This window comes from uncultured Aliivibrio sp., assembly GCF_946479765.1.
Classification (GTDB): Bacteria; Pseudomonadota; Gammaproteobacteria; order Enterobacterales; family Vibrionaceae; genus Aliivibrio.
This window is the reverse complement of sequence record NZ_CAMLHO010000028.1, coordinates 1-52404: the sequence shown is the minus strand read 5'-3', so window position 1 is coordinate 52404 and position 52404 is coordinate 1. Positions and strand designations below refer to the sequence as shown.

The following is a 52404-nucleotide window of genomic DNA, read 5'->3' as shown; positions in this document are numbered from 1 at the left end:
TAAAATGAGTCATAACTTCATTGTCATGTGACATTAAGGCAAACCCTAATGTCACCTACTTTTTAAATTACAAAAAAAGAGCGAACACCGTTCGCCCTTTAATCTTACATATCCACAAAATGTGCATTACATTATGACGGAATGTACTAATGAGAAATAAGTTCTAATTCACGAGAGCTAAATCCAGTCGCTTTCATGATTGCATCTTTATCAACGCCTGAGAGAAGTAAGTTACGAGCCATTTCTTTCAATGTATCTTGACGGCCTTTTTGTTCGCCTTCTTGACGGCCTTGTTGAAGTCCCTGTTGAAGACCTTTTTGCTCGCCTTGCAAAATTAGTTGCTCTGCTATTGTCATTAGTGTGCCCTCGTGTTTTGGTACTTGCTGCGCCAACTCTTCCAATAACGTATTCACGTTCTGAGTTTCCCCTACCGTTACTAAGTATTCAATCAGGGTTCGGACTTGGCTGTCTGTGTGGTAGTCATTTAATAATAAGATGGCTAACGATTCAAGAATATCATTGATGTCTTTTTGGTAAATGTGTTTCTGGACTAGCTCTAATAGTGCAATGCGCTTGTGCTGCATTATCTCACTGTCATCCATAACAGTGACATCCACTAATGGAAAATCATTGTTATAGAGAGCTTTCGCCATTTCTGGTTTAGTAAAACAATCTAACCAATTCATGCTGTATGGATATGGTGATGTTTTACCGTGGTAAAACAGCAGAGGAACAACTAATGGCAGATCTTTGTTTCCAGCGTCAAGATGCTTTTGCATGGCTGCAATAGCATATCTGAACATCCGAAAGGCCATGTGCTCGTCAGGGCTACTTTGGTGCTCAATAAGAGCATAAATATAGCCGTCACCACATTCTGTCTTCATTGAGTAGAGCACGTCTGAATAATACGGACGTAAGTCGTCTTCTAAAAACGAACCTGATTCTAGTTTCAATGTTGATAAGTCGCATAACGTTTTAAGATGCGTTGGTAAGTGTATTTCCAACATATCTTTAGCGGTATCAGGCGTTGTTAAAAAGGCTTTAAACAACCCATCATGGGGTGTTGTTGTGTTTTTCTTACTCATGAAAAGTGATCCACTCTACTGATTAAGTTAAGTATACCACTAATCGAATGGAAAATAATTTAGTGTCTGAGAGTGGTTAAAATGGAGGCTATGACGTAATTTTTGTTTGGAATTGCTTACAATATTATTACCCTGTAAATCGCTCTGAAAGTGTCATAAACTTTCAACTATGATTTGGGGTATATCAATGTGGTTTACATCTAAAAAGTGGCATTGTGAGCATTTTAGGCTGGGAAAGCATGGTTTTTATAGGCTAACTTGGCTATTTTACATAAGGGGCATATCGCGTACAACTTTTGTAGCCCTCTTTTCGCATAATCTTGTGATAACATAGATAAATTTACAACCCGAACAATATTTTATTTTGTTCGGGTTTTACAATGTGGATTGTATTTATGAAACTTTTTAAGTTGTACTCTTTTTTATTGGCTTCTTTACTTTTTATGTTTTCTTCTTTGGCCTCAGCAGGATTTTCTAATGCTTTTCAAATAATTGAAGTTTCAGCAAAAAACGGGAATGCTGCCGCACAATACTCTTTAGGTATGTTTTATTATTTTGGAGAAAAATTAACCCCTGAAGTAAAGCAAGATTATTTTAAAGCTGCTGATTGGTTTGAAAAATCTGTTAAACAAGGGAATCCAAATGCTCAATATCAATTAGCAGTTCTTTACAGTACAGGTAAAGGTGTTAAAAAAAATGAAGTTAGAGCTGAGGAGTTGTATTTAGATGCTGCTATACAGGGACTTCCTTCCGCTGTGTATATGATAGGTTTATCTTATGAATTTGGAGGTAAGTCTATAAAACAAGATACCCCAAAAGCCTTGATGTCATATGGTGAAGCTTGTGATATGAAATACCAACCTGGTTGCGATGCATATGCAAGATTAAAGAAATAGAAGGCATCGATTATGAAAAAGAGAAAAGCAACAATCACAAATGATGATATAACTGAATTTAAAGAACATTGCCCTCTTAAGCTAAATACAAGATATAAGGTTTATGGTTATTACCTAACTGTAGGCATTAAAACAAATAATATATTATTTGTTTCTGCATACCCAACAAGCGTGTATAGAGATGATGCGCTGGTTAAAGGGGAGCGTATTATCAAGGTAAATGTAGAAGTTTATCGTAAGGCTCTCGTTGAGGTTGGCTTATTACAAGCTATGGAAAATAAATATCGTAAAGCTCAAAATTTATTACCTCTGCCTAGAAGTGGTGAGTCCTATAAATTAGCTAAAGAACTTTTACTTGAAGTGACTAAACAAGAAGCCAATAACTATTTACCATAACACCTGTAGTAAGAACCGCAAAGGTCGCCTAAATTGGCGGCCTTTTTCGTGTCTGGACGTTACACGATCACGCGCGTTCTGAACTGATTTAACGTGGGATATTTTTTTTGCTTTCCCGTAATCAATTATATAGAAAGACTTTGCTTTGTACGCTACTGTATCAGTATGGCTACTCAAGTGATTGAATTGCAAGGAATTTTCTGGATTTAATCCCGTTTGAATGGTAAGTTATCAAATTGAACTACCCAATAGGTATAGATGGCTGGAGAATAAAATTATGATCGCAAAATTACTTTCTGTGAACACTGAAAAGTTAGCTTGGATTGCTGTAATCGGTCTTATTGGCCTACTTTACATCAAGTGAATTGTGGTTTCACACTGTGAAACCTTCCTCGCATCATCGATGCGTTACTAGTGCGTGTTAGTTCGAACCTGATTTAACGCAACGCGCATATCACGCATCGAATTGGGGCTAACAACAGCAGAAGCTGTTTACCCGAAAAAAATTTATGTTGCAGTGTTTTTTTATCTCTCAAAGTACCCTTGGATATCTAGTTAGTGTTATTCCTAAAATGCTCTGGCACTTGACGTAGAAAAATTGATGGTAAAATAAATGAGTAAATAAATATGACATTAATTGAATTATTTTCTGTGGGTATTGGTGGAGTAACATTGCTTGTTATTGCTTTCAATTGTGGTTTTTGGTTTGGTAGCTTTACTGAGAGGTCTAAATAAGTTAATTCAACATAAAACCCGAAGTAAGAACTGCAAAGGCCGCTAAAATTTAGCGGATTTTTTTGTTGCTTACGATCACGTTTTAATTCAAATTTCGCTAAAATGAGTCATAACTTCATTGTCATGTGACATTAAGGCGTACCCTAATGTCATTACATAGACTGATCAGTCTATGAATGTCACTATCAAGAAAACAATATAAGCGTCTGGTTGATACTAAAACGATAATCTCGTTGATTGATCAAGAGTAAAATTATGGACACAATGAGTTTTCATTTATAATCTGGCTTATAAAAATTATACGGTTTGTGGGTTGTATGAATAAAAGAGAATTGCGTCAGTTATCTGAAGTTATAATAAATGAAATTGAAAACGGGAAAATTAAGTACATTCTTAATATTTGTGAATTGCTTAGTGCCGTTGCAGAATATGTAGCGAAGGCTCGTTACACTATATTTCTTAATGATAACAACTCTAGCCATCAGGAACGTAATCAAATGATTTCATACGTAACTGCTTGCATTAGGAGTGAGCAGTCAGAGGTTGAATATCGGAAAGTTATAGTTACTTCACATCTTGTAGATGAGATTTTTCAATCTTTTCAAGATAAAATTGAAAATGAAAATACTCTAATGAATCTAATGGATGAATTAAGAGAATCATTAGAAATTTTCATTGTTAAATATGAGTCATACAAGAATGGTTATACCCATTATGCTATGTATGAATTATCTTTCGCAGCGTTATCATTAAGTAATAAAATTAAAGAATTTGAAAGAACTATATTTTTGATGTCATCTATGCCTATATCAAAAATAAATGATAATTTATGTCATTTAGAGGTTTATTTATCGAATGTTGATAATTTAAAATCTTTTGGTTTAAAGTTAGAAGCTGTGGACTTTATATATAAAGAATTGTGTTTTTTATTAGGTGAATCTACAAGCGATAATCCTATTATTATTGAGTACATCGAGAGTGGAAGCTTGTGGTTAAAAATAGCAGGGCATACTTTAACAGCAACAATATTAACTAGTGTTCTAAACTCAGCATCTGCATATTATGTAGATAATTTTACAACAACAGGTAAATTACAACAATTGCCCGCGTCAGTAACTATGGTTAATGAGTTATTGAAAATATCGGAACAATTGAACGAACAAGGGATAGATACTTCAGAGATTACTGATAATTTAAATTCTGCGACTAAGAAGATCGCTAATAAATTGGATATATTATTAGGGGATCAACCAGTTATAGAAATTAATGATAAGGTTCATGATGTCGGTGAATTATTTAAAGATAAATTAATAGAACAAAGCAAAATAAACTTACTTGAAAATAAAAGTGCTGATATAAAAGGCTAATGTACATATTTTTTAGTGTGAAAACATGGGTGCTTGTGGCCTATACCTTACAATCTGAAATCGGGTAGCTGCTTTACTCAGCTACCCGTCCAGCTTCTACCTTGATTCGTAGGCAAGTGTTGCCGTTATTATCGTACTACCTGATTGATACGAAATATCACACAGTGAATCCCGCACCAACCAAAGACTAATTACAATAGTCACACAAATGACTACTAAACTCGTTACAGCCGATTTTTTTAGCATTTTACTTGCCCCTTATCAAAATAGAGGCTAAGATCCGTATTGTCTAGGTACATCACTTAAACCTCGTTAGTTAATGAAAATTAAACTTTCGGGGTTTTTGTTTATCTACCGTCTACAAAACTTGCGTTATGCTTTCGGTTGATAGCCAAAAGCACCCACCGACATTCTACATTAAACACTTTCTCTTATCCTAGCTTTTCATTTACTTATCTTTCAATATCGTCATTTCTAGCTCAGTTTATGCCTTAGTATTACCGTGTTTTTCGTGAAAATATATGTAGCATTTTCCTACAGTGTTGCGATTTGTTATAGATATTTCGGGGCTATAATTGGTTTTTATTGCCGTATTAAATCCCAATATTAGATCTTCTATTTATTATTCAGGGCGTTTTTTTCTATCGAAAAAGGGTCATTTCCTCGCTGCGCTCGTCCTCCGATAACCCCAATCCGTAAAGAAACAGAGTTTCTAACGGCTAGTGGGTTCCTGTCGTCATTCTCCCCAACGCAAAAGCAACATCAAAGGCCAGTGCCAGAGCTAAAATCAAGAGCTTTCTCTTCTCTTTCTAAGTGCTTGTAATCGCTGATAGTGGTTTCATTGCGTCATTGTTTTCCCTATGTGTGCTTTTTCATTTCGTCCTCGCTACTTCCTGTTAACCGTCTCCTATCAGAACCTCCCTTGCAATAGTTCGCTTCGCCGCGTTGCGCTTTTGCAAGGCAGAACCATGCTAGGAGGCCGGACAGTCAGGCGAAGACGAAGATGAAAACTCACTTAAACATAGGAAAAACAGCCATGACTTATTCAAACACTATCAACTCAACAATCACTAAAGAAATAGAAGCGACTAAAGCAAGAGCAGGCTCTCCCAAAAATGAAATGGGTAAAAAGCGTAAAACAACAAAAAAACGCGCAGTCGTAAAAGTATCTAAAGACATTTATCAAATGGTGACGGATCGCATTATGGCAGCACTAGAAAGTGGGGTTAAACCGTGGGCGTGTCCGTGGGATAGAACCAATGAATGTTCAATGTTACCAATGAACTTTAAAACAAAAGCGAATTATTCAGGGGTGAATATTCTACTGCTTTGGAGTGAAACAGTTATGAAAGGTTTCACAAGCTCTTACTGGTTGACCTATAACCAAGCCGTTGAGTTAGGCGGTAATGTTATCAAAGGCCAAAAAGGGACTTCAATTATTTTTTATAAAAATTGGGAAAAAGAAAACGACGACGGAAAAATGGAACGTATCCCAATGCTAAAAAGTTTTACAGTGTTCAACATTGATCAAGTGGAAGGTATCGAAAAGCCAGCGGTTACAGTGGCAGAAGTAAGAGAGAAAAACGAATTTGTAACGCTAGATCACGTTGTTAAGGCCATCAATGCAACAGAAATTAAAATCAATCATTGTGGGGTTAGTGCTTTTTATTCGCCGGCACACGATGAGATCACATTGCCTATGGTTGATCGTTTTAATTCGTCTTGTGATTATTATGCGACTACATGGCATGAATTGGTTCACGCAACAGCTCACAAAACCCGTTTAGATCGTAATTTAAAAAATAGTTTTGGCTCTAAAGATTATGCGTTTGAAGAATTGATCGCGGAATTGGGTTCAGCGTTCTGCTGTGCTGATTTGGGGATTGTGGGCGAGGTGCAACATGAAAGTTATATTGCAAGCTGGCTAGAGCGTTTAAATGGCGATAAGAAATTTATTTTTAAAGCCGCAAGCCAAGCAAGTAAGGCGCATCAATGGCTAATTAAGCGATAAAAAAGAAAAGGCTTAAAGCACCTAATGACAAGTAGCTTTAAGCCTATCTATTTTTAACTAACGTAAGGAATATAAAATCATGACTGATATTTGTCAATGTGAAATTTTACCTATCTCATTTGAGCTAGGAAAGGTTGTTTTAACACAAGGTATTAACCATTTAATTCAGGGAGAGCATGACACACTTAAACCATTTTTAGATCGTCATTATTCATGCGATTGGGGGACAACGTGCGAGGAAGACAGCTTAGTTAATAATGAGGCGACGCATAACGGTGATCGCATTATGTCGCAATATGACTATGATGACATTCAAATTTGGATCATTACCGAATGGGATCGCAGTGTAACAACGGTTTTATTACCGAGTGAATATTGATTAATTATTATTGATAGGGAGGGGGCTTCGCCCCCTTAAACGTTGAGTTCGTGGTTTAAAAAAAGCGGTTAAAAGCCTGTAGTAAATAACTACACAGTAGTTATCTGCTTTATAAATTAATGAGCATTATTCAGGGCGTTTTTTTCTATCGAAAAAGGGTCATTTCCTCGCGGTGCTCGCCCTCCGATAACCCCAATCCGTAAAGAAACAGAGTTTCTAACGGCTAGTGGGTTCCTGTCGTCATTCTCCCCAACGCAAAAGCCACATCAAAAGCCAGTGCTAGAGCGAAAAATTAAGAGCTTTCACGTCTCTTTCTAAGTGCTTGTAATCGTTAATAGCTGGCTCCTGAGTCATTGGTTTACCTATGCATGAGTATTCATATCGTTTCGCTACTTCCTGTAAATCGTTTCTCACCACAACCTATTGGACAAGGGTATATGAACGCTTCACGCCCTTGTCCAATAGAACGATGGCAAGAAATCGAACAGTCAGGCGACCACGAAGATGAATACTCACTTAATCATAGGAAAACCAGACAATGACTCACTCACTTGCTATCAACTCAACAATCACTAAAGAAACAGCCGCGATTAAAGCAAGAGCAGGCTCTTCCAAATCTGAATTAATTCAGAGCAAGAGCGTATTGCTTGGAATGTTTGCTAATGAGTCAGTAAATAGTGTGACTATTCGTAAAAATGCGGTGAAAAAAATTGCGCTTCTTTTGTCTCTAGCGACTCAAATAGTAAAAGTTAAGGAAACGTATTCAAGTGATTCTTGTACTTATAATGAGATTGAAACGGTTTCAACACTGGCAGACGTTCAAGAGTATATGACGAATGAATACCATAATTTAAAAATCGAATTAATCCGAAATCGTCACAATGATGAAATTAAATTGGTAATGAATAAAGGCGTTTGGTGTTTTGTTTCGATGGTGATTACATTTGGAGAAGTAGAGCCTGCGATAATTGAAACGCTAACGGTAGAAGACGAACAAGAGCCAGTGAAACCACGCATGACCTACCAAGCGGTAGCGGCTTATTTACACTCTGGTTTTATCTCACCGCTTAATCATGGTTTAGTTGCTACCGATAAAACGCAAGAAGATGAAGAGAAAAAAATCGTTAAAGTCGTCGTTCTATGGTCAGAATCATACGCATTTAATAAAGAGCTTCGAGAGCAAGACAATAACGGTAATATTAATCAAGAGATTTCTATGGAAGAATATAACCGCCTTGCATGGTTGACCCTTGCAGATCAAAAACAATACCTAGCAGAGCATGAAGATTGTAAAGGGTATGGATACGATAAAACTAAGGTTGAAATAACGTTAGCGACAGGTGAGGTATGTCAGTTTAGGCATGATATTTGTTTTAGAGAGCCAACGTTAGAAGGCGAGTGGGCGCAATGGGTAGATTATTGCAGAGCAGAAGACGAGAGAAAAACCGCGAAATTGCATTAATACGTGATCCCATCCCCTTACTTTTGAGTAAGGGGATTTTTTGAAAAAAATCTTTTCCACATACCCACAATCGGCTCACGAGAGGGGTTGAATGTCTCTTACCGCCTCATGTGGATATGTGGAAAAGAGTCCGCACTTTTACAGTGAGCTTATCTATTGATTTAAGCTATAGTGTTGCTTTTAACTACAGTTAATTTAAGTGATGTAATATACTACTATGTGGTAAATTACTATATATTATTTTTGTAAGGATAAATCGAAAATGTTGTCACAAAAAGAACAACTAGACCTTATTGTACTTAGGTTTATTGATGCGCACGTAGATTTGTACGGTGAATTTAACGTCCCGTTTATCGCTGATACATTTCGTATTCACCGAGCGACTGCGAGTGCTATTGTCACAAAATATAAGAAGAAAAAACCAAGTAATTTAGTCTACGATTTGAGTAAAAAGAAGTACGTGAAGGGCTATACTTTTGAGAGGGTATTTTTAATGAATGAACGTTCATTACTGTATCTGAACGCGATTGATGTAATTTATTCCAGTTAAAAAAAAGCCAAGCACTGAGAGGCTTGGCAAAAGTAGTATTAATCTGAAAATAAAGCGCGTGTACCTAGTTGGTGACACAATAAGAGTAGTAATTTTCATTACTGCAAACAATAGGAATCGACTATTTAGGCTAGGAAATAGTCGATATGTTGATTGTATTTCAACTTATGATGCTTGGGTATCATTATTTTCAGCTTATGATTTTCGGTTATGCTCAGCGATTTTGTCATTAATCGCTTGGCTTCCTTTGGTTTGCTGTGGCGAGGCTTGCGCATTGCCTTTTGTTACTTGATTCGCTTGCTGGTCAGTCCATGAATCCCGTTGTGGCTTACTTTCTCCTTTTGGTGCGCCATTCAGGAATTTAGCAGCGGCAGCGGCAACAGGGGCCGCCATAGCTTCTTTAAATGTTAAAGAGCCAGATGCAAACCCACCAGCCAGTGAGCCTGATAGGTTTGGTATCTGTTTCACTACCCACGTTAGAATACCAGCCACAACCACGATTTGTATCATTACGGCGGTCGGATTAATGTCTTGCACCGCTGGATTATTTTTGCCAATAAAGTTGCTGATGATTTTTATTGCCATCGTAATGATGATAACCCCAAATATCTGAACCAATACATTTTCTACAATTTTTGTTACCCATGAATCAAAGAACTTGCGAGTGATTGGGAATATTGCAAAAGCGATAAATAATGGTCCAATAACAAATAATATTGTTAATAAAAATTTGGTTCCAATTATGATGATAGCTGAAATAATCGTTAATATGGCAATGACGGTAAGAATTACCATACCAACAAAGAACCACAAATAACCCTCTGTCCAGCCTACTTTTGATAAACAGTAAACAGTAATATCAACAGCTTGCATTAGTAAACTGTCTAATGTTTGATAGATATTGTGATTGTTACCATTTTTACTGATTGCATTAGAGATACCACTTGACCATGCATTTACCCCATCAATTATATAGAAAGTGTAATTATCCACGTTCAATACCAATGTCGTGATTGTGATTACCTGAATGCCTAAAATCACCGTATCACGGGCTAAGTCGTCAGTTTTACCAAAAATTTGTAAGTATCCTTTCACCATAAGGAAAAGAGTAACGCCCATCATGATTAAGGGACTTATTGCTCTGATTAATCCACTGATACCAGAAACAATAAAGTCTGAAGTGAAATTATCAATTGTTCCGCCAATATAACTGAATACGCTAATGTCCATGCTAAAACTCCAGAGGTGCAACATAGACACCATATTTTGTACTTCCCCATGTTCTTGCGCTGATTTCTCGTTGTTGCTGTTGCAACAAACGATCCTCGGCCTGAGTTGTTGCTTGGTACATGGCTAATTTGTTTTGGTCATTCTGAATGAGTGCTTGTTCGGCTTGAATACGGGCACTTAATTCAGCGATAGCCTTTGGATCACGAGTTTGATCTATTTTTTTCATTAATGATTCGATTTGCTCTTGTCTGTCATAAGATGTTTTATAAGCGTTACTTGCGTATTCTTGGTCTTGTGCTGGTTTTACTGCAAGAGCTTCACAGTTTCGACGCTCAGCCCTATCTTCAATGTATTCGCACGCATCAATAATTCTGCTTGCATCCCGTAAAGCTTGGGCTGCACCCGATAAGCCGTCATATCCGTTATAACGGATATTGCTTAACACGGTTTGCCAGTTATCAGGTAAATGTTTTGAAAACGCAGGGTTATTTAAGATATTGCCTAGCCCCCGTGTACCTGTCATTGAATTGTATTCGCGCTCCATTTGTTGTAACTGGCGTTGCATTTCATTGAGCTGGTCTAACATCGTCGCGTACTCTTTGAGCATTTGCCCCATATTCTGAAACTGGTGCAAGGTGGCTGGAATATCAATCAACACAGACGTTGGAAAGCCAGCGTGTGCGGAGGGTAGGGAAAGTGATAGCCCTAACACTATCGCTTTCATGGTTGTTTTTAATTGCATGGTAAATCCTTAAAAAATCCCCTAAAAACACACAGTTCAATTCCTATTTATCCAGCATGAGGCGGCAAGAGATATTCACACCCACTCGTGAGCCGATTGTGGGTAAATAGGAACCCAGAAAAACTCACAACGTGGCTGTTGCTCTTTTTCTTTTCGATGTAATTTATTTAGGGGAGGAGTAAAAAGCCCCATCATGACGATGAGATTATTTTTCTGTTTATCCAACATGAGGCGGTAAGAGATATTCACCCCCACTCGTGAGCCGATTGTGGGTAAACAGAAACAAGGAAAGACTTATTGAAAATTAATGGCAGCTTGTTCCAGTTCTTCCTTGGTCGCAGGGCTAAGGGTTGAGAACGATTGCTGTAGCAATCGTCCTTTTTCAATCAATTGAATTTCATTTACGCTCAAGCGGTTGGTATTTTGCGCATGATACGCAATATAACCGCCACTCAAGCCGACAATGCCGCCTACTAGAGCTGCGACCACTGTCATCATTAGAACCGCCTGTAAAGCGATTCTAGGCGGATTAGCGAGCAATAATTTATGGTGAGCATCGAGTAATGATTTTGTGATACTGGTTTTGACTTCATTATCGGCAATGTCTTTGAGTTCTTGCTTTGTGACAGAGAAATGCGCGTTGGCCGCTTGAGTGTAATTATCAAGGGCTTTGGCTGCATGGTTTAAGTGCGTATTGATGATGTCTTGAGTAATACCGATACGCATTTGAGATTCACCGCCTATCTCAGTGAGTTTTTTTTGTAGCAAAAAAATCTCGCTGAGAATTTCACGGGTATAAGCTTCTTGCATAGTAGTGATGGTAGTCATCGGTTTACTGACAATTGCGAGTTCTTCGGGAGTCATGCTTATGCTCCTTTTCCAAATAACACCGTAAAGGTGTTATCTAACTGCTTTGATACACCCATTGCTAATCGTTTGGTTCCGAGCTTATGAGACAATTGACGACGTTCAATGCGGTCATCTGTGGCTTGAATTAACGCTTTGTAATCGGTATCGTCGTTAATTAATTCAGAAATGCTTTTTTCTTCATCTTTTAAACGAGTGAACAACTCGTTTTCGTAAATAATGGCGTTGGTATTAAAATTAGCTATATCGTCGGAATGGTTAATTAAACTAGAGAATAGGCGTTGAATATTGTCGTCAATATCCACCATGTTAAACACGATTATAATATTTTTTGGTTCAATATCTAAATCGTGAAGTTCGTTAATTGTGGATAGGGTATCGGTTAATTGCTTTGGTTTATTTATTGTCGGGACAATAAAATAATCAAAGTCATATTGACTGTCTGTGAAGAATTTCATTTTTTTCATGAACTCTTCGACGTTCGATGCGCCAATATCTACAATTACATCATCTAATTCACTGACGCTTTCCATAATATCGGCAAACTCTTTGCCTTTAATTGTTTCATTATCTGTGCCGTCTGAATTAATTGATTCAACCGCGATAATTTTTGCGTTATTCATGCGAGGTTGTAATAAGTGTTGAGAAATAATTGATTTTCCCACGTTGCCTGAAAAGTTAATTACTGCAATTTTCATAGTTAATATCTCTTTTAAATTTTGATAAATGGTTTGTATTGATTGTGAAAGGCCATGTGTAACTCAATGCACATTTCACGTTGTTTTCGACGGGTGTGACCGTCTAGCTTTTTAGGATCGCCACCTAAGATGGCGTATTTCTCTTCAAATGATTCAGTGGCTTTGAAGCGGCCATTGATGTCATCGTATCGAGCTTGATAGTCGATTTCGGTTTTAGGCGTCGAAAGCGATTTATCGCTTTCGACGGTTTGAGTTTGGTTTTGATGCTGAGCATTTAGATCTTGTGTTGATCTTTTTTGAGGTGAAATGCCTCTTTCTTTTCGGATGCGATAAATCATATTTCGTAACGTTGGTAACGTGATTTCTAACCCTTGCTCGTGAAGATAGTTATTAATTAACTCTAGCTTTACACCGTCGTTCATGGCTTCGGTTAAGGGATGAAATAATTCACGGATTATCATCATTTTTGATGTTCTTCCGTGAATTTCAACGAGCTGTTTTATCCCGTCTTTTAGTTTTTCAATGGCAAAATGCATAATTTGCTCACTTTTTGGTGATTATTTGCTTCATCTATGCTCTATAAACGCTTTAATTATGGTGATCGTTGCTTTAATCATGCTTCTTTTCTGCTTCAACGATGATGATCCTTTGCTTCATTAATGCTTCAACGATGGTGACAAAACTAGAGATAGGCACGACAGGCACGTTTTCACCCTCTACTACGTATTTGGTAAAAACATGCCCTGTGCCAAAGGGTAAACCCTTTGAAACCCTTCACTGCGGACGCAGCATTTTCAACTTCTTATCGATCGAAACTGTGGCTCTGTTTCTTATCAATGGTAGGGGCTTTTTGTGACTCATTTTCTGGTTTGTAATCGCGCTCTGCTTTTTGAATGATGTTCTCACCATCCTTAAATTGTTGCGCTTTTTCTTTCATCATTTCGTTCAGTTTTGGATCAGAGAATTGAATGCTTAGGTTGTTCTTAACTGCCACTTCAACCAGTTTTGCCTTGTACTCTTCTGTCCCTCGAATATCGAGCGTATTACCGAATTTCTCCATTGAAAGACGCAAGCCTATTTCGATGGCCTTATCCGAGTTCTGAGCAATATGAACATTTTCACCGCGATCAACGACGATAACTTCTTTATCCATGAAGTAGGTGACGTGACCTTTTTCGTTGGTTTGGTGCGTGATGTTTTCGTAGTCTTGAGGCGGAAGCGGAGCTTGCTTATTGCGTGTGTTTTCAGGCTCAGAATGTGGGGCTTTTTCTGGCTCGTTATGTTGCTCTTGTTTTGATTTGTTCGGCTCATTTATATTATCAATATCTCTTTCTTTGTTATTTTCACGCTCTGGTTGACCTGAACTAATGGTTAGCTCCATTGGTTTTTCTTTTGCTGTATCTATTTTATTTGAAGGGTCGTTTATATAACGGTTCGCATAATCAATGACACGTTGCTTATCTCTTTCTTGCCCTGAGTAAATAGGGGTTAATTCATCCACAATTTGTTTTGGTTTTAATTGATGCGTTTCTTTCATTAATTCAGTCACCGTTAGTGACTTGTCATTAAATTGAATGCGATCCCCTTTTTCTGTTTTAGAAATATGCTCAGCGTTAATACCCAACTCTTTTAATTTTGGATACATGATTAATAATCGACTGGCTTCCAGTTTTTTATCCAGAACGGCTTTAGTTATGGTTTCAGGTTTATTTACTGGTGCTGGTTGAGGTGTTTCTTTTTGGGGTTGAACCATTAATTCACTCTTAACTTTAATAAACATTTGATGAAGGCGAGGATCTTCATGAGAATTAAATGGGTTTTCTTTTTCTGTTTTTGCAATGCTATACATGAGCATAGATGCTTCATATTCTTTATCAGCGGCTTGATCTTCAAGCCCCTTGTTTTCTAATTCAATGGCTTCATTGTTTAATGATATGGCTTGATTAATATCGCTTTGGATTATTGGGGTTTTAACAATGTCCCACTGATTACGGTGCGTATCAATAGTCTTTGTGCCTATCACTTTGCCATTGTCATCTTTAATGTCCGTTGGGACTGTGATCTCTTTTTTACCTGCGTTCGTTAATGAAATGGAGTCACCTACACGGACTTTGCTTTCTTCAATCGTGGATTGTAAACCAACTCCCCACACCGTTTTAACCTGATTGTTAGGCAGTTTTAACTTGATGTAGTAGCTCTGCTTGTTCTCCTTATTAAACTCATAAGGGGCAGTGCCGTGTTCTTCGATGGTTCCGTTAATGCTGTTATTCATAAGTAGACTCTCTATTGGGGTATGACGTTGCTCAAACTGTTGGTATTGAGCAGTGATTAAATTCGGATAGTTCTGCTTGAGTTGGTTTCTGTCCCATTCTCGTTGCTCGATAAATTCCATATCTACAATGACTTTGTTCATTCTTGAAATGGATAGGGCAATCTTGCGTTCGGATTTTGAAAGTGAATCGTCGGCATAGATGGCGTTTTTTTCAGTGCTGAACGTTTTTCTTATGGTGAAGCGATAGGCTTTTTCATTGGCGTATTGAGCTTTCCATGCTTGTTTACGCTCTTTTTTATGGCTAGGTTGCCAGCGTTGAGAAAAGTCTTCTCTGTCGTGCTCAGTACTTTTTTGAGCGTTAGGATCACGTTGTCTTGCGAAAGAATGCTCTAGCTGTTGCTTGGCTTCTTTCCATGACAAGCCCATTTCTTTTGTTAGAAAATCTGCAACGTTGAGTTGCCTTGTGCCACACACAATGCGATCACTTCCGTCTTTACCTTGGGTAATGACGTATTTTTGAGTGATAAGGCCGTGAGATTGCGATAAATCACGAAGTAATTCCGTGGCGTTGAGTTGCTTTTTGATGTGGGCAATGTCGGGTAGGAGTTGTTTTTCTAACTCGCCTTCCATGATGTCCGATTGAATTTGTTGGGTTACTCTGCTGTGTCCTGTGAGTCGTTCATGGACGGGTTTAGTTGGTTCTTGATGTCCTGTAATTCTCTGTACAGCGGATCTAAGAGCGCGGAGATCTCGTCGATGAGCGATATTTCTTGCTCCTGGTTCAATGTTCCCACAATCTCGTTGAGCATGAGACAAATGTCGTTTTGCTGCGTCGAGATTTCGGTTAATGTCTGCAACACAATCTCGTTGTGTTCTTGTTGGGATAATGTCGTCATTTAAAAATGCCTTTTTCTTTTGTTGAATGAATGCGTTTTTTTCTTGGGTACTCATGGCCTTGTAAGCGGCTCGATTTCTAAATTTAACGTGCCTGACTTCGTGCGATCGATGCTCATTCCAATGCGCTAAATCTGCATGATGTTTTTCGGTGGCTTGATAGTTTCCCTGCTCAGGCGCAATGTAATCATTGGATGAAGAACCGCTTAGGTTTTGTTGTTTTTGCTCTATGGGGAGTGATAAAAAACGCTCAGTAAACACGGTATCATTCAGGTTTATTCCTTTTGATTTGCCTTGCTCTTTAATGTTGAGGTAGTTATTTTCTTTGCCTTTGTTTCGCTCCTTTACTTCATAACCTTGCTCAACTAAATGCGCTGATAAGTCGTTTAGGCTCGATGAGGGCATGGTTAAAACGTGCTTTAATACCTCTTCCTTAATCGCTTTATTTGCCCCTTTGAAGGTGTCGCCTTTACTGCGCTCTATCACTGTACTTTCGCTAGTAAAATTACTGCGGATGTTCATTTTAGGACTGGCAAGGCCGTATTTTTCATTCACGACTTCTTGAAAAGCGTCAATGTAGGTTTGGTTATGTTCAACGATCTCAAAAGGGTCGAGTCGTTTATTCGTTTGAAGATTCGTTTTAGGTATAACGATATGAATATGGGGCTTGCGTTCGATAAGATCTTTTGTTTTTTTATCGACTAGGCTTTTCATTTTAGGAACGTGCGCTTCTGCGTAAAAGTCGTATTCATCTTCGCTATAGGCTTTCATAGCAAAGGTTTTGAACTCAGTAACAATGCTATTCATTACGTCGTTATCTACGTGATCTTCTTTGAAAGAGAGGGTGATATGCAAATATCGTTCAGCGTCGGTGTCCACACCATTAATAATGAGTTCAGTTGCGTTTAAATTGCCTTCTAAAATGATCCTGTGGTCGAGTTCATCGCGTGTATGCTCACGACCGTTTTTGATGCCATTACGCAAGTAATCACCAATACCAGCATTACCACCGCCCACTCTAACTAACATCGTTTATCCCTTTCTCAAGTAATTCCGTGATGGATTCAATGTGTTTAATGGCTGACTTCATTTCACTTTTAGTAATGATCCCTGCCTTGTTGCTGATGTGGATCTGTTTAGCGATTTGGTTAAGGTTATTGGAGCTTTTCTTGTAAAGAAAAATCAGTTGTTGTTTATCGATAGAGCGTTTTTCTTTTCTAACGACAAAACTTTTGTTTTTTAATACCCCTTCACGCAAGAACTCGATAAGGGTCATGTTGGCTTTTTCGGCTTTCTTTTTGAATTTGTCATACTCTTCATTGAGTAATCGAAAGCCGATATAAGTAGTGGTTAAGGACTTTTTACTCATAGGCTTCATTATCATTTGATGTGGTCATTATCGTGCCTCTATCAAGTTGATGATTAGGAGCTACAGCAGTAAGCCGTAGCCCCTAACGTTTAGCGGTAATAAAAAATATCTCCCAATAACTGACCATCCATGTAGGTTTCAATCCATTTAATCGTGCCGATACAGTCTTTCGGGCTTTCTCGCCTGTCTTTGTCCCATTGACATCTTCTGTTTTTAATTAAGTGTTCAGGAATGGTTTTCCATGAGGAGCAAGATTGGCTGTTATTACTGTTGTGTACATTTTCCCATTGTGTACACACTTTGGTTTCACGAATAATGGCAGATACCCCATCGATGTACGTCATTTCGCTAATATGCGTCCCTTCTGGAATTTGATCTTTATGAACCATGCAACGCGCAAAATCAGGAAGAGGGGGTTTATGTTTCTTGAGCCGTTTTTTTAAGGCGGATTTTGCACCTTTGCATTCCGAGTCAATAAACCCTGTTGGGGCGCACATCCAGATATTGCATTCATCTTCACTGAGGGCGAACGTAGGGGCTGAAGCGAACACCATCACCCCCATCATCACGCCTTTAACAAGCCGTGACGTCATGGCTAATCCTCTTCGTGTGGGTAAATTTCAATCTCAACACGACGATTGTTTTTACGGCCAATGCGTGACCAATTATTGTCTGCATAATCCGTTGCAGAGGCGTAATTGACGTAAATAAGCGTTGGGTCAATGCCGTTGTGAACAAAGTAATCACGTAAGAACATGGCACGAGCCATAGCAACTTTCTTATCGCTGTCTGTTGGTCTTACCCCATCGGTTCGACCGAGTAGATTAATGCGAGTCGCTTGTTTTGCGTCTTTTAAAATGCTGTATCTCAGCTCAGGCGTTACCGTGAGTTTCGATACGTTATAAGGGTAATAGACCTGATAGAGTCGAGGCGTCACACTTATCATTGGTGACGGAAAGTTATTCTCAACCAATTGCTGAACTTTGTAATTTAACGAGGCAATTTGTTTGGATTGCGCGTTAATGGTTTCTTGCTGCAAGTCGTTAATTTGGTTTGCTTGACCGTGAATATCAGGTGGTGTGTTAGAGCAAGCCGATACTAAGACGGCCAGCGTCCCAACAAAAAGAAGTTTGCTGTGTTTCATGAGTAAATCCTTGTTATTTAAAAAGAGGAGGAAATAAAAAGCCGGTTACTTTTTCACGTCGAGTTTTTTGATCTTAATAATGGCTTTACCGACCTTACCCTTATCATCTTTGAATTTAACGCCACACACATGACATTGGTGTGCGTTGCCTTTTTTGCCCTCAAGTGGTAAGGCAAACCCTGTACAGTTTGGTTGTGGACAGGCTGGCGCAGTTGATTTTGATAACGTGAACGGCTCTTTTCCTGATTTCAAATCATCAATTAAACCTTGTACGGTTTTCTCAATGGCGGCCATGAAGGTGTCAACGCTGCATTCGCCACTCTGAACCACATCGAGCTGTTGCTCCCAAATCGCGGTAATGGCTGGATCACGAACTCGATTCGGCAGTGCCATAATGAGCATTTTTGCCAGAGGCGTACTGACAATGTTTTTGCCTTTGGTGGTGAGGTATTCACGCTCTTTGGCTTTTTCGATAATGCCAGCGCGTGTTGCTTCGGTTCCTAGCCCTGCGGTTTCTTTCAATTTCGCTTTAAGGGCTGGATCGGTTACGTCTTTACCAATGTTACACATTGCCGAAAGTAACGTACCTTCGGTGTAAGGTTTCGGGGCAGAGGTCTTTTTACTGAGAACATCGGCCGTGGTGCAATCAATGGCTTGGTCTTTGGTTAATTCAGGTAATGATTGCTCTTCACCATCCTCTTTCTCTTTACCAAGAACGACACGCCACCCTTTTGTTATTTCAATCTTGCCCGTGGTTTTGAACTCATGCTCACCCGATTGAATTTTAATCGTGGTGTTGTCGTCTTCGGCCGTTGGGTAGAACTGAGCAAGGTAGCGGCTGGCAATGGCGGTATAGACATTATGCTCAGCTTCACTGAGTTCTTCTAAGTCAGGGGCGCGAGTGGTTGGGATGATGGCCGTGTGTGCTGCGCCTTCAAGTTTCTTATCATTCCAACACGGACTACGTAGGCTTATATCAGCATCACTAGCCCATTGTGCTAAAGGCGTATCGTTAAGCCCTTCAAGGTTATCAATGATTAATTGGATCTCATCTTCTTTGTTCGTGGATAAGTAGTTCTTATCTGTTCGTGGGTAAGAGGTGATCTTATATTTCTCATACAAGGCTTGCGCAATATCTAGGGTATCTTTTGCGCCATAACCATACTTAGAGGACATTGCCTCTTGCAAGGTTCGTAATGAGAAGGGCAACGGTGGCTGAGATTTCGCTCGTTTGGTTTCGCATAACGTCACGACAGCGGATTGACCTGCAAGATTGGTGCTCATGCTTTCGGCAATCTCTTTTTTCTCAATACGCGCCTCATTTTGTAATTTTGCTTTGAACTGCATATCTGCATGAGTAAATAGCGCTTCGACTTCAAAGAAGTCTACAGGCTTGAAGTTAGCGATTTCAATATCACGCTTAACCACTAATTGAATCGTTGGGGTTTGAACTCGTCCAACGTGAAGCACATTGTCATGGCCTTTACGTCGTGCCAGAACGGAACAGGCGCGTGTCAGGTTCATACCAAGTAACCAGTCAGCCCTTGAACGACATAAGGCCGCATTCGAGCGTGGTAGGTGTTTGCTGTTTGGTTCTAAGTTGTTGATGGCGGTTTCAATGGCTTTAGGGTTTAAGTCATTAATCAGAACACGCAGTGCATTATCTTTGATCTCATTGGATACGTTCGCGTACTCAATGACTTCATTGACCAGTAAATCACCCTCTCTGTCGGGGTCGCCTGCATTGACAAGAACGGTGGCTTTTTTGATCTGTGCGATAACCACATCAAGTTGTTTTTTTGATGAATCCGTTGGAATTAAGATCCAGTCTTTCGGGAAGATAGGCAAGGTATCGAATGACCATGATTTGTATTTTTCGTCATAGGCTTCTGGCTCAGCGAGTTCGAGCATATGACCGTAACACCATGTGACAACGTCACCGTTGTCACAGGTAATGTAGCCTGTTTCTTCTTTTACTACGCCAAGAGAGGCAGCAATAGCACGACCTAAAGACGGTTTTTCTGCGATAAATAAGCGCATAATGAATTCCTTACTATGTATAAACGAGGTTTAAAGATGAAGATTCGTAAGAAGATACGAACTATTAATATCAACCCTAAAGTTAACCTAACTGGTTTGAACGCAATTTATAATCAAGCGTTGAAAGATGATGAGAAAACAATCGTCTTTGAGTTAAATCAAGGGGAAGGGTGTTTTGTGTTTATGATGTTTTTTGATGAAGATGATTCGTCAAAAGATAAGTTGTATATTTATTTAAAAAGAACTAATCACATGCTTCATTTTAAAATGTATGCAAACCACAAAGCAGGCGATTTTTTTATTTATATTACTCCGAATGATATTCAATCGATTAAGAATGAGTTAAATATACAAGGTGGTATTGGTCAGTTTGACATATTAAGATTTTTTGCTTCTTTAAATAGTAATATTCCTCAGTTTTTGCCGTTTTCACAAAAGTTGAATAATTTCAAAGCAATATGGAAACGAGTATCTCCTCATTTATCTGGAATTTTGAATGAAGCTGATAAGATCTATTTCATCGGATTAAGAGATTTAAGTAAAACTAAAAAGAACCCAACTGAAAAAACGTTGAGAAAATTGTATTTATACATCGATGCTGATTCTGATGTTATCAAGCAATTTATAGTTTCTTTGAAAAAAAGTAAGAAAACTTGCTGCTGGACATCCGATGAACATAAGAAAAAACCATTTAGCCTAATGAGTTGACGATTTTTGAAAGAGTCGGATCAGCATTCAGGTGTTTTTTCACTCTTTCAATTTCATTGTGGTCTTCATATCCGCATGAGCTACAAATAAAACATCCTTTTTCTTTTGAATATGAACTGCTTGGATGGTCACATTCTAGGTTTGTGGATAAACAGAAGCCACATTGCTTGACAGATATTCCTGTACTATCGTTTGGCAACGTAACGTTTTTACAATCTAAACATCGTTGTGGCATTGTGTGCCTCCTTTGGTATTAACTAAATGACAAAAGTAAGTGTGCTTTACATCATTGGGTTCAGTGCCATGCCTTAACGTGTATAAATACGATAAATAATTATCTAATGTGGTTGCGTGACAGCATGAGAACTCGCCTTGTGGTGAGGAGAAATACCCTGTTGCGAGTTCAATGTTTCCTAGCAACTCTCGATATTCATCAAGTTGCTTTTCGATCCCCCCTCGATGTAAATCTAGCGACTCAGTAAGAATAACATTGTCAGGTAATAGCTTGAGCTTTTGCAAGAGAGTGAAAAGTTTCAGTTTGAAATTGTTCATTTTATACCACCAATAAAAAACCCTCTGTCAAAAAAAAGAGGGTTTGAAGTATTGCCTAGAGCAAGTGCTTGTACTTACTAAAATCTTGCTCAGGCATTTTTAATGGTGGTTCTTCTTTGGGTTCTTTTTTCTTTTGCTGTTTGTCGTTTGACATGAACTTCTCTATTGATGATAAGCCACGGTTGCAGAGTAAAAGAAACCAGAAAAACCACAACGATATTATTGTGTTCTTTATTTTAAGATCACACTTTATTTCAGAATTTGAATGACCCCTTGAAACCCTTCGACAACCACTTCGGTTGTGTAATGGTCTTTACCGTTTTCATCTTGCCATTTGGTTGTTTTGTTCTTGCCCTCTAGATAAATCTGAGTGCCTTTTTTCGCTTTATCTTTAATGATTTCAGCGAGCTTCCCAAACACCACAACTTTGTGCCATTCAGTGCTTTCGCGTTGCTCCCCTGTTGCTTTATCGCGCCAGTATTCCCCTGTGGCCGTGGTAAAGGTCGCAATGGGTTTGCCTGAGTTGTTATAGCGAATTTCTGGATCTTGTCCAATGTGACCCAATAATGTGACTTTATTAACGCCTTTTGCAGCCATGGTGTGTGTTCCTTATTGTTTAAAAATCAGGTAAATCGCTATTGTCATAATTCGTCTCTAGCTGAGACGCATCGTAATGTACTTCCACTTCTTCTACTGGCAATGGTTGATCTAATGGTGACTCAAACAACGGTTGTTGCGGTTTGGGTTGCTCTAGCTCTAACCGTGGTATGTCTATTTGCAGCTCCCCATCTGCAATCACATCATCGAGTTGAGCTTTTGTGGGAATGCCTTTGATTTTGCCTAACGTGGGCGACATAGCCTTTAAGTGGTCAATAAAAGGCGATTCTTGGAAGTAATGGATCTTGTCGCAATAAATCGGTTTCTTACCACGCATCATTATGATCATTTTCTTAAACGGCATTTCTTGCAATTCTTGAGGGAGCATAAGGGCGCGTTTGCCCTCACTGGTCGTAATACTTCGCTTTCCGTGGCTTACTTGAACGCTTTTTACCTTGACCGTTTTGTTACCCAAAAACTTTGAAATATCGTCGGCATCGCCTTTCTCTGGAGTATAAAAAAGTTGGGCTTCATGGTTTCCGATATAGGTTTTTGCGGTATCTTTTCCGTACCCTTCTGGCTCTTTCGCTTCAATTTGCGCTGGATTCTGAACGATGGTCAGCAGTTGTAAGCCATAGCCTGCAAAGTAGTTGTTTGATTTAGCTATTATTCCAGAGCGACCCATTGCGGTGAACTCATCCATAAGTAGCAATACTTTGTATTTCAATTCTTTATTTTGCTCAGGCAATTCTTTTGTGTTGATGTTGATTAATTGACTAAAGAACAGATTCAAAATACGGCCAGCCACAGGAATGTAGTCAGGGGTAATACCTACATAGATGGTCATGCGTTTTCTACGAAGATCATGAAAACTAAAATCACTGTCACTGGTGGCCGCATCAAACACGGGGTTATTCCAGTCAATGAGAGCCGCTTTCATGGTATTCATTACGCCTGATTGCCCTTTGTCTTCATCAAGAGCCAGAAAGTCTAGAAGGTTTTCACAACAATCGTTACTTAAATCAGAGCGAGAAGACAAAATCCCCTCAAGGTGATCTTTCAGTGATTTACCCTTCCCTTTGGATTGCCTGAATATTTCTCCTATCGTAAAAGGCAGTACTGGTGTTTGTTTTACGTATAGCGCGAGTCCTATAAATAGGGTTTGCGCACTAGAGGCAAAATATTTTGAGGTTGAATCGCCATCGGTAGGAAAAAGCATCTCAGCAATTGTTAATAAGTCAGGAATGGTTAAGTGACCGTCACGAACCACACTCAGCGGATTGTATCGATGCGTTTCGCCTTGTTCATCAAAGGGATTAAATAAGTACACTTCTTGTTTTAGTACCAGTTTTCTAAACTTTGAGGTGATAGAGAAGTTTTCTTTTTTAAAGTCGGTGACGACGCAGCTACCGAACCATCGTAAGAGATTGGGAATGATAACCCCAATGCCTTTACCCGTTCGGCTGGCTGCGGCTAGGAACACGAACGCAGACCCCATGTAATATAAGAAACGTTTTCCAGAACGTCCGATTAATATCCCTTTTCCATCATCGACATTCTTTTTTTTGGTGAGCGCGTAGTCGTTGGTGATTTCAGAGCGCTTAGCCCATCGAGCCGATCCATGAAGTTCTTCTTTGTCATGCTTTGCAAAGAGAAGCGCGATAAATGGTGCGACCACAGCAATTCCAAACCCAACAAGCAGAGAAAACGTGAGTGATTTTTGATAGCGATTATCGTCATGATAGTCACGCCATTGTTCAATGATGGTGTAGGGCGTCACGGCATCGATGTTTGCCCCAAAGAGTATGAAATAGGTAATTCCTGCGATATAAAACCCAAGTCCGATAAAAAAAGGGCTTCCACAGGCAAAAAAGAGCATTTTTTTGTTCATTTTCACGCCTTTTGGTGATAATTGATAAGCTCATTTACATTTATATGAGTTTAAATTTTATGTTAGTAGAGTGTGTTGAATGTGGTAAGGAATTGTCGAAGAGTGCTGATACGTGCTCTAATTGCCATTCCTCAGATCCTTTTGAGATTAAGAAGCGTAAAGAAAGATATAGCCGAATATTTGGAGCTATCATATTTACGATTGGTTTAGCGGGCTTTATTTACTACGTGAATGAATTTGGATTGCTTAACTATATCCGTTAGTAGTTCTAATTCATGATCGATTCGTTGTCGATGCCAGCCTAAATACCACCAACCTTTATGTAAGTAATTTTGGCGGTATAATGGGGAAAATAGACTAAACGTAAGTTCGTTTTCCCCATTAAATACACCTTCAACTTCCCACTGTGTGTAATGCCGCTTATCTTTCCGTGACTCCCTGCATTGCTCTGATAACCACGCTGCAAATTCTATCGGTGCTGAAAAGTACACATACGGATGATGATCACGTCCACTGCAATGACCTTGGCATGAGGCGATAGTCGTGACGCCCTCAATGGCATTAAACGCTTCCACTAAGTCTGCTATTCTTGGGTCAATGATGCTGTAAGGTTGATTTTTTTGTTGCTTTGGCATGACGAACCATTCATGCAACAGGGATTTAAAATTACTTATCATTCGGGGTTACTCCTTTAGTCTTGGTTTAAACCACACTTCCGTTATATGGCGACCAATTGGATTATCTGAATGGACGTCATTCTCAATGTGAATGACAATATCAATCACCTGATGAAGCAGTTTCATTATGATCTCATAAGGCAATGAGACGGCTTCGGGGTTTTTCATTGCCATTGCGACCAATCGCTCAAAGGTCAGTGCTGCACTGCCAGCGTGACAACTGGTGATACTTCCCCCGTGACCAGAGGCCGCGATATTCACAAAATCAAAGGTTTCTGCACCACGTAATTCAGCGAGTAAAATACGGTCAGGCTTCATGCGTAAACAGCTTTTTAGCAGTTTGCCAGAGGTGATAGGATCACTTTGAGTCGCTTCACTTGGGTAAAACAAATGCACCTTATTAGGGGTGTTTAGTAGAAATAATTCATGAACATCTTCAATGGTGATGATGCGTTGATGTTGTGGAATTAAATCAACAAGCATTTTCATTAAGGTGGTTTTACCTGAGCCTGTTCCCCCTGCTATCACAATGTTTTTTTGAGCTAGGATTGCCAGTTTTAAAAACTCAGGTAAATCCGAGTCTTTCAGTGCCAGCAGTGTTTCATCGATAGGAGATAGTTCTTGGTTTGGTGGTATCACATGATTGAAAAAACCATCCTGAACATAATCGGTTAATGTTCGTTGGGTCATGTTGGGTTTTCGGATAGTGATACTTAACGTGTCAGGGCTACAGGCTGGTGGCATGACACATTGAATACGCTCCCCTTTGGGTAGCGTGGCCGATAATATCGGCTGGTTAATCGCAATCTGTGTATCACAATACGATGCGACTGCGATCGCCATTGAATTGAGATAAGCAAATGAAAGCGCGTCACAAGAATGGCTCGTCCATTCGTTGTGTTTTTCAATCCAGACCTCGAAAGGCTTGTTGATGGCAATTTCGGTGATGTCTTCGTCCTCAAGCCAGTGCTTGAGGGGCGTAAACAAATGATTGATTGAGGTGTCTTTTCCGATGGTGTTCATTATCGTGCCTTTAATTGATAGACCTTGGAGAAATCAATATCACGAGCAATGAAAATGCCGATACGCTCACCTTGGTTCTTGTGAAACGTCGGTGGAATATTGATGGTGTTTTTAAGGGCTTCGGCTGCCATGTTTTGTGCAGCGTCCGAGGAGCTTTCAAAGTTATTGACGCTCTTACCGCCACTGGTTGCCACATACCCTGCTAAATCATCGACCAGAGACAACATCATGGCTCCCCCGAATCGCGCCCAGAAATGGGTATCAACGTAGCCATCTACGCCGCCAGAGCCTAAGCTATCTGTTGCTGGTGACGCCAAATCAACAATGACACCGTGAGGAGTTTTCACTCTGTCCCACAGCACAAACAGTCTCGCTTGTCCTTGTGCCACGTTAGCGCGATATTCCCCAGTGACTTCCGAGCCACGCTCAAGCAACAACGTGTTGCCGTTATCGCTGTAAATGTGACGGGTTAAGGTGCATTTTGTCATCCCTGCTAAGGTTGAGTTCATGCTTGTGTTTAGCACACAATCAATGAACGCTCCCTTTGCCAGTAAGTAATCTCGATTAAACAACACCGCAGCCACAGAGTTCTGTGTTTTGTTGGTATTGAGCATCGACGCTATCCCTTGGTTGTTGCCTTCATCTTCTTGAGTATCAAAGAATGAGTTTGATGATGAATTACCATTAGGAGCCGTTGGGTAGGTCGGATACGTAGGCGTGAGCTGTAACCCTCCTCCACTTCCATTGTTTTGTTTAGCAGAGAGTGACGACTTGCTTTTGTCTATCTGAGAGACAATTCGTTTTGTCGTATAGCCATTATTCCCATTGTAGGGATTGTCTGGTGGTGCGACCTTAGCGGCTGGTGCATCGACCTTATCGCTTGTTTCCTCTTCGTCTTTCTTCGTCTCTTTTGGCGTTGGCTCGTTGTCCTTTTCAGTTGGTATATCATCCGTTAGCCATGAAAACGTTTTTTTCAACTGAGAAGTTGAGTCAGACGGTTTGTGGGTTGAGGTGTTGAGATTGGTTTGTGATGAACTGGTTTCTTTTATGGGTTCATCGTTGGGGCTGAATACCACCCATAACATAACGATAAACAGTACGACACAAAATACCGAAAATCCTGCGATTTTCTTAATGCCGTGTTTTTTTTGTGGAATGTTTGGGAGGGCGTCTTCCCCCTCTAGGTGATCTTCTTTGCTCATAACCCATTAGGTCCTTTTACTTCACGAACCACGTTGTTGATGGTAGTTCCTGTGGCGTTATCTACGCTTAACGTATTAAATCCTTGATTGGTGATACCAACGACGGAATCATCAAGACGTAGCACAAATTGTTTAGCGATACGTTGGATAATGACCGTATCAGGATGGTTAATATCAATGTTGATATTAACCAGTGTTTCTTGTCCTGTTTCCGATACCATAAAAATAGCCGGTATCTCGCTGTTCTTTTTGAACGACAAGTAGGTGAAACGGCCATTGTCCCATGCTCGATACGGGGCTATGTTTCTGGAATCTTTACCAACCTGCTGAACGTATTTCCAGTTTTTTGCTTCAATAGCAGAGACCGCCGCGACTTTCGCTTTCACCAGCTTTTCTTTTTCAATGGCTTTTGTGGCTGCCACTTTATCTTGGACCACTTTTTCTGTTGGGTACTGGAATGACAAACGATAGGTGTTTTGTCTGCGGCCTTTTTCCCCAGAAGCTAAGCTAAGAAGAAAGCTGTAATTGCGTTTACTGGTCACGACAATAAGATTGGTTTTCCAGTCCTTGATATTGGGCGGTATAGATATTTCTTGCGTGACTTCTTGACCGCTTCGGTCAATCACAATTTCCGTCCCTGCGATTGACCTTGCCTTTAAAAATAAATGATTTGCGGATTGTTCAAACTCCCACCCTTCTGAAAAGCCAGAGCGAACCAATTCCACTTTTTCACCTTTATCAAACACGATGTGTGTCGCCATTCCGATGTAGGCGGTAATTTCGACTACGTTATTGGCTTGATAATCTGAGTATTGAATATTTGAATCTAGAGGGGATTGAACGGGTATATCAAGAGCAAAACATGGCGTTAACACAAAACTGCTTAACCACCAGAATGAGATTTTCATAACTGCTATTCCATTAATTCAGGATCAAGTCGATAACTGACCACCTCAAACCCTAACGGGTTTTTGAGGCGTTGCTCGTCGCTTTGTGCATCGGCTTTGTACTTAAAGCCAAGGGTTGCAATCCATGTAGTTGATTGCCCTTTGCGTGACTCTTCAACTGAGCTAAGCGTTTTCTCAAATCGTACCGTTGCAATATTGTTTTTGATGATAGGTTTGCTGAGTAAGCGAACCTGAGCTTTGAATCGTTTCCCCCACACACTATCAAGGGCGTCGTCGCCCTCAAAGATATTCGCGTAATCACGACCGACATCGGGGCTGGACATCAACAAAGTAGAATCGTAACTGTCTTGAATCGTATACCAGTCATAGACTTCACGATTACGAACGTAATTACCGACCCAAAACGCATCCAGTGCATCTTGTTTGCTGATGGTCTCTTCACTGAGCGTGGTCAGTAATTGGGTATACCCTGTCACTTCATTCACCATAGCGACATAAGGCACTTCGGTTTTTAGTGGCATAAGCAGCACCAGAGCAACCCAAGAAAGGACGGTTAATGCACACGCCCCTTTAGTTATGCTCCATGCTCGATGCTCAGAGTTGGCAATCATTAATGATTTAGAGGCTTCAAAGTCCAGCGCGTCCGTGTCTTTAAATAACGTATCTTGCTCTTTTTTAATCAGTTCCATTAATCACCTCAATGGTTGCGCGTTCATAAGAGGGTTGAGCGTTTGGCGTTGAAGAGCTGCAACCACTGAGCAACAGCGCACCAAGGCACATAAAAATGAATTTAGTCATGAATTACTCCTTGTCTACGTTCTTTATCGGCCTGTACTTTTTGAAGAAAGACAGGTATCCAATCGCTAGGCGTGTCCCCTACTTCGTCAATCGCTTCATCGAAAAAAGGTAACTCTTCTGAGCTGGCGGAGAGAAGCGTTAGTTCGTCTTTCATGCCTGGCATAGAGAGTGAGCAGATAGCCGATTGATTGCCTTGTTTAATAAGGCATAAACGACTCTTTTCTCCAAACGATTTGAGTATTGAAAACTCTTTTTCACTTAATCCAAGTCCCATGATGTATTCGTCGGGTTTAGCGTTTGGGTTTGGTAAATATATTTCGGTTGAGCATGATCCAATCAAAGCAGAGCCTTGAGGCGAGTTAAGCAGTGAGGAAGGCAGTTGAGTTGCAAATACCCCAAAGCCATTTTGTTTACGGATGGTCAACTGTTTGTTCCCTACAAACTCTGAAAAGGCGTCATCGTTAACCCATTTCCACGCTTCATCCATGACATAAAAGAATCGACGGCCATCGATGACTTCATCCATTCGATGCAAGAGATAAAGGCAAATTGGGGTGCGAATATCAAGATTATCCAAAAACTCAGTGCCATCAATGCCGATGTTGGTTGCACTGTTGAAATCCAATAAATCGATAGGGTTATCAAATACCCATTCAAATTCACCGCCTTGACACCATTTGCTCAATCGTATCTTGATACTGTCTTTTAACTCTTCATTCGAGGTTCCAATCGCAATGTTTTGATTTATTACACTCAATCGACGTAACGGTTTATCCATTGCCATGACCGTATCAATGGCTTGGCTGATACTGCGCTCATCAAAGGGAGTCAGTGGTTGCTGTGTGGTTTCTATCAAGGACCTAACCCAACGCTTAATAAACGAGATGTTTTGCGCGGTAGGCTCCATTTGAAGCGGATTGAGTCCTGTTGGTGTTCCGTTTTGAATGCGAAGGTAGTTACCACCAAGTGCGCGTATCATGACTTCTGCCCCACGGTCTTTATCAAAAAAGACCGTACTGAACGGGCTATTTTGGGCGTACTTTTGTGCTTGGCAATACAACAAGCCAAGCGCGACGGTTTTCCCTGTGCCTGTTTTGCCTATCATTCTTGTGTTACCAACGGCCTTTTCATTGAAGTTATCATCACCAAGCACTGTGTAATGAAAGTTAAAATAGAACGGATGACCTGAGAGTGTTTTTAAGCGAGTTACCGCAGCTCCCCACGGATTGCCTTCTTTTTTTCCGATTAAGAAATTATGAAACGGAGAGAAACTGGCAAAGTTGCGACTGGTTAGGCCAACAACACGAGGGCGATATTTCCAGTTCGTTGGAAGTTGAGCAAAGAACGCCGCATCCGTGGCTATTTTAATCGGAACACAAAGTAATTCTGCATGGCTTAAACTTTTTTGAGCGTCACTGCGATATTGGCGAACGGACTTAATCGACTCTCCAAACACCAATAACGAGAAGTGATATTCTCCCATAGCAAAGTGACCGTCATGGACGTCATTTGAGGCTTGGTCTAGGTCTTGAATTTGACTGATAGCCCCATCCCCTGAGCTTTTGCCCCGTTGCTTTTGGGTTTTGATGAATTTGGCGGCCACTTTACGAGTAAAGAAGCTAAAAGATTGGGTGAGAACAAATTCAAACTCACTGTAAAGCAACTCATTAAGCATTCCGTTGTAAGACGACGAGCCGTATTCTTTAATGTCTAGCCCTTGCGCATAACAAGTGCCAGAAATCGACTCTAACTCAATCGTATCAGAGCCAACTTTTACCCATGCGTTACCAATGGCGTGTTTTATTTCTCCATTGGGTTTACGAACATTGACCCATTCATGGGTCAATAAATAATTGAGCAGCGTTAATGGTTCAGATAACACAATGCCGTTGGCATTGGTGTAGCAACTGAGTAAGGTTGCCCCGTAGCTGTTTAGATTGTTTTTAATCAGATCACACACCTGATTAAACCCATCCATGCGCTCAGCCAGTCGTGCTTTAATTACGTCCAAATCACGAGCCAGTTTATTGAGTTTATCGGCACGTTGGATCACTGTGACGTATAACTCATTGACCATGACGTCGTCATCAAATTGGGCGTTATAGAGTGAATCAATGTGCGCACTAAAATATTGGGTAAATTCGCCATTAATGGAGTGAGTCACTTTTTTACGAATAACGTGAGTCCATAAACTCACCCCTGACTCTGATAAGCCTTTGTACAAGGTGTTTAAACGTTGGTGTAGTAACTCTAGTTCATCTTCATTCTTTGTCTCAAAGGCAATGCCTTCGAGACGATAGGTTTGAAGCAGTGCCCCATCGGTGGTAATGAGTATTGAGTCGGTTAAGTGACTAGAGTACGGAATAAAAGAAGCAAGGGAGACTTCTTGATTGATGGTGCTGGCGTATTTTGAAGATTTCATTACCTTATGATCTCTTTTTAAAGGACAAGGGGCTGTAGACTGCTTTCCCATAGAAAGCGTGGTTACGGTGTGTTCGACGGCATCTGAATTTCAGCCAGTAAAGGCTGAGATTTGCATCATCCAGTTTGGTGATAAGCCGTAGCGCAAGATAGTTTGGGATAACTAACGCCATGAGCCACAATCCAAAGCCAAAAAACACTGCATACATACTAATCAGAAAGATAAGTGTGTTGGACAGCATAAATGGAACTAATGGCACTGAAAACAGCATGGCAGGGCGTGTGCAGGCTTTGAAGATAGGCTCAGACATAGTTACTCCTACGACACAAAGTAACGGGCAATCTCAGCAGCACCGCCAATTAATAACGCGCCCGTTAGAATTTTCCCGATCTCTCGAATATCCCAATCTGTAAATAGAAATTTGTAACCTACCCACATGACCGCAACGGTCACAGTAACAATGGAGGCTCCACGTAAAATATCTTCGAGGTTATCCATAAAATCATTGATTTTATTTAGGCCAGCGGCGTGAGCGAGTTCAGGAAATAGAGCCAAACCAAGAGCGAATAAACAGAAAACCCAAAAGACAGGGCTAACTAATGGGCGTGCCGGTGCGTATGAAACAGGATTGTTCATATAAGGGTTTTCCTTTATTTAAAGATTAAGAGAGGAAGAGAACTAACGTCGCTTCGCTTTGTTGCACGCCAATTCCCAATTATCATTCTGATAATCGTGATTTGGCGTGTTAGGTAAAAGCAGTGTGTATCGATGCCAGCGTGTTAATGGCAGTGATTGGATGCTAGGTACGTGCAGTATGTATTTTTGAATCGCCAATAATAAGCATGACCAAGGTTTTGTGTAGAACGGAGTAGATTTACTTTCTAAAACGATGCCTTTTTTCTTTAGCATGTAATCAAAATACAAGGTACTTCGTAATTGTTCTCTTTTAGAGAATAACGGTGATTCCAGTAGGACGGTATGAACACCAACCAAACACAATTCATCAAGGACTAAGAATAAATCGTTGTAGACCTCACGGGTTAATGGTTGTGACAGGGTCGCTAAATGAAGCTGGACACGATGTTTATCTAAAACGGAGGGCACAATTACTAATGAATCCGTAAACCGTGATCTCATTGAAAAGCCGTAGCAGTAATGAAACACCAAGAACGCGCATACAACAATAAAAAACATCGTATTAAATTCGGGTAATTCAAACATCATCATGCCAAGCAATAAAGCCCCTATTCCTCCTGTTTTTTGGAGGCGATGGTGAATATCTATAATGGTTGATGGTGCGGTTTGGATAAGGTAGCTCAGGTAGAAAATACCGAGGAACATGATGGTGCTACCAACCAGTTCAACGAGTAAGGTAAAAGGGGTCATACAAGCCTCATGTAAATGACAGAAATAAAAAAAGCAAACCTGCTGGTCTGCTTTTTTTGTGGATAGGTTGACGGTGATGGTGGCGGTTATTTTGTTTTGTATTTTTTGTTTTCGTCCATCATTATTGATCCTTCTTTGCACTTAAAGTTTGGGTCGTTGTTTTTATTAATCACTTTATTCCATGAGCCTAATTTTTCTAATGAAACAAATCCGTGTTTTTCATGAGTAGCAAATATGGACAGAAAACTGGTTTTTGAGAGTTTACATTTAAAATTCAAAGTATTACTTTTTTCTGATGAACCCAAGGCCAAGTAATCCGATGATTGATAGGAACCCAAGGCTACCGCCGCTTTCACCGCCACCTGATGTTACGGGAGGGGTAACTGTTGGAGCTGGTTTGTTTATTTGGATTTCTTGGCCATTCGCTAGGACAATTGTACCTTCACCGCCATTACTACTTACTTCAAGAGTACAAACTTCAAACGGTGATATAGTGCGGTCTGTTACACACGTACCACGAGCTTCATCTACGTCAACATCACCAAAAAAGTAAAGGTCACTTAATAAATCCACATCACCTTGATGAAGTGATTGGATCTCAATTGTCGCCACACCATTAGAGGTGTTAGCAAGCGTTGGGTAGTGCCAGCCATTTACTTTTTCTAGGATAAAATCCTTACTGTAATGTAAGTTGGTTGAGTAGGTTTCTCTTGTTCTGTTTTCATTCACGTCAACAGTCCAAACACCACCTTTGTGAGTCGCTACGATTTCATTATTACTATTTACCCATGCGCCACCAGAGTCACCACCTGTAGTGTTACCTCCATTAGCGATCATAGCAGCATAAACACTGTCTTCTTCTGGTTTTCTGTTTGTGATCGTAAAAGTTGCATAATTCAGATCTTCATATGTACCACCAAAACCAAACACATTAACGCTATCATCGGTTTGAATAGGATTTGTCATTGAGCTAGAAAAAAAATGAATTTGTTGAGTATCAATATGGTTATTGAGTTCAGATACCGCGACATCATGCCAGTTACCTGTACCGCCATTGTAATTGTCGTAATAAGCAGAGTGCGTATTTGGTGTGATAATATTCGCTTTTTGGCCTGATGCTGACGTAATTTTCACAATAGGATTGCTGTCTAATAAACAGTGAGCTGCCGTTAATACGTATTTACCAGCGATAATCGTACCAGAGCAAGAATTATACTCATCGGCAGAATAGAGCTTTACAAAGTCATTTTGTTCGTTCCAATTAACGGGTGTACCGTTTTCAATAGCCAGTGCATTAAAAGATAAGCCAGCCATAAATAGTGCAATATTTGTTAATTTCATTTTTATAATTCCTATTGATTTTATAGGGCTAATTATACTATTGAATCTAGGGTAAGTATCTGTTTTTCTACTAAATTAAATATGATCTTTTAGTATAAAGGGACGGTACTTATGATCAAAAGTTATATACCGTAAAAGGAGGTTTTTACACCTCCTTAATAACGATTAATTATTACTTATCGACATTCCGCAGTATAACCGTGGCTGTAGTTATAGGTTGTTTGAGTGACATCATTCCAATAGCTGCAACTATTATTGTCACAACTACCGCTACCATTCTTTGTTGTAGGAATGATCCCTTTCGATCCTTTAATGCATGGTGCTCCAATTGAGCGAGAGGTTAATACTTTGGAGTATGAACCCGCATTATCAAAGGGTATCAATGATAATCGAACCCATTTCCCCATCTGATTCGCTGTGGCCGTTGAATTAGATTCAGCAGGGCTTAAACCTGTGGTTGCATTTTCATAATTAGGTAATGCTTCCTGATAGGCTTTAGAGTCGGCAACGGCTTTCTCATACGTCACTTTTTCAGCTAAGACTGAACCACTAAATACGCATCCGAGTAATACGGAAGCAATAATGTTTTTTTTCATCATATTCTCTTTATGTTGAAATAATTAACGGCATTCTGCTTTGTAGCCGTTGTCATGATAAGAGTGGGTTACTTTCGTTTCCCAATGTTGGCATACTTGAGCGTTAGATTCGTCGCTTCCAGTACCTTGCCACCAAGTACACACTCTTTCTGTTTTTGTTGTTTTCTTTGGAACAAACCCTTTTTCACCTTTAATGCAACTGGTGTTTAAGGCGTTGGGGGTTAGCATTGTGGTGTAAGCACCAGCACTTGCTAGAGATACCCCTCCTAAATTCACCCATTTTCCCATTTGGTTTGGTGTGCCTGTTGAGCTGGATTCCGCAGGACTTAAACCAGAGGTTGCATTTTCATAGTTGGGTAATGATTCTTGATAAGCGTTGGAATCCGCGACCGCCTTATCGTAAGTCACTTTTTCAGCTAAGGCTGAACCATTAAATAAACAGCCGAGTAATACGGTGGTTAATATCTTTTTTTTCATTTTCATTAGTTTCCTTTTTATTTACATTGAACAAAAGCAGTAAGATGGCCTGTGTGACGCTTCTCTACGCCACCAGTTGAATTGAGTACAGCTCTAATCTCAAGCCCAGCTTGCCATTGCGTATCCGATTCAGAGAGAACGTAAGGCTTGATGCTTCCTGTTAATGTGTAGTCCTTCGTTATCGTTACTGTATTGATACTGAAAGTTAAATCAGGTTCTTGGTCTACAGGACATTTGGGTTTATCAATAAAATCACCATGTTGTACTTGGGTTATCCGAACTAACCCTGTGCTCACTAATTGCTGACTCCCGTCGCTATTTCTGATTGTGTAATCTTTTGCGTTTGTGATCGCATGATTACCGCCCACATCCCAATCACCAAGCAACGTTGAATCATCCCCACTGCGCTTGATGAGTGATTCATACGCGAACGCTTTATCTGGACGCTCAATACGCATAATTAACGTGCTGTTAGGTTCGTCATAAAAGAGGTTTGGCATTTTAGCAAGCATACTAAGCGTGGCTTGTCTGTCGTATTTCAATGCTTCATTGTCTTTATCTGGCAGTTTTAGCGTCAATTCAGCGCGATAATGCGAGGGCGCACCGGGATTGCCTACGGGTAAAACTTGGTAATCGTCTTTTGCTATTTCGCCCCACGGGGTTTGATTGTATTTAAAGCAATACCCTTCTTTATTGTCTGCATCTGAACAAATCGGAAGGTAGTCACCTTCCAATTGTTGCAGTTCAAACGGGAAAATATGCGGAGTATTAATCCCTTGCCCTGCAAGGTATCTGTCATTCGCAAACGCATGAAACTGCGTGTTTAAAAACAGAAGTCGGTTGTAAAACGACTGACTGTTGGCCTTGATGTTGTTTTTTGTGAGTGTGGATGTAAATTCCATCACAAACAGTAATGCTGCCCCCATTGCGATAATGAGGGCAACCACCGAAGCCATACCCGCTTGTTTGCCTTTGGGCTTAATGTGTTTTCTCAATGGATGTTCCTATTTGATGCACCCCGTCGCCACGTTTAATTCTTGCCAATCGTGCAAGTGATTATTGAGTGGGTAGTGAAAAATCAGCGAGGTACTGGTGAGTTTGGTAGGCGATAAAAATTGCGTCATTTTGTCGATGATTTTTGCATCGATAGGTGTGACGCTAATTTCTATTCCGGTTGGTGCGCTGTTGGGTTGCGCTCGTTGAAGATACCGAACCTCATAGGTCGCTATCCCGTCATTGCTTGGTGTGTCAATCAGTGCCATCGTCAATTCAGTTTGTGGCAAGCATCGGCTGAGCAAGACTTGCTCAGCGTAATGCAGTGCGCTGTTGTGCTGAATTTCTTGAACGGTGTGGTTTATCGTTGTTGATAAACGATAATCGGCCAAGGCATTGAGTAAGGTACTGGTGACAAACACCAAAGCAATGAGGGAGAACGAAAGATAAAGCAGATAATCAACGCTGATGGAGCCACGTTGAAGGTGTCGCATGATTAATAGGTCATTGTAATCGACGTTGCACTTGTTTTAATTGTTGAACAACTGTCCGCACTTTCACAACCGGCGCGAGTAGAGGGAGCCATTAAGTCGGCCACGTCCAGCACGCGATTGGCATCGTTTGGCATTGTTGCGGTTAAATCGATTAATGAGACTGAGCTTGCGTTGCCTTTCAGTACCCAATCTCCCCCGAACGGGTTCGTCCCAAGTCCATTGTTGGCCGCACCACAGATTTTTTTACTAAGGGCGTCACGCTCACACAGTTTCGGAATGGTTAATAAGGCTACGTTTGGGCGGCCTTGTGTTGCTTGAGCAATATCAGCCGCTTGAGACATGAACATCATGGTGTTCATTTTGTACATGATGGCAGGGCCTTTTGACATAATGAAGAGCAAAGCGACGACAACGGCACTGACTATCATCATGGCCTCTAAACTCATTGCCCCTTTTTGTTTTGATTTTGCGTGTTTGTTTCGCAGTTGTGCGTTGGTTTTGATTGTACGTGTCATTTAAAATGCCCCTTGATTCATGGCAATGTTGAAAATAAGGCTAACAAGACCCCCAAACGCGATGAAAGCGGTAAACGCTGCACCAATTTTGAGTCCTGAGTTGCCCCAATGTTTAAGACGATTAACGTCAGTAAGTAATTTTGTACGATGTATCAGTGCGCTTTTGCGTAGTGTTTCAGGTGTTTCTCCTGTTCCCCCAAGTAAAACTAACGTGCTGTGCTCCTCATCAAGCAGCAGTCCTGAGTTAAAAATATCCCCGACGTTACTTTTTCCTCCGCCTATCGTATCTAGCATGATTTGAATGTGTGATGCTAAATACGCTGAGCTGGAGTCTTTGTAGTGTTGCAATGACTCTTTTAAGCTATTACCGACCAAGGTTTGATGCGCAATTGAGGCGAGTAAGTTTGCGCTTTGTATCAGTCGATATTGACGATAAAAAGGCAAGTTATCGAGTTTCGCTCGAAACGTACCACTCATGGGGAGCGTGACGATAACAAACGCAATGAGCGCAAGTGCAAGTACAAGAACGCCTAATCCATAATTTGCCCAAAACAGGCCAAAGTGATAAGAAAACTGCGATAAACCGCCCCATCGATGGATAGGTAATTGCTTTATCAATGCTGGGTAAGCATAGCTTGATAGCAAGGCACTAATCGCAAACACGGTACTTAACCCTAACGTGGGTGAAATTAACACACGCAATAACGCCCCTGTACTGGCTTCATCTACATTTAGTGTTCCAATGGCTTCACTAATGCCTTCCACAAATTGCCCGACGTTTTCGCCACTTGAGACACTTTGGTAGGCACTGGTGCTTAACCATTGTTTTAATCCATGAGAGAACGATAACCCTTTCCCTATTGAGTCCAAACACGATTGCCCCACGGCTTTTTCAAGTCCGTGACCATACAGACTCAGTTGAGAGGCAATATCACGTTGTTTGATACCAGAGCTAGAGAGTTGAGCGATTTTTTCAAGTAAGGCAATTTGTTTGTCTTTCTTGATGTTATTTTTAATCACTACGACGCTTCCTCCCAAAGTTGTTGATAGGCATTGATTGAGGTTTCATTTAACAAGCCATTCACGCGCTCGTTCGCTGAAAATACATCAATGTGGCCACGTTTGATTTTTAGCGTAGCGTGACTACTAATAGGCTTAAACCCTTTTGCCAATAACGCTTTACTCCAACCGAGATAATCTTTGTTTGAGATAAAGAGACGATCTTCATCATCAAGCACAATCATTTCAACCAGCGTGGTACGGCCTTTCTCTCCTTCATTGCAATGGTTACAGCCGCTAGGGTGTTTAAATCGCATCGTCTTCTTGATGGTTAAATCACCTTGCTCAGAGAGCCAGTGATTGAGTTTTTTACGTTGCTCATCGTCCAAGTGCGCTTGTGCTTCATTAAATGAAATGCAGCAATGAGGGCACAAGGTGCGAACAAGCGTTTGATAAATCCACAACTTCATGAGATTGGGTGCTGCGATTAACGCACTTGGTACGTGCATTTGCTCATTGAGCGTATGCGCAATACCCAAAGCCGATGAAGTATGTAAGGTTGAAAACATAATTTGCCCTGTTTCCCCTTTTCGACATACGTTCATTGCTCCTTTTGTGTCTCGAATTTCACCGTGAGACTCAATATCTACATCATGACGAAGTAAGGCTTTACCGTAGGTAAACATTAAATCTTCATCGTCTTTTTGAGTAACCACCGACGATTGAATGATACCTAAATCAAATTCAACGGGGTCTTCTAAGGTGTTAATAGAGCGACCTTTTCCTTTCAACTCTAAAAGAGAACTGGCAATAGTGGTTGTTTTCCCCGATCCCACTTGACCTGCAATAAGACAAACCCCAGAGGCACTTTGGGTAAAGTTTCGCATGATATGAACGTGTCCAATTTCCCAACCGATGTTATCGAGTGAGGGAACAAATTCGTCTTTGTTGAGCCAGCGAAGAGTTAATTGCCCCCCGTTATCCTTTGCTGGCAGATACGCAATACGCCAGAGCGTTTCACGACGGCCATTCTTTGTATTGAGTTCAATCTCAATACGGGCGTTATTGATTTGGTTTTGATAAAAGTCAGAGGTTTTATCAACAGAGAGTTCATTAAACAGATAACCGAACAAGAGTTTTCCGTATTCATGCTCAGGAATGGTCGGTTGTAAGGATTGCATTTTCCCATCCACACGCCCTTCTATTCGGGTTTCATGTGCGTAGAGTTCGATATGAATATCGGACACTTCACGCAATGCCGCATCTTGCAGCATATTAACGGCTCGTTGAGCAACCGCATTGAGCGTATCGGTATCAATTAAGGTGTCATGATTGGTACGGGTGATTTGGTCAATAATGAGTTTAACCACGGTACGTTCAATTTTCTTAACTGACAATGCGCCATGATGACTAGGTAGGAGTTCAGGGTGTTTTTCAATTAACTCAAACATTTTATCTATGGATGGACTGTCAAAATCACAGGTATAAATCACGCCATCGTTGGTCAATACCGTGTCTTGATAGAGAAAGTAGATGGATTTTAAATCCTCTAACTGAACAACATTATTGCTGTCTAGCATTCCCTGACTCCTTTTCTATCACAACCTTAATCGGTGCGGCCTTGATGTATTTGGTAATGAGTTTATTACCGAGCTTAAACACCACGGCATTACGAGTAATGTCATGCACTTTTGCCCCTTCTACCGACTCGCCTTTTTTTACAGGAATAAGTTGTCCTGAAATGCCAATAAACGCGATCATGTTATTTGGATTTGAGATAATGCTTTTAATCTGCAAACGGTCAACCACGCTAGGTGTAACTTGTTTTTGTTGAACAACCACGACTGGCTCAATGGTTGCCTTTCCATACAACGCATGTTCTTTGAGTTCATCGAGCTTTTGTTGCCCTTCTATTTCTAAGATTTCTGCGCTAATGGCGTAGGTCTTGATGGTGCTTAGATACGAGGTATCTAATGCACTAATCACATCAATGGCATTATCGGACAGTTCAAGAACAATTGGTTGCAACGTCGTAGGCGTTGCTTTTTCGGTGATAACAGGGGCGGTTGTGACCAAGTGCGTTGAGGTGGCGGCTACCGTTCTAGATGTTGGATTGTCAATCATATCCATTACGATTGAGGAGGCCATACCAACAATCAGTAGGCCACCAATGCCAAGTGCTATTTTTTTCTTAGTTTCCATGAGTCATTCCATGTATAGAGAGGGTAAGTGATAACGCAAACTCATTCATTGAGGTTCGAGTTAAGGTTAAGCTATCGGTTGTAATGGCTGGATTATCAATTAACTCACGCAGTACAAGGATTTTGCCGAGTTCATCACTCAGCGTCAGTGTCATGGTGCGAGACGTAATATCACCTATTTGCATAGTGCTATTTATCGTAAAGGCGATATTTAATCGTTTGAGAGCATCCAATAACGAGGGTAAATAATGGCTGACATCAAATGGTTGCCATTGAACTTGATGAGTTAATGGAAATGAAAACGTGCCATTTCCATCAATATCACCATCACGGTATAACTCGCTCATTGAGGGGGTGTTAATCAGCCATTGTTGCCATGTGTTTTCACTGCCGCCATTTTTAGTGACCGCAACCGTTAAATTGCGGTTATTCAGCGTGACGCTGTCACCTTTTATCGGTAGCGGCAGTAGTGCGGTTTCTGCTAACAGATGAGTCGCATTCATCAACGCGTTGGCCGCTGGCACATTCGAACCGTAGGTTTGAATGAACGCAATGGCAGGGTCAATGATGATTTCTCGCTCTACTGTTTGCGTTTCCTTTGGCATAAACAAATGCGTCAACAAAAACACACTAATAACTAGAGCCGCGATGCCGCCCATCATTTTTGCAGCAAGATAATTATCAATTTTTGTAAGCTGATAGTCATCAATCTGTGCCATATCTATGGGGTCTACGGAAGTCACGCTTGCTGTGTACGCTAAAAATGCATTAGCGTCTACAGGACTTAAAATAGACTCAGATTTAATAAAATCGTATGCAAAGGTTTGCATGAGAATATCGAATGGTTCGATGTGCTCATACAGCAATTGACCGTTTTCAAAGGTCGCGCCATACCATTTGTTTTCATTCAAACGTTCAATATAAACACAGCGACCAAGGTCGCTGTTTAATTGATGCGTTATTTTTATCAACTCGCCATAAAGTACGGCTGGCTCCATTGAGTGATAACGTCGAAATGTTGCTCCTTCTTCAATGATGCGTTCATACTGACAGGGGAATTGTTTTTGATGCCGCTTTAGCTCTTTTTGAGAAGAGAAAATAGCAAGATTGGCTAATTTCATTATCAATACCTTATTGAACTTTACGAGGCGTTAATAGCACAAGAGTTTCAATCGCTTCATTGCGTGTTCCTGTCCCACCAAACAGCTCAAGCCAAAAACTTTTCGTTTGCTCAGCCGTGGTTGAAGCTTGTTTTACCGACGCGATAACGTAGGTTTGGCCGTAACGCAACTTGTTGGCAAACGTAATTTCAGATTTTTGAGTACTTAACATGCCAAGATTGATGTCACCGACCGTTTCTGTTGAACGACTAGTGATTTTTTGCAGTTGCCCTGAAATACGCAAAGAGACGTATTCATCTTGAACGATGGAGTTCACCATCATGTCCACGCCTTCCACTTCCACTTTACGAGTTACGCTGGCACTTATTACGCCTTCACTGCTTTCGCTTGAAGCTTCATAAATGTAAGGAATTTGATTCTGCTGTGTAATTTTTGCGGGTTGATTACTTAACACCATTGCCGTGATAGGGGTTTGAGTTGATACACTTCCCTGTTGTTCAAGTACTTTGATAAATGATTCTGTGCCCGTCCATTTTCCTGTGCCAGTAAACGCAAGACCGTAGCCAGCTCCTTCTGAAATCGTTGAAGTACCAGGAACAAAAAATTGCAATAACCCATTGCCAGTGTCTTTAACTATATTCCAGTCAATGCCTCGCTCAGTCCCTAGGTTTGAGCGAAATTCAATCATTTGAATGTCCAGCGTTACTTGCTTAGATAACTCATTCTGATAATGATTAATGACGTATTCAATGTCTTGCATTTGATCAATGGTTGCTTTGACCGTAATGCTAGAGAGAGCAGGAGACACGGCAATGGATTCTTTGGCTAATTCACCCCCACCGAGTACTTTCTCTAAACTTGCTGCGATTTCTTCTACAAATTTTGTTTCTTTGTATTCAATGTTTAGGTATTGACCTTCAACACGCGCACTGTCTTCACCAGAGGTCGTGCCTTGTGATCCTAATTGCCCTGACATACTTCCTGAAGGGATGTTCAGCGTAAACACTCGCGTAATGTATTTCGATATTTCCAAGCGGTCATTTTGAAACTCAATACCGTAGCCTGACTCTTTTGAGAGAGAGTTCAACACGTCTTGACGTGTGGACGAGAAGTTTAACGTCACGAGTTTGGAAGGTTGAACGTCTTTTGAAAAATGGATAGGAATATTGACGTCGCTCATGATGCTTTCAAGCACTACGGATAACGGCAAATCAACCGCATTAATGCCGCTTGGCTCTTTGAGCCAATCGGTATTTTCACTTTCAACGATAGGGCTTAATACCATAGGTGGCTTGGTAATAAAGCCCACTTTTTTATATTGAGTTGGGCTAGACAGCTCAGTGATGTTTTGATGCACTGAGTCATTAAATGCAAGACTGTCTTTAAATTCTTGAGAGGCACAGCCTGATAATACAACCAGTACCAACGACCCCCCCAATACTATAACCAGTGTGATTATTTTTTTTAATAATGGATACATTATAATTCCTCTTGAATGAACACTTGGCCTGTGGATTCAAGAATGCTTGAGTACACAGGATAACCATCAAGCACTGTTTCTAATGCAGTGGTGATGTCATCGTATTGAGTGATGATGAAGTAATCGGCACTGAACGCGTAATTGGTTTCGACAAGCCAGCTACGCGCACTGTCTTCGGTGTCGTTCCAACGTAAGCCGTAGTTTTCGATAAGACGTTTGGTCACTAAACGGAGCGAATCACCTTGTACGTGAGTCAGCCGAACATCGTCATTAAAATCATAGATACCAGCCACACGCGCTTTATCATCTAAGATGAGATTAAGCGGCATATGAAGATGCTCTGAGAGTTCAACAAGGGCTTGCTTTAAGCTGCCAGAGAACGGTAACGCTACAACAGAGGAGGAAGAGAGCAACGCTCGATTGGTATCGGTCAATGACCATGCAATGTTGCTGTAGCCTTCGGCTTTAAGCCATCGCTTGATGGCGGAGTTATAAGGTTCATCCTTATTGACTACCGCTTCGTAATATTCTGCAACAGGAACGATAGGAGCCTGAACGACGGCTTTATTGGTATCAATCACTGTGGTTGAGCGAAATACGGATAAATCACGTTCAATCACATGGCGGTTAGTGAGTTCAAAGTATTCGCCCTCGCCTTGGTATTCAGGCTCAGACGCACAACCTGATAAAATCACCAACAATGAGGTCGCTAGTAGATGTGGTTTACGCATTAGTTACCTCGTGAAAACGTAATAAGTTGATGTTCGTTATCAAGGATGATGGTGTTCTCTTCCCCGATAAGTAACTGGATGGCATCGACTAACGCCATAGTTCGGTGCAATTTTGCAGACGGTGGAATGGGTCTGTTTAAAAGCAGTTTTGCACTTTCAGGTGCAGGGTAATCGGTGAGGATGCGATACCCCATCGGTTCAATCAGCCACGTTACGGCTTGCTCAACGTGAGTGATGTGAGTTGGGAAAATAGTGCGAACGGGCACTTGTAATGCGTCTATGTTGACGGCCATAGAGTCGGCATTGGCATTTAAAGCCAGTGACATGCTCAAGGCAAATAACCATCGTTTCATGATGAAGTCCTGTTTTATAAGTAAAAAAAAGAGTCCTTATAGTAAGGACTCTGCGCGTTGCAATTGGTGTGGTTCAATGGATATGTGTATAGGCTCTTGGTCGCCATAGGCTTCAATGCCAGTGGTTTCAAACAAGAAGGTTCCAAAAGCGTCAATATCGAGTGGTTCAATGATGGTTACGAAAATACACGTACCATCTTTGTCAGGGGATTGAATGATATTGCGAGAAGAGACGACTTTAAAATGGCCGTTGTACTCACCATCAATAATGAGTACTTCATCATCAATATTAAAAAAAGTCGTCATTTTTTCACTCTTCAGGTGTTGTTTTATTTTTGCCATTGGTCACCCTTAAATGGAATAGTTCATGGGGTAAATAAGTTTGAAACTCACTCAGCGATAAATACGTGGGTACTGTATATAGTTGTTCGGGACGCTTGCTATTTTTTAGCCTACTGCCAATAGACTGCACGTTGAGGGATGTTGCTGTTTGTACGTGCTTACAAGACTGATACCCCCTAATAGATTAAAAGAGTGTGTATTGTTACGTGTTGGCTTCACGAATGGTTTGACCATTAACAGACGGGTTTTCTTTAGTGTTTGTCACACACTAAAACCAAGTATTTATCGCTGAGTGAGCTTGGATGCTATGTGCATCGTTGAGTAAACCCCAAACAAGGCGGAGGTGATAACATCAATCCGTCCTCATGTATTTGTCGTAATTGCCATTGATACCATTTGTCATCAATGCGTTGCTTTGCGTGTCTATCAATTCGCTCAGTGCGCGGTTTATGACCTTCACGCATGAGTGTAATAACGGAAACCGCTTCGCGTATTTCTGTTTGTGTCATGTTCATAACATGCCCTTTTTAGTTACGGTTTGGTAAGGTTTTACTGGTGTAAATCGCTTAACTACATTGCCCTTGGTATCACGATACCAATGCAGTGCGCGATAAGTGGGATGCTCAGCTAACTGAATAGCTTTATCCACTCTGTTTTTTTTAAATGCTCTCACATCACTTCCTTTGTGAAAAAATAAAATCCACTCACATTACAATCAATCGGATTTATTGATTACCCTGCCAAAATTAGGGGGTGATATGTCCTTTTGGACACTGACAAATTATTACGGGCATTTGTCTACGATCACCAAAAATAGAGTCTTGACGTTCACACGCGAATAGTCTGGTAGATGATCAGCCTTGGCACTAATTGTTAAAGAGCATCCTTTAAAAGGATTTATTACGGTAAAAAATTATTTTTTAACGTAAGTGGAGCTGTAACGGGCAACGTGATCACGAAGTCGAATAGCGGCTTCTTGTCGTTTAGTGCGCCCATTTTTTTCTGCTTCTTTTTCTAGTGTGTCACTCGTGATTTTGTCCATTTGAAAATGGATGCCCACGGTGTCTTTCTTTTTGCTCATTCAATAACCTTGAGGTTTTTCAGCCTGTAAAAAGGACTGTATGGATGATCATTGGTAAGGATGATAATTAAACTATAATAAAAAGTAAAGAAAAGTTACGTGTAGTTGAGGTTATTTGCTCTACTGTCTATCTGTTTATCACTTTATATATCTTTTTTCCAAGAATAAAATTCGAAAGGTTATAAAATAAAAGAATGAAAAATATAGGCTTAAGAATTAAGACAAAAAGAAAATTGAGTGGCTTAACTCAAGAGAAGTTAGCTCAAAAGGTTGGAGCAACAAAGGCTGCTGTTTCTCGTTGGGAAACAGGCAGGAACGCTGTTGCGCCTGATAAATTGTCAACATTGGCAAGTATTTTTGATGTTGATGTCGAGTGGTTGTTGACTGGTGAGTTCTTTGCTACACAAGAAGATATAGATGATGCAGTATTTTGGGCTCCTTTATATAAAAAAATAAAAGCATCAGCTGGAGATGGTTTTATTAATATAGATTCAGAGAATGAATTAATCCCAATACCAACAAGGTTTTTGAAATATCAATGTAATAAAGATCATATATTTTGTGTTAGCGTAAAAGGTGACTCAATGATTCCTGTTCTTTATGATGGTTCGATTATTGCAGTTAATGCAATGAGTACTACTATCAGAGATGGGAGAATGTATCTTGTTCTACAAGATGAATTATTGAGAGTTAAAATATTACATCAGTTACCTGACAAGATTATTCTACGTAGTTATAATCCAGACTTTAAAGATGAAGAATATAAGCAAAAAGAATCTCGGGTTCATGTTATTGGTGAAGTGTTTTGGTTTTCGTCGTTAGCCAATTGATACTTTTTTCAAAAGTAAAGCAAAGTATCGTTGTCTTTCTTTTAACTAAGCTCTATTATATGTAGTAAGAATTTGAAGCGAAAAGTGCATTACATAGCACGTTACTACATAGCTTTCTATGTAGTGTATTTTTCAAATTTAGAATGTGTTAGACCGCGAATCTAACCGTATAGCATTCGCAAAAGAAGCTGATTTCCTCAACTGGGTCAGCTTTTTTTGTATCTAAATTTTGTTGAAATAACAATCAGTTGATCTTTGAGATCTTTTCCTATAGATTAACTAGCAATGTTTGGTTTCGCACCCAAGCATCCCTTAAAACAGTTGAGAATCTAAAGATGAACCTATTTCAATGTTGCCTTTGGCAACCCATAACACAAAGACGCAATTCCTATCACCGTAATGCCTTAGCTTATGCTATCAGACGTTATGATGAGGATGTGTCTCATGAGCATTTCTGATCTTCAAATTAAAGCTGAATATGATGCAGAATATCAAGTAATTGATTCACATTGCTCTGTTGTTGACGCTTCTAAACTTCAAATCAAAAAACAATATGATGCAGAGTATCGTGCTAAACGTAAAAATCGTAAGCATGAGCTGATTGAACTTCATCGCTCTGTTGTTGCTGATGAAAACAAAAAGAAGCCTAAGACACCGTTTAAGTTCGATTTTCGCTCTCGTCGTTTGCTGCGCAGTGGCAAATGGGAAACCTTGCCGCCTGAATACGCTCGTATTTTAAAATCGTGTGAAGAATTTATAGCTAACCCAAACCGTTTCCCTGCATTAAATGCGTGGGGAGGTGATGGTATCAATAATATTCAATGCCGACGACTTGTTGCGAACGTACTTGCATGTATTATCGTTAATACCGATCTTATAGGTGGCCGCATTGGTTTACCGACAGAAGCTGGATTGAAAACGATCAGTTATGATCACTTACAAGAAGATTATGCGTTACGCTTTGGACGTTTTATTTCACCCAAATCGTTTGCTAAAGCGGTCCGTTACTTAAAACGCGCTGGTTATTTGCACAGTGAGCGCGTAAATGTTTGTGTTGATATGAAAGAAGGCACTATTCGCAGTGCTCCAGCTTATAAACAGTTCTCTGAGCGTTTCTTTAGTGATTTGAAAGTGGTTCGCTATAGTAATATTTGTGAGCTTATTATCGCGTCACGTAAGCGGCAAGAGAAAAAAGGCTTACGTTTTTCTTGGGTATCATTTAGAACGATTGCAGCTTCCGTACAAGAAGTATTTAATGCGAATAAGTTAAATGATGTTGCACGAAGTACGACGATTGTATTTGAAGCATACCTACCTCAACTTAATCCTCACTAATATTGATAATTGTATCCGCGAAAGCGGAGGCATTGTCACGCCTAAAATTCATAGATCCTAACTTTTACCTCCTATTCTGACCTGTTTAACTAATTTCCGATAATAATTTTTGTGGTTTTTGCCTTATTTTCGTGTGGCTGTGGATTAATTTTGTTATCCACAATAAAGGTAGTGCAATAAATTATCCTTAAAAAAAAGTCCAATAATGGCAATGAATACATAGCTGCGCTTATGAGTACTACGTATTAGTACTTTGTATTTATATAAATAATTAAATAAATATTTAAGAGAAACTAAGAGCAGAGCATTAAGTACCTCCCATTAATTTTCAATTTACTCTCCAGACACAAAAAAAGATTTCAGAAGAAAATTAACAGGCCCCCAGCCAGTTCAATTCCATCACACATGAATAGTTCATCACCCTACTGGCTGCGCTGAACATTTCTTTTGTCATCCGACAGGAAACTAAAGCGCACTCTGACAAACCAACACACTAAAGAGCATTCTTGCAGGAAAGGGACTGAGGTTACTTTTAATTAGGTGTTATTTCTTACCCTATGCGCTTACAAGCAATTCTGTGGTAGTGGGTGACTCTGGCCTACTAACCTATCGCATCATCGAGTCATGACCCTTGTAGGCATCTTTTTGTGCATCGCTTTGTATTTAAAAAAGGTTTTAACGAGTTAAAACACATTTTTAAATGAAATACAGCACATTAAATTATCTTTTCAAAGTTAGATCACAATGGAGCAGAAAACAACGATAAGCGTATTAACCTATTGTTATTTATGCAAATTTTAACGTGTAAAAAGAGAGTAAATAATGATTTACTTTTCCTACATACTGTATAAAAATGTACTGGTTATATATACAGTTAATTGTGAGGTTATTATGCGTATTGAAATGATTTTAAATTCCGCTTTATTACCAAAAAATGGAACCGCACTTATTCAACAAGAAATGGAGCGTCGAGTATGGCAACGTTACCCTGATGCACGTATTCGGTTGCGTAAAGGCACAAACAATCACTTAGAAATCTATGCCCCTAAAAATGACAAAGAAGCGGCCAACAAACTGATTGAAGAAATGTTTAATGATGCTGAGGAATGGCTTTATGTGTGAGCGTTGTCGTCGTGAATTTAACAATATGAATTCCAATACGCCTGTCTATTATGAGAAAAATAAAGGATGGGACGACTATGTCTATAAAGGCGTTCGCGGCCTGAAAAAAATCAGTTTGGAATACAACGTCCCTTTGTCGCTTTTGATTGCTCGAATGAAAAAAGGATGGTCGCTGCATGAATCGGTAACGTATGCGAGAGTGAATATGAGTGAGGTGATAGAAAAAATGACGACGCCCCTCCCTAAAGCACTCCCTGTAACAGAAAAGAAAGGGTTGTATGATAATGGATTTGGGACGTATACCGTAAAAATACATCAAAATGGTCAACCGCTTCCCTTTCCTGATAAAATGGATGTTTTATGGCGATTGGCATTAGGATTACCTTATCTACAATAGCCTACTCTTTTTTTAGTGAGCACCATGAGCAAACTTAAATATCACCAAGCCTTTACCAATTTGACCACTCTTGCTCTGCTTCATCTGTACAGCTACATGGAAATGTCATCGCGCTTTGTACCGATGAAGAAACGCAGCGAGCTACTGATTAAGTTTCTAAAGAAACAAATGGCGTTACAAGGTAACTCCATCATAAAGAAAGACATTAAGGTGTTAATTACTCAGGCGCGGCAAGGTAAAAACATCGAGAAAAAATTAGGGGAGCTACACAAAGTGAACTGTCAATATGGCGAGAAATTTACGGATGCAGACCATTTATTTATTCTACTGACTTATCTTTATGAACAGCATGGCTTTGAATCGACGCTCGACAATCCAGAGATTGAACGAGAGCCTGGTATTATTTATACCGACAGTGAGTTAATTGATACCTGTTTTAGTGATGAAAATATCTTATCTAGGCCGCTGCCTATTTCTATCATTATGGATGAGCCTAGCCGATTGGTGGATATTATTAATGATCATGGAGGGATGTTTATTGCGGAGCATTTATCGACATCAATTGATAATCGATGTGCAACTGTATTACTGCATAAAATCCCTACCCCTGAAAAATAAAAGCCTTATCAGACTTTTATTCTGCAACAGTCCACGTCCCCAAATAAATGACTCTTTCCTCTAAATTGATTGAAATACACTTGTGTATATACGTAAGTGTATTTACGTTAAAGTATTTCTTTCTCTGCTATTCATTTAGGTATATACTATTTTGTATTACTTATTTGTATATACGGTTGGTACAGCATGAAATATATTATTCTTTATTCAACAAAAGGTGGCGTTGGAAAGTCTACGTTAGCAAAATTAATTCACACAGTCCTTTCTAACAATAATTTAAGAAAAGTAGCAGGTGATGATACTGATCCTCAACAGCATTATGCTAATTGGATGGCCGAAAATAAAAAGAATGTAGTTGATGAGAAGGATGCTGACTTTTTTATATATGACACTCAAGGTGCCCATACACAAACAAATATTGATTTATTAGATGCAGCTAAAGATGAAGATGCTCTAGTTTTAATTCCAGTAAGACCATCTAATGATGATCTTAAAGAGGCACAAAGAATCGCTGAGCGATTATCAAAAATTAACATATCTCATAAGTGTGTCTTTGTTTTAAATGGGTGTGTAGCGAATAGTAATTATTCGCACTATATCGATACTTTAAATAGTTACGGAATAAAAGTTGCTCGTAAGTGTATTAATTCACGTAAAGCATTTTCAGACGAACCAAAGTCAAGAGAGATTAATGATATATCTGCATTGTTATTGGAGGTGCTAGTTTAATGGCATTAATAAAGAACACAGCAAGAGAAAGATCTATTAACGACGAGGGGCTGTCTGTAAATACCGATTCGTATATACAAAAATGTATATCTATAGGTAAGCTGGAATGGAAGCACGCGAAATCTAAAATTGATGATATGGATATATATGAATTGAATAAATTTATTTCTGTGGGTGGAGATCTTAATTTACCTAAAAATGGAGCTATTTCTGTACGTCTTTCTATTTCAGAGTATGCATCATTACTTGTTCAAGCTAAACAAAGTAAAACTTCTATTTCAACATGCATTATTAATAATGCAGTAAAAAAATAAATTGTAGCAATACATTTTAGTATGTGCGTTTTTGTATATTCATAGGCGTATATACAATAGCTGTAATTAAAAAACCCCAAGGTACTTTGCGGGCACTTGGGGTTTAGTGCGACTAACTAATTTCTTACCATGAGATAATCACAAATGAACTCTACTATTTTAAAGCCTATTTGCATAGTGCTATCTATCGCAACGGCTTCTCTATCTGCAATTTTAACGGCTCAATTCATGTATGGCATAGGGTTAGTTATGGGTGAGCCTATACTAATGACAGCGTTAGGCATAGTGCTAGATTTGGCTAAATGTGCCACTCCGTTGTTTATTTTGTTTTTGTTTTCACAAAAACAGTACGCTTCTGCTTTTTTTGCTTTGGCATTGAGCGTGACGTTAAGTGTCGTTTCGTTCTCAGCATCCGTGGCCGCTTTAGAGCAAGGCGTTGTTGCCAGTCAAAAAAACAGTACTGCTTATCAAGCGGCTTCTCAGCAAATTAAAGAATATACAACCCAAGTAGACGAGTTACGTCTTCTTGCAGCCAAACAACAAAACGCAAACCTCATTACTAAATCTGAAAGAACGCTAGAAAAAGTTGAACCTCTTTTAGTTCGTATCGATGATCTTTATCAACGTCAATCTACCCTACCTAGTGAATCGACTGTCTTTGATAAATTTGGTTTATTGATTAGTTATATTACCTCTGCGGCACTTGAATTAATGAGCTGGTTGTTAGTGTTGGTTTCTAACGCACTGAAACGCAGTCACGCGCACTCGAACGCAGTTGTGCGCAGTCATGAGAAATCGTCTGCGCTAGAGCTTATTCAGCCTGACGTTATTCAAACGCAGTTAGAAATTGAAACGCAGTCGTGCGCAGTGGTTACACAGTCACGCGCAGTGAATGACGAATATTTTAATGACTGCGTTTCTGAGCCAGTTGATTGTCATGAAGAGGAAGCATTCAGTGATGATCATTTAAAATGTAATGAGCAAGTCTATTTTGAAATTAAGCAAGCGGTACTGGCAAAAGAAGTAAAACCAAGCCAACGAGGTATTGGTGAGAGATTTAAAGGGGTAGGGCGTGATACGATTAATTTTGTGTTGATGGATCTGAAACACGCAGGATTTTTGCGGTCATATAGAAAAGGCTATGCCTTTGCTTAATGGTTTTAGTGTCTCAAGGGACTGAAAATGTGTTTGATGCTGATTGGGAAAAGAGCGTAAAATCCAAAGAATGATATGAGTTTGAATATCTAAACTTGGTCTTCATTGTATATCTTAACTATTCGTATCACGGTTCTTGCGGTAACACCCACCAACTTCGCTGTTGCATTGACACTTAGCTGATTATGTACACGAAGTTGGATTATTTTTTCATGCATATCTAGATCAGGTCTTCGGCCTCTGTAAAAACCTTCAATCTTGGCTCTTTCAATACCTTGAACCTGACGTCTTCGTCTATCCTGGTAATCTTTTCGTGCTATGGCCGCCAGCATGTCTAACATCATATTATTGATGGCTCTGAACATGGCTGATGTAAAATCATCATTATGATGTTTCATCAATATTGTATGACTGGTTGGTAAATCCAAACTGATCACTTTTAATTGTTTTTTATTGATTAATGCTTTGAGTGTTTCCCAATCTTCATCATTAAGACGAGAAAGGCGATCAACTTGCTCAATAAGGATAGCGTCGCCTTTTTCTGCATCTTTAAGTAATCGCATTAATTCAGGTCTTTGTAGTGATGCGCCAGAAACGTTTTCAATATACCAACCAGCAATACGAGCACCTTTATCTTCAGCAAAAGACTTTAAGCTGTCTTGTGCTCTTTTTGCGTCTTGTTCTTTGGTTGATGCTCTTAGATAGCCAAATATGTACATGAATTGAGCCTAGGTGTCATTAAAGTAATGATCTAATACTACATGACAAAAAGGTAATGACAAAGGAGTTGTGGGGTTGAAATTCACCTAATGACATTAGGGTACACCCTAATGTCATCTGCAATTGATTGTTCTATTAATAAGTATATCGTCCTATTAT

The 52404-nt window shown here is 40.0% G+C and carries 59 protein-coding genes and 1 pseudogene; 17 read left to right on the top strand and 43 right to left on the bottom strand.

All coding sequences use genetic code 11. The features are described from left to right. Nucleotides 1-146 precede the first annotated feature (146 nt). Nucleotides 147-1085: an Rpn family recombination-promoting nuclease/putative transposase gene (locus Q1K78_RS11725; RefSeq protein WP_300178690.1), complete on the bottom strand. Its 939-nt coding sequence runs from the start codon at nucleotides 1083-1085 to the stop codon at nucleotides 147-149. A gap of 395 nt (nucleotides 1086-1480) precedes the next feature. Here Q1K78_RS11725 and Q1K78_RS11720 point away from each other — a divergent pair, with 395 nt between their 5' ends. The 3 genes from Q1K78_RS11720 (at nucleotide 1481) to Q1K78_RS11710 (ending at nucleotide 4479) form a co-directional block, all read left to right on the top strand. Beyond that, complete coding sequence (locus Q1K78_RS11720) at nucleotides 1481-1981, top strand: tetratricopeptide repeat protein (RefSeq protein ID WP_300178687.1); 501 nt, start codon at nucleotides 1481-1483, stop codon at nucleotides 1979-1981. Between the two features lie 12 nt (nucleotides 1982-1993). After that, nucleotides 1994-2377, top strand: a complete 384-nt coding sequence (locus Q1K78_RS11715; RefSeq protein ID WP_300178684.1) for a hypothetical protein — start codon at nucleotides 1994-1996, stop codon at nucleotides 2375-2377. A 1052-nt stretch (nucleotides 2378-3429) separates the two neighbouring features. Then, complete coding sequence (locus Q1K78_RS11710; RefSeq protein WP_300178681.1) at nucleotides 3430-4479, top strand: hypothetical protein; 1050 nt, start codon at nucleotides 3430-3432, stop codon at nucleotides 4477-4479. A 96-nt stretch (nucleotides 4480-4575) separates the two neighbouring features. Here the strand turns inward: Q1K78_RS11710 and Q1K78_RS11705 are convergent, their stop codons facing one another. Continuing rightward, a complete protein-coding gene (locus Q1K78_RS11705; protein WP_080966771.1) occupies nucleotides 4576-4725 on the bottom strand; it encodes a Hok/Gef family protein in 150 nt (49 codons plus the stop codon). A 790-nt stretch (nucleotides 4726-5515) separates the two neighbouring features. On the opposite strand from Q1K78_RS11705, the gene Q1K78_RS11700 reads away from it, so the two are divergent. The 5 genes from Q1K78_RS11700 to Q1K78_RS11680 all read left to right on the top strand — a co-directional run bounded on the left by Q1K78_RS11700 (nucleotide 5516) and on the right by Q1K78_RS11680 (nucleotide 8881). Beyond that, nucleotides 5516-6490: a zincin-like metallopeptidase domain-containing protein gene (locus Q1K78_RS11700; protein WP_300178693.1), complete on the top strand. Its 975-nt coding sequence runs from the start codon at nucleotides 5516-5518 to the stop codon at nucleotides 6488-6490. A 79-nt stretch (nucleotides 6491-6569) separates the two neighbouring features. Further along, nucleotides 6570-6869 (top strand): type I restriction endonuclease subunit M, encoded by a 300-nt coding sequence (locus Q1K78_RS11695; protein WP_300178674.1) that lies wholly within the window; start codon nucleotides 6570-6572, stop codon nucleotides 6867-6869. 368 nt (nucleotides 6870-7237) lie between these two features. Continuing rightward, nucleotides 7238-7411 (top strand): hypothetical protein, encoded by a 174-nt coding sequence (locus Q1K78_RS11690; RefSeq protein WP_300178671.1) that lies wholly within the window; start codon nucleotides 7238-7240, stop codon nucleotides 7409-7411. Continuing rightward, complete coding sequence (locus tag Q1K78_RS11685; protein WP_300178668.1) at nucleotides 7408-8331, top strand: hypothetical protein; 924 nt, start codon at nucleotides 7408-7410, stop codon at nucleotides 8329-8331. The genes Q1K78_RS11690 and Q1K78_RS11685 overlap by 4 nt, the downstream gene beginning before the upstream one ends. Before the next feature lie 262 nt (nucleotides 8332-8593). After that, nucleotides 8594-8881, top strand: coding sequence for a hypothetical protein (locus Q1K78_RS11680; RefSeq protein WP_300178666.1), 288 nt, complete (start codon nucleotides 8594-8596; stop codon nucleotides 8879-8881). 195 nt (nucleotides 8882-9076) lie between these two features. Here Q1K78_RS11680 and Q1K78_RS11675 read toward each other — a convergent pair whose 3' ends face one another. The 10 genes from Q1K78_RS11675 to Q1K78_RS11630 form a co-directional block, all read right to left on the bottom strand. Next, on the bottom strand, nucleotides 9077-10111 hold the full coding sequence (locus Q1K78_RS11675) for a type IV secretion system protein (RefSeq protein ID WP_300178663.1): 1035 nt from the start codon (nucleotides 10109-10111) through the stop codon (nucleotides 9077-9079). Nucleotide 10112: 1 nt separating this feature from the next. Continuing rightward, entirely contained in the window at nucleotides 10113-10853 is a 741-nt protein-coding gene (gene virB5, locus Q1K78_RS11670) for a P-type DNA transfer protein VirB5 (RefSeq protein ID WP_300178660.1), read from the bottom strand. 294 nt (nucleotides 10854-11147) lie between these two features. After that, nucleotides 11148-11717 (bottom strand): hypothetical protein, encoded by a 570-nt coding sequence (locus Q1K78_RS11665; RefSeq protein ID WP_300178657.1) that lies wholly within the window; start codon nucleotides 11715-11717, stop codon nucleotides 11148-11150. Between the two features lie 2 nt (nucleotides 11718-11719). Beyond that, on the bottom strand, nucleotides 11720-12418 hold the full coding sequence (gene stbB / locus Q1K78_RS11660) for a StbB family protein (protein WP_300178654.1): 699 nt from the start codon (nucleotides 12416-12418) through the stop codon (nucleotides 11720-11722). A gap of 14 nt (nucleotides 12419-12432) precedes the next feature. Continuing rightward, a complete protein-coding gene (locus tag Q1K78_RS11655; RefSeq protein ID WP_300178651.1) occupies nucleotides 12433-12954 on the bottom strand; it encodes a hypothetical protein in 522 nt (173 codons plus the stop codon). A gap of 266 nt (nucleotides 12955-13220) precedes the next feature. Beyond that, on the bottom strand, nucleotides 13221-16613 hold the full coding sequence (locus tag Q1K78_RS11650; protein ID WP_300178646.1) for an LPD7 domain-containing protein: 3393 nt from the start codon (nucleotides 16611-16613) through the stop codon (nucleotides 13221-13223). Beyond that, complete coding sequence (gene mobC, locus Q1K78_RS11645; protein WP_300178643.1) at nucleotides 16603-16953, bottom strand: plasmid mobilization relaxosome protein MobC; 351 nt, start codon at nucleotides 16951-16953, stop codon at nucleotides 16603-16605. The genes Q1K78_RS11650 and mobC overlap by 11 nt, the downstream gene beginning before the upstream one ends. Before the next feature lie 89 nt (nucleotides 16954-17042). Then, nucleotides 17043-17546 carry a hypothetical protein gene (locus Q1K78_RS11640; RefSeq protein ID WP_300178640.1) on the bottom strand — a complete coding sequence of 168 codons (504 nt, stop codon included), beginning with the start codon at nucleotides 17544-17546 and terminating at the stop codon, nucleotides 17043-17045. A gap of 2 nt (nucleotides 17547-17548) precedes the next feature. Continuing rightward, entirely contained in the window at nucleotides 17549-18097 is a 549-nt protein-coding gene (locus Q1K78_RS11635; protein WP_300178638.1) for a hypothetical protein, read from the bottom strand. A 45-nt stretch (nucleotides 18098-18142) separates the two neighbouring features. Beyond that, on the bottom strand, nucleotides 18143-20137 hold the full coding sequence (locus tag Q1K78_RS11630) for a DNA topoisomerase III (protein ID WP_300178635.1): 1995 nt from the start codon (nucleotides 20135-20137) through the stop codon (nucleotides 18143-18145). A gap of 36 nt (nucleotides 20138-20173) precedes the next feature. Between Q1K78_RS11630 and Q1K78_RS11625 the strand changes: the two genes are divergently transcribed. Further along, nucleotides 20174-20845: a hypothetical protein gene (locus tag Q1K78_RS11625; protein ID WP_300178632.1), complete on the top strand. Its 672-nt coding sequence runs from the start codon at nucleotides 20174-20176 to the stop codon at nucleotides 20843-20845. A gap of 216 nt (nucleotides 20846-21061) precedes the next feature. Here the strand turns inward: Q1K78_RS11625 and Q1K78_RS11620 are convergent, their stop codons facing one another. The 30 genes and pseudogenes from Q1K78_RS11620 to Q1K78_RS11475 form a co-directional block, all read right to left on the bottom strand. Continuing rightward, nucleotides 21062-21397 carry a hypothetical protein gene (locus tag Q1K78_RS11620; protein ID WP_300178629.1) on the bottom strand — a complete coding sequence of 112 codons (336 nt, stop codon included), beginning with the start codon at nucleotides 21395-21397 and terminating at the stop codon, nucleotides 21062-21064. A 255-nt stretch (nucleotides 21398-21652) separates the two neighbouring features. Next, a pseudogene (gene ssb, locus Q1K78_RS11615) lies at nucleotides 21653-21994 on the bottom strand (single-stranded DNA-binding protein); the annotation flags it as partial. A 19-nt stretch (nucleotides 21995-22013) separates the two neighbouring features. After that, the gene (locus Q1K78_RS11610; protein WP_300178626.1) at nucleotides 22014-23885 is read right to left on the bottom strand and encodes a type IV secretory system conjugative DNA transfer family protein; all 1872 of its coding nucleotides are present in this window, start codon (nucleotides 23883-23885) and stop codon (nucleotides 22014-22016) included. 206 nt (nucleotides 23886-24091) lie between these two features. Continuing rightward, nucleotides 24092-24520 carry a hypothetical protein gene (locus tag Q1K78_RS11605; protein ID WP_300178623.1) on the bottom strand — a complete coding sequence of 143 codons (429 nt, stop codon included), beginning with the start codon at nucleotides 24518-24520 and terminating at the stop codon, nucleotides 24092-24094. Nucleotides 24521-24568: 48 nt separating this feature from the next. After that, the gene (gene virB11 / locus Q1K78_RS11600; RefSeq protein WP_300178620.1) at nucleotides 24569-25585 is read right to left on the bottom strand and encodes a P-type DNA transfer ATPase VirB11; all 1017 of its coding nucleotides are present in this window, start codon (nucleotides 25583-25585) and stop codon (nucleotides 24569-24571) included. Then, a complete protein-coding gene (gene virB10 / locus Q1K78_RS11595; protein ID WP_300178616.1) occupies nucleotides 25585-26787 on the bottom strand; it encodes a type IV secretion system protein VirB10 in 1203 nt (400 codons plus the stop codon). Before virB10 ends, virB11 begins: the two co-directional genes overlap by 1 nt. Then, nucleotides 26784-27695, bottom strand: a complete 912-nt coding sequence (virB9, locus tag Q1K78_RS11590; RefSeq protein ID WP_300178613.1) for a P-type conjugative transfer protein VirB9 — start codon at nucleotides 27693-27695, stop codon at nucleotides 26784-26786. Before virB9 ends, virB10 begins: the two co-directional genes overlap by 4 nt. 5 nt (nucleotides 27696-27700) lie before the next feature. Then, nucleotides 27701-28384 carry a virB8 family protein gene (locus tag Q1K78_RS11585; RefSeq protein WP_300178610.1) on the bottom strand — a complete coding sequence of 228 codons (684 nt, stop codon included), beginning with the start codon at nucleotides 28382-28384 and terminating at the stop codon, nucleotides 27701-27703. Next, nucleotides 28371-28493 (bottom strand): type IV secretion system protein VirB7, encoded by a 123-nt coding sequence (locus Q1K78_RS11580; protein ID WP_300178607.1) that lies wholly within the window; start codon nucleotides 28491-28493, stop codon nucleotides 28371-28373. Before Q1K78_RS11580 ends, Q1K78_RS11585 begins: the two co-directional genes overlap by 14 nt. Beyond that, the gene (locus Q1K78_RS11575; protein WP_300178604.1) at nucleotides 28486-30915 is read right to left on the bottom strand and encodes a VirB4 family type IV secretion/conjugal transfer ATPase; all 2430 of its coding nucleotides are present in this window, start codon (nucleotides 30913-30915) and stop codon (nucleotides 28486-28488) included. The genes Q1K78_RS11580 and Q1K78_RS11575 overlap by 8 nt, the downstream gene beginning before the upstream one ends. 4 nt (nucleotides 30916-30919) lie before the next feature. Then, on the bottom strand, nucleotides 30920-31225 hold the full coding sequence (locus Q1K78_RS11570; protein WP_300178601.1) for a VirB3 family type IV secretion system protein: 306 nt from the start codon (nucleotides 31223-31225) through the stop codon (nucleotides 30920-30922). A gap of 8 nt (nucleotides 31226-31233) precedes the next feature. Beyond that, nucleotides 31234-31551 carry a TrbC/VirB2 family protein gene (locus tag Q1K78_RS11565; protein WP_300178598.1) on the bottom strand — a complete coding sequence of 106 codons (318 nt, stop codon included), beginning with the start codon at nucleotides 31549-31551 and terminating at the stop codon, nucleotides 31234-31236. Nucleotides 31552-31593: 42 nt separating this feature from the next. Continuing rightward, nucleotides 31594-32301, bottom strand: a complete 708-nt coding sequence (locus Q1K78_RS11560; RefSeq protein WP_300178595.1) for a hypothetical protein — start codon at nucleotides 32299-32301, stop codon at nucleotides 31594-31596. 282 nt (nucleotides 32302-32583) lie between these two features. Further along, nucleotides 32584-33642, bottom strand: a complete 1059-nt coding sequence (locus Q1K78_RS11555) for a trypsin-like serine protease (protein ID WP_300178592.1) — start codon at nucleotides 33640-33642, stop codon at nucleotides 32584-32586. 176 nt (nucleotides 33643-33818) lie between these two features. Next, nucleotides 33819-34238, bottom strand: coding sequence for a hypothetical protein (locus Q1K78_RS11550; RefSeq protein WP_300178589.1), 420 nt, complete (start codon nucleotides 34236-34238; stop codon nucleotides 33819-33821). A 24-nt stretch (nucleotides 34239-34262) separates the two neighbouring features. Continuing rightward, complete coding sequence (locus tag Q1K78_RS11545) at nucleotides 34263-34721, bottom strand: hypothetical protein (RefSeq protein WP_300178586.1); 459 nt, start codon at nucleotides 34719-34721, stop codon at nucleotides 34263-34265. 11 nt (nucleotides 34722-34732) lie between these two features. Then, a complete protein-coding gene (locus Q1K78_RS11540; protein ID WP_300178583.1) occupies nucleotides 34733-35710 on the bottom strand; it encodes a type II secretion system protein in 978 nt (325 codons plus the stop codon). 9 nt (nucleotides 35711-35719) lie between these two features. Continuing rightward, nucleotides 35720-36202 (bottom strand): transporter, encoded by a 483-nt coding sequence (locus Q1K78_RS11535; protein WP_300178581.1) that lies wholly within the window; start codon nucleotides 36200-36202, stop codon nucleotides 35720-35722. A 2-nt stretch (nucleotides 36203-36204) separates the two neighbouring features. Beyond that, nucleotides 36205-36717 carry a hypothetical protein gene (locus Q1K78_RS11530; protein WP_300178578.1) on the bottom strand — a complete coding sequence of 171 codons (513 nt, stop codon included), beginning with the start codon at nucleotides 36715-36717 and terminating at the stop codon, nucleotides 36205-36207. Continuing rightward, nucleotides 36718-37737, bottom strand: a complete 1020-nt coding sequence (locus tag Q1K78_RS11525; RefSeq protein WP_300178575.1) for a hypothetical protein — start codon at nucleotides 37735-37737, stop codon at nucleotides 36718-36720. After that, complete coding sequence (locus Q1K78_RS11520; protein WP_300178572.1) at nucleotides 37737-39296, bottom strand: ATPase, T2SS/T4P/T4SS family; 1560 nt, start codon at nucleotides 39294-39296, stop codon at nucleotides 37737-37739. The genes Q1K78_RS11525 and Q1K78_RS11520 overlap by 1 nt, the downstream gene beginning before the upstream one ends. Beyond that, nucleotides 39280-39918: a hypothetical protein gene (locus Q1K78_RS11515; RefSeq protein ID WP_300178569.1), complete on the bottom strand. Its 639-nt coding sequence runs from the start codon at nucleotides 39916-39918 to the stop codon at nucleotides 39280-39282. Before Q1K78_RS11515 ends, Q1K78_RS11520 begins: the two co-directional genes overlap by 17 nt. Continuing rightward, nucleotides 39908-41038, bottom strand: a complete 1131-nt coding sequence (locus Q1K78_RS11510) for a hypothetical protein (protein ID WP_300178566.1) — start codon at nucleotides 41036-41038, stop codon at nucleotides 39908-39910. The genes Q1K78_RS11515 and Q1K78_RS11510 overlap by 11 nt, the downstream gene beginning before the upstream one ends. A 10-nt stretch (nucleotides 41039-41048) precedes the next feature. Next, complete coding sequence (locus Q1K78_RS11505) at nucleotides 41049-42518, bottom strand: hypothetical protein (protein WP_300178563.1); 1470 nt, start codon at nucleotides 42516-42518, stop codon at nucleotides 41049-41051. Next, the gene (locus tag Q1K78_RS11500; protein WP_300178560.1) at nucleotides 42518-43249 is read right to left on the bottom strand and encodes a hypothetical protein; all 732 of its coding nucleotides are present in this window, start codon (nucleotides 43247-43249) and stop codon (nucleotides 42518-42520) included. Before Q1K78_RS11500 ends, Q1K78_RS11505 begins: the two co-directional genes overlap by 1 nt. Continuing rightward, nucleotides 43249-43602, bottom strand: a complete 354-nt coding sequence (locus tag Q1K78_RS11495) for a hypothetical protein (RefSeq protein ID WP_300178558.1) — start codon at nucleotides 43600-43602, stop codon at nucleotides 43249-43251. The genes Q1K78_RS11500 and Q1K78_RS11495 overlap by 1 nt, the downstream gene beginning before the upstream one ends. Before the next feature lie 36 nt (nucleotides 43603-43638). Next, nucleotides 43639-43908 carry a hypothetical protein gene (locus tag Q1K78_RS11490; protein ID WP_300178555.1) on the bottom strand — a complete coding sequence of 90 codons (270 nt, stop codon included), beginning with the start codon at nucleotides 43906-43908 and terminating at the stop codon, nucleotides 43639-43641. Between the two features lie 341 nt (nucleotides 43909-44249). Continuing rightward, a complete protein-coding gene (locus tag Q1K78_RS11485) occupies nucleotides 44250-44459 on the bottom strand; it encodes a hypothetical protein (protein WP_300178552.1) in 210 nt (69 codons plus the stop codon). After that, nucleotides 44456-44617, bottom strand: a complete 162-nt coding sequence (locus Q1K78_RS11480) for a hypothetical protein (RefSeq protein WP_300178550.1) — start codon at nucleotides 44615-44617, stop codon at nucleotides 44456-44458. Before Q1K78_RS11480 ends, Q1K78_RS11485 begins: the two co-directional genes overlap by 4 nt. A gap of 240 nt (nucleotides 44618-44857) precedes the next feature. Further along, nucleotides 44858-44986, bottom strand: a complete 129-nt coding sequence (locus Q1K78_RS11475; protein WP_366899901.1) for a TraY domain-containing protein — start codon at nucleotides 44984-44986, stop codon at nucleotides 44858-44860. 233 nt (nucleotides 44987-45219) lie between these two features. On the opposite strand from Q1K78_RS11475, the gene Q1K78_RS11470 reads away from it, so the two are divergent. From Q1K78_RS11470 to Q1K78_RS11435, 8 genes are all read left to right on the top strand, one after another. After that, a complete protein-coding gene (locus Q1K78_RS11470; RefSeq protein WP_300178544.1) occupies nucleotides 45220-45855 on the top strand; it encodes a helix-turn-helix transcriptional regulator in 636 nt (211 codons plus the stop codon). A 411-nt stretch (nucleotides 45856-46266) separates the two neighbouring features. Further along, on the top strand, nucleotides 46267-47190 hold the full coding sequence (locus tag Q1K78_RS11465) for a hypothetical protein (protein WP_300178541.1): 924 nt from the start codon (nucleotides 46267-46269) through the stop codon (nucleotides 47188-47190). Nucleotides 47191-48081: 891 nt separating this feature from the next. Beyond that, nucleotides 48082-48312, top strand: coding sequence for a DinI-like family protein (locus tag Q1K78_RS11460; RefSeq protein WP_300178538.1), 231 nt, complete (start codon nucleotides 48082-48084; stop codon nucleotides 48310-48312). After that, nucleotides 48284-48709: a hypothetical protein gene (locus Q1K78_RS11455; protein WP_300178535.1), complete on the top strand. Its 426-nt coding sequence runs from the start codon at nucleotides 48284-48286 to the stop codon at nucleotides 48707-48709. Before Q1K78_RS11460 ends, Q1K78_RS11455 begins: the two co-directional genes overlap by 29 nt. A 24-nt stretch (nucleotides 48710-48733) precedes the next feature. Next, nucleotides 48734-49327, top strand: a complete 594-nt coding sequence (locus tag Q1K78_RS11450) for a DUF2913 family protein (protein ID WP_300178532.1) — start codon at nucleotides 48734-48736, stop codon at nucleotides 49325-49327. 186 nt (nucleotides 49328-49513) lie between these two features. Beyond that, on the top strand, nucleotides 49514-50056 hold the full coding sequence (locus Q1K78_RS11445) for a ParA family protein (protein WP_300178529.1): 543 nt from the start codon (nucleotides 49514-49516) through the stop codon (nucleotides 50054-50056). Beyond that, on the top strand, nucleotides 50056-50370 hold the full coding sequence (locus Q1K78_RS11440; protein ID WP_300178526.1) for a hypothetical protein: 315 nt from the start codon (nucleotides 50056-50058) through the stop codon (nucleotides 50368-50370). The genes Q1K78_RS11445 and Q1K78_RS11440 overlap by 1 nt, the downstream gene beginning before the upstream one ends. A 144-nt stretch (nucleotides 50371-50514) precedes the next feature. After that, nucleotides 50515-51525: a hypothetical protein gene (locus Q1K78_RS11435; RefSeq protein WP_300178523.1), complete on the top strand. Its 1011-nt coding sequence runs from the start codon at nucleotides 50515-50517 to the stop codon at nucleotides 51523-51525. Between the two features lie 89 nt (nucleotides 51526-51614). Here Q1K78_RS11435 and Q1K78_RS11430 read toward each other — a convergent pair whose 3' ends face one another. Then, nucleotides 51615-52244: a recombinase family protein gene (locus Q1K78_RS11430; RefSeq protein WP_300178520.1), complete on the bottom strand. Its 630-nt coding sequence runs from the start codon at nucleotides 52242-52244 to the stop codon at nucleotides 51615-51617. Nucleotides 52245-52404: the final 160 nt, after the last annotated feature.

Bases quoted from the DNA above. Each gene is read 5' to 3' on its own strand.
- Q1K78_RS11725 (WP_300178690.1), bottom strand. From the start codon at position 1,085: ATGAGTAAGAAAAACACAACAACACCCCATGATGGGTTGTTTAAAGCC.
- Q1K78_RS11720 (WP_300178687.1), top strand. From the start codon at position 1,481: ATGAAACTTTTTAAGTTGTACTCTTTTTTATTGGCTTCTTTACTTTTT.
- Q1K78_RS11715 (WP_300178684.1), top strand. From the start codon at position 1,994: ATGAAAAAGAGAAAAGCAACAATCACAAATGATGATATAACTGAATTT.
- Q1K78_RS11710 (WP_300178681.1), top strand. From the start codon at position 3,430: ATGAATAAAAGAGAATTGCGTCAGTTATCTGAAGTTATAATAAATGAA.
- Q1K78_RS11705 (WP_080966771.1), bottom strand. From the start codon at position 4,725: ATGCTAAAAAAATCGGCTGTAACGAGTTTAGTAGTCATTTGTGTGACT.
- Q1K78_RS11700 (WP_300178693.1), top strand. From the start codon at position 5,516: ATGACTTATTCAAACACTATCAACTCAACAATCACTAAAGAAATAGAA.
- Q1K78_RS11695 (WP_300178674.1), top strand. From the start codon at position 6,570: ATGACTGATATTTGTCAATGTGAAATTTTACCTATCTCATTTGAGCTA.
- Q1K78_RS11690 (WP_300178671.1), top strand. From the start codon at position 7,238: ATGAGTATTCATATCGTTTCGCTACTTCCTGTAAATCGTTTCTCACCA.
- Q1K78_RS11685 (WP_300178668.1), top strand. From the start codon at position 7,408: ATGACTCACTCACTTGCTATCAACTCAACAATCACTAAAGAAACAGCC.
- Q1K78_RS11680 (WP_300178666.1), top strand. From the start codon at position 8,594: ATGTTGTCACAAAAAGAACAACTAGACCTTATTGTACTTAGGTTTATT.
- Q1K78_RS11675 (WP_300178663.1), bottom strand. From the start codon at position 10,111: ATGGACATTAGCGTATTCAGTTATATTGGCGGAACAATTGATAATTTC.
- virB5 (WP_300178660.1), bottom strand. From the start codon at position 10,853: ATGCAATTAAAAACAACCATGAAAGCGATAGTGTTAGGGCTATCACTT.
- Q1K78_RS11665 (WP_300178657.1), bottom strand. From the start codon at position 11,717: ATGACTCCCGAAGAACTCGCAATTGTCAGTAAACCGATGACTACCATC.
- stbB (WP_300178654.1), bottom strand. From the start codon at position 12,418: ATGAAAATTGCAGTAATTAACTTTTCAGGCAACGTGGGAAAATCAATT.
- Q1K78_RS11655 (WP_300178651.1), bottom strand. From the start codon at position 12,954: ATGCATTTTGCCATTGAAAAACTAAAAGACGGGATAAAACAGCTCGTT.
- Q1K78_RS11650 (WP_300178646.1), bottom strand. From the start codon at position 16,613: ATGTTAGTTAGAGTGGGCGGTGGTAATGCTGGTATTGGTGATTACTTG.
- mobC (WP_300178643.1), bottom strand. From the start codon at position 16,953: ATGAGTAAAAAGTCCTTAACCACTACTTATATCGGCTTTCGATTACTC.
- Q1K78_RS11640 (WP_300178640.1), bottom strand. From the start codon at position 17,546: ATGACGTCACGGCTTGTTAAAGGCGTGATGATGGGGGTGATGGTGTTC.
- Q1K78_RS11635 (WP_300178638.1), bottom strand. From the start codon at position 18,097: ATGAAACACAGCAAACTTCTTTTTGTTGGGACGCTGGCCGTCTTAGTA.
- Q1K78_RS11630 (WP_300178635.1), bottom strand. From the start codon at position 20,137: ATGCGCTTATTTATCGCAGAAAAACCGTCTTTAGGTCGTGCTATTGCT.
- Q1K78_RS11625 (WP_300178632.1), top strand. From the start codon at position 20,174: ATGAAGATTCGTAAGAAGATACGAACTATTAATATCAACCCTAAAGTT.
- Q1K78_RS11620 (WP_300178629.1), bottom strand. From the start codon at position 21,397: ATGAACAATTTCAAACTGAAACTTTTCACTCTCTTGCAAAAGCTCAAG.
- Q1K78_RS11610 (WP_300178626.1), bottom strand. From the start codon at position 23,885: ATGAACAAAAAAATGCTCTTTTTTGCCTGTGGAAGCCCTTTTTTTATC.
- Q1K78_RS11605 (WP_300178623.1), bottom strand. From the start codon at position 24,520: ATGCCAAAGCAACAAAAAAATCAACCTTACAGCATCATTGACCCAAGA.
- virB11 (WP_300178620.1), bottom strand. From the start codon at position 25,585: ATGAACACCATCGGAAAAGACACCTCAATCAATCATTTGTTTACGCCC.
- virB10 (WP_300178616.1), bottom strand. From the start codon at position 26,787: ATGAGCAAAGAAGATCACCTAGAGGGGGAAGACGCCCTCCCAAACATT.
- virB9 (WP_300178613.1), bottom strand. From the start codon at position 27,695: ATGAAAATCTCATTCTGGTGGTTAAGCAGTTTTGTGTTAACGCCATGT.
- Q1K78_RS11585 (WP_300178610.1), bottom strand. From the start codon at position 28,384: ATGGAACTGATTAAAAAAGAGCAAGATACGTTATTTAAAGACACGGAC.
- Q1K78_RS11580 (WP_300178607.1), bottom strand. From the start codon at position 28,493: ATGACTAAATTCATTTTTATGTGCCTTGGTGCGCTGTTGCTCAGTGGT.
- Q1K78_RS11575 (WP_300178604.1), bottom strand. From the start codon at position 30,915: ATGAAATCTTCAAAATACGCCAGCACCATCAATCAAGAAGTCTCCCTT.
- Q1K78_RS11570 (WP_300178601.1), bottom strand. From the start codon at position 31,225: ATGTCTGAGCCTATCTTCAAAGCCTGCACACGCCCTGCCATGCTGTTT.
- Q1K78_RS11565 (WP_300178598.1), bottom strand. From the start codon at position 31,551: ATGAACAATCCTGTTTCATACGCACCGGCACGCCCATTAGTTAGCCCT.
- Q1K78_RS11560 (WP_300178595.1), bottom strand. From the start codon at position 32,301: ATGACCCCTTTTACCTTACTCGTTGAACTGGTTGGTAGCACCATCATG.
- Q1K78_RS11555 (WP_300178592.1), bottom strand. From the start codon at position 33,642: ATGAAATTAACAAATATTGCACTATTTATGGCTGGCTTATCTTTTAAT.
- Q1K78_RS11550 (WP_300178589.1), bottom strand. From the start codon at position 34,238: ATGAAAAAAAACATTATTGCTTCCGTATTACTCGGATGCGTATTTAGT.
- Q1K78_RS11545 (WP_300178586.1), bottom strand. From the start codon at position 34,721: ATGAAAATGAAAAAAAAGATATTAACCACCGTATTACTCGGCTGTTTA.
- Q1K78_RS11535 (WP_300178581.1), bottom strand. From the start codon at position 36,202: ATGCGACACCTTCAACGTGGCTCCATCAGCGTTGATTATCTGCTTTAT.
- Q1K78_RS11530 (WP_300178578.1), bottom strand. From the start codon at position 36,717: ATGACACGTACAATCAAAACCAACGCACAACTGCGAAACAAACACGCA.
- Q1K78_RS11520 (WP_300178572.1), bottom strand. From the start codon at position 39,296: ATGCTAGACAGCAATAATGTTGTTCAGTTAGAGGATTTAAAATCCATC.
- Q1K78_RS11515 (WP_300178569.1), bottom strand. From the start codon at position 39,918: ATGGAAACTAAGAAAAAAATAGCACTTGGCATTGGTGGCCTACTGATT.
- Q1K78_RS11510 (WP_300178566.1), bottom strand. From the start codon at position 41,038: ATGAAATTAGCCAATCTTGCTATTTTCTCTTCTCAAAAAGAGCTAAAG.
- Q1K78_RS11505 (WP_300178563.1), bottom strand. From the start codon at position 42,518: ATGTATCCATTATTAAAAAAAATAATCACACTGGTTATAGTATTGGGG.
- Q1K78_RS11500 (WP_300178560.1), bottom strand. From the start codon at position 43,249: ATGCGTAAACCACATCTACTAGCGACCTCATTGTTGGTGATTTTATCA.
- Q1K78_RS11495 (WP_300178558.1), bottom strand. From the start codon at position 43,602: ATGAAACGATGGTTATTTGCCTTGAGCATGTCACTGGCTTTAAATGCC.
- Q1K78_RS11490 (WP_300178555.1), bottom strand. From the start codon at position 43,908: ATGACGACTTTTTTTAATATTGATGATGAAGTACTCATTATTGATGGT.
- Q1K78_RS11485 (WP_300178552.1), bottom strand. From the start codon at position 44,459: ATGAACATGACACAAACAGAAATACGCGAAGCGGTTTCCGTTATTACA.
- Q1K78_RS11475 (WP_366899901.1), bottom strand. From the start codon at position 44,986: ATGGACAAAATCACGAGTGACACACTAGAAAAAGAAGCAGAAAAAAAT.
- Q1K78_RS11470 (WP_300178544.1), top strand. From the start codon at position 45,220: ATGAAAAATATAGGCTTAAGAATTAAGACAAAAAGAAAATTGAGTGGC.
- Q1K78_RS11465 (WP_300178541.1), top strand. From the start codon at position 46,267: ATGCTATCAGACGTTATGATGAGGATGTGTCTCATGAGCATTTCTGAT.
- Q1K78_RS11460 (WP_300178538.1), top strand. From the start codon at position 48,082: ATGCGTATTGAAATGATTTTAAATTCCGCTTTATTACCAAAAAATGGA.
- Q1K78_RS11455 (WP_300178535.1), top strand. From the start codon at position 48,284: ATGATGCTGAGGAATGGCTTTATGTGTGAGCGTTGTCGTCGTGAATTT.
- Q1K78_RS11450 (WP_300178532.1), top strand. From the start codon at position 48,734: ATGAGCAAACTTAAATATCACCAAGCCTTTACCAATTTGACCACTCTT.
- Q1K78_RS11445 (WP_300178529.1), top strand. From the start codon at position 49,514: ATGAAATATATTATTCTTTATTCAACAAAAGGTGGCGTTGGAAAGTCT.
- Q1K78_RS11440 (WP_300178526.1), top strand. From the start codon at position 50,056: ATGGCATTAATAAAGAACACAGCAAGAGAAAGATCTATTAACGACGAG.
- Q1K78_RS11435 (WP_300178523.1), top strand. From the start codon at position 50,515: ATGAACTCTACTATTTTAAAGCCTATTTGCATAGTGCTATCTATCGCA.
- Q1K78_RS11430 (WP_300178520.1), bottom strand. From the start codon at position 52,244: ATGTACATATTTGGCTATCTAAGAGCATCAACCAAAGAACAAGACGCA.